Here is a 55,429-nt window from a genome sequence, read left to right as displayed (position 1 = left end):
AAAGCTGCCCGTCAGTCGATGGACCGGTGGATGTTGAACGGCAACCCGTCCACGCCGTCGCGCTGGAACGCCTCGATGGTCTCGTTGACCTCGTGGTAGCCGAGGATGTTCTCCTCGATCATGCGCTCCATCATCTCGGCCCGGAAGTCGAGTTCGTTGTAGATGTCGCGGGTGTTCTCGTACCCGAGCAGGGTCGCAATCTGCTCTTCGAGGACGAAGGAGTTGTTCATCCCCTGGAAGACGATTTCGTCCTCCACGGGGTCCCAGTAGAACGCCTGCCGGGTGACGACGCCGCCCATCTCCTTCGAGTAGCCCTCTATCTCCTGAACGGAGGTCACGCGACGAAGCACGTCGTCGCCCTGCTTCACCCGGTTCTGGAACAGCGCCACGTCGGCGTTGTCCATGAACGTCTCGGGGATGTTGATGGGGTCCCCGGTGAAACGCTGAATCATCGAGACGATGTCGCTCGCGTGGAACGTCAGCATCACGGGGTGGCCGGTCTGGGCCGCCTGGAACGCCATCCGACCCTCCTCGCCACGCACCTCCCCGACGACGATGTAGTCGGGGCGCGAACGCAGCGCGGCCGCGACGAGGTCGAACATGTCCACGTCCGTGGAGTCCTCGCCGCCGCCCTCGCGGGTCAGGAGCTGTTGCCACGTGTCGTGGGGCGGCAGGACCTCCGCGGTGTCCTCCGCGGTGTAGATCTTCGAGTCGCGGGGGATGAACGACATGATGCAGTTCAGGGTCGTGGTCTTCCCGGACGCCGTCTCCCCAACCACGAACACGGTCTGCTCGTTCTCCAGACAGAGCCAGAGGTACGCCGCCAACTTGGGCGACAGCGTGCCCCACTTGGTAATCTGGGCCACCGACAGCGGCGTCCCCTCCCCCTGACGGATGGTGAGGCTCGGTCCCTTCAGGCTCACGTCGTCGGAGTAGATGATGTTGATACGCGACCCGTCGGGCAGGGTGGAGTCCACGATGGGGTCGCTGTCGCTCACGGGGTCGCCGATTCGCTCGCCCATGTTCCGCAGCCAGTTGTCGAACCTGTCGGGCGACCCGAAGTCCACGCTGGTCCCGAGCATGCCGAACGTGCCGTGGTCCACGTACGTCTCGTGGGGACCGATGACGTGGATGTCCTCGTTCGAGGGGTCGCGCATGATGGGTTCCAGCGGGCCGAACCCGACGATGTCGCGGTTCAACCGGTACCGGATGTTCTCGTAGGTCTGCTCGGACACCTCGTAGGTGCCGATGTTGGTGTAGTCCTTGACGACTCGCACGATGTCTTCGGTCGAGAACGTCCGGACGTTGTGCTTGAAGTCGTTGTACGAGACGTTCTTTATCCAGTTCAGTATCTGGTCGGCCGAGAGGTTCCGGAGGTTGGCGCGACCGCCACCGCCGGTATCGCCGTCGTTGACCAGCACCGTGTCGTCGAGCAGTTCCTCGATGCGGTCGTCGTACTCGCCCTCGTCTTGGGGCGCTGGCTTCTTCACGCTCTTTTCGAGAATCTCGCCGCGAACCTTGCCGAACAGTTCCTGTTCGGTCCCCGAGAGTTCGGGTTCGACCGCGTAGTACTCGGTGTCCTGACCCACGTCGCCGTAGATGTGACAGTAGATAGGACCGCCGACCGGGTAGATGACATTGGGCTTGTCCGTCTCCCACTCGTCGTTCGGTTCGTCGATGAGTCGCGGGAACTCCCCGGTAAACTGCTTGAACCGTTTCAGGTAGTCCCGCAGGTGTGGCCGTCGCATGGCCACTTCCCGAAGGTCGTCCTGAATCTGTGCGGTCCCGTGTTCGGTCATGATGTGAGCGGTCGTTAGGCGACGCTCCGACTCTCGATGACGATTCCCGCGTCGGCCCGGACCGAGAACCCGATGGTGTCACCGACCTGTTCACCCATCCCGGCGAACCGCTTGACGGAGATGTTCCGTCGCACGTCGTTGCCGACCTCGACCATCTGGAGTTCCATGAACACGTCGGCGATGGCACGGAACGGGCCGATGGCCTCCTCGTCCACCGTCGAGGGGTCCACGGTGAGGACGATGACCTGCCCCTGCGAGACCAGGTCGCGGAAGAACGAGATGATTTCGAGGGCGGCCTGACGCTCCTCGTTCTGCCGAATCAGCGCCTCGAACTTGGGGTCGTTCCGGAGGATGGCGTCGAACGTGTCGATGACGATGACGTCGGCCTGCCACATCGCCTCGGCGTTCATGAGTCGGTTGAGCAGTTCCTTCCGGTTGCCCTCCTCGTCCTCGGCGGGCGCGGTCAGGCGACCGCCGCCGGTGTCCACGTCGGCGTGGAGGAAGAGGAGTCGCTCGTCGAGCAGGTGGTCCTCGACGCCGTACGACAGCGAGTGCATCTGGTCGATGAACCCGCCGATGGTCAGTTCGGTCGAGAGCAGGGTAACCGAGTGACCCGTCTCGCAGAGTCCGTAACTGAACCGCTGGCTGATAGCCGACTTCCCGGCCCCGTAGTCGCCCTCGATGAGGACGATGGACCCGCGGGGGACGCCACCTCCGAGTTCGTGGTTGAGTCTGTCGTGGTCTTCTAGGCCGAGCGAATAGAGATTGTCTCGTGTCATGTTCGGAACTGAAGCACCTCTTCGTCACCGTTTACGATTATCTTCACGCGGTGGTCGCTGTCCGTTTCGAGTGGCTGGCCGAGACGAATCGTGATCCGGACGACGTTTCCGACGGTCCACGCCGAACCGTCCACGACTGCCACGGAGACGTCGGTCTGATACCGCCCGTTCACCAACACCTCGATTTGGTCACTCGACGCTTCGAGATCGCGTGACCCTGTGTTCTTTGCTAATACCGTCACGTTTCCGTCTCCCGAGGCGTCGTACACCGCACCGCTTCCGGGGTCGCTGATGAGCGTGATGTCGCTACGGATGTCACTGCTCACGTCCACGCTCCTGTCGCCGAGTGCCGACGAGAGCCGCTGGACGCCCTGCGTGAACGTCCCCGCCACGCTGGCGGCGATGAGTAGACTGGCGATGAACAGGATGAGGTGGGACGTGGAGACGCTCGCCATTCAGTTCACCTCCTCGGAGTCCGACACGCCCGGTCCGGTCACGACTTTCACCCGGTCGGGGTTGTTGACCGAGACGTTGGCGTGGAGCGTCTCGCCGGGCAGCCACAGGTCCGTCTCGGTGTCGTCGCCGACTTCCAGCCTCACCATGTTGTCACTCGTGTGGTTCGTGTAGGTTCCATCTATAAGAATGTCGGTGTCGTTCACCGACAGCGTGCTCGAACCGGTGTTGTTGACTGTCAGGTTCAGGTACGACTGCCCGGCCTGAGTAGCGACCGAGGCGTTGCCGATGCCGATGGCGGTGTTCTGACGAGTGAGTTCGTCCTCGGAGTTGTCCTCGAACGCTCCGTTCACCCGCTCGAAGCCGTCGTTGGCGGCCGAATAGGCGACCCCGAAGCTGATGAATATCCCGAGGAACAGGATCACCGTCGCACCGCTAACGCTGAATCCCATCGCGCCCACCTCTGATCTGCGAACAGTGTTCGACGATCTTGCGCTGGACGGCGTCGCCGGTCAGTTGGCTCAGGAAGGTGAGGCTCTGGACGTGGTCGTCGACTTCGAGTGTCGCGGGACCGGTCTCCTCGGTATCGACCGACTCCACGTCGGCGAAGCCGCCCACGAACGCCAGCAGTTCTTCCTCGACCGACTCGCTAATCCATCCGATGTCGCCGTAGTATTCGATGGTCCGAACCGCGTCTTCGGGACCGAACTCGCTCACGAGAAACTCCAGCCACTCCATCACCACCAAGTCAGAGACGTAGCCGTTCGGAAGTTGGGCCAAGTACGGCTTGCCGCCTCGGCCCGAGTTTTGTGCGGTGGACGTGGCGGGGTCGGTAGATTCGGGTGCGGGTTCGGTCTCCGCCGGTTCCTCGAACTCGAAGTCCCCGTCGGCCGGTTCGTCGGCCGTAGACTCCACTTCGACCGCGGGTTCGGGGTCGGGTTGGCCGTCTTCGGGCGCGCCTTCCTCGCCTTCCTCGGCCCAGTCGGCGTCGCCCGACTCGTACTCCTCCTTGAGTTCCGCGAAGGTCGAACCGCCCGCCTGCCCTCCCTCGCCGTCGTCTGCGTCGTCCTCCTCGGGGGGTTCCATCGCCGGTTCCTCGTCGTCCAGCGCCTCCTCGGGCGAGTCGAATCCGAGATCGTCGGCGGCGTCGTCGAAGTCGTCGTCCTCGCCGAACTCGTCTTCCTCCTCGAATTCCTCTTCCTCCTCGTCGAAGTCGTCGTCGAAGAAACTCTCGGCCTCGGCGTCGGCGACGTCGGAGTCGAGGTCCGCTTCTTCCTCTTGTTCCTCCTCCTCGTCGAAGAGACCGAAACTACCGCCGCCGTCTTGGTCGAGAGCGTCGCCGCCACCGGCCATCCCGCCCTGCTGCACGTCGTCCACGAACGGGTTGACTCCCCGAGTCACCATCTCGTAGATTTCGAGGAGTTTACGGACGTTCTCTTCGGTCTCGTCGACTTTCGCGCTGATCTGTTCGTTCTCGCTCCGAACCGTACCGACCGTCGAGGAGATCTCCGCGACCTCGTTTTCGAGTTCGTCGATCCGGTTCTCCAGTTCCTGCGTCGGACCGGACCCGCCGCCCATAGCGAACTCGTCGTCGCCGCCACCGCCGTCGGCCCAGTCGTCCATCTCCCCGTCCATCCCCATCCCGTCGTCCATCTCGCCGAAGTCGTCCATCTCACCGCCAGCGTCGCCGCCCATACCGTCGCCGAAGAGGTCGTCATCGGCGTCGTCGCCGCCACCACCGCCGCCGTCGGCTTCGACGCTCTCACCCTCCTCTTCGTCCATGAAATCCATGATTCCCATGCCGACCAAGCCCGTCCCGAGGAGGTGAACGAACTGGTCGCTGAGACCGATAAGTTTCATTGTCGTCAACAGCGAACTTCCGCCACATTAATCTTCCCCCTGAGTTATCAGCTCTGATACTCCCGGGGTGACGAACCCAGAACCCGGGTAGAGCGCCACTAAACGCGTTTCGGGCGCACCTACGACCTGTCAGGAATGCTGTCTATCTTCTTGTATATACGGAGTCGCCGGGCGATAGGTTCGAAAGCTGGCTTGAGCAGTTCGGGGAGCGTCTCGGTCTTCCCGATGACGAGATAGCCGCCCTCCGACAGCGACTTCGACACCGTCTCCAGAATCGGGAGTTTGTGTTCGGTGTCGATGTAGATGAAGAGGTTCCGACACACGACGAGGTCGAAGTTCGACTTGGGGTCGCCGTTGATGAGGTCGTGGCGCTCGAACGACACCAGTTCCTTGACCTCGTCGGCCACGGCGAACTGGTCGCCGTCGCGTTCGACGTACCGCTCGTACTCGTCGAGGGGCGCGAGTTGCTCGCCGATGTCGGTCGTGCGCGTGTTCTCGTAGACGCCCTGCCGGGCCGCCGCGAGTATCTCCCGGTCGATGTCGGTCGCGGTTATCCGGATGCGCGAGTCTTCTACCTCCGGGTCGTCCAGAGCCAGCATCGACATCGAATACGGTTCGCGGCCGTCGGAACACGCGGCGCTCCAGAGTCGGATTCGATTGCGCTCCGCCGAGAGCGCCCGGATGACCGACCGCATCTCCTCCCAGACCTCCGGGTTCCGGAAGAAGCTCGTGACGTTGACCGAGAAGGCGTCGAGCAGCGCCTCCTGTTCGCGCTCGTCTCCGCTGAGCAGGTCGTGGTACTCCGCGTAATCGTCGGTGTCCGACCGGCGCATCCGCGAGGAGACCCGGCGGTCGAGATACGCGTCGTCGTAGTAACTCGTGGCGAACCCGAGTTCGGACTCCACGTAGTCGAGTAACTCGTCGAACGCCTCGTCGTCCGGCGTCACAGGTCTTCGACCCCCCGGTGGGCGCTGGTGACTCTGAGCGTCCACGTCTCCGGAACGAGTTCCAACGACCGACCGTGACCGCCGCCCACGTCTTCGGCGACCACCGAGACGCCGCGGTCGGCCAGCGCCTCGCGCGTCCGTTCGACGTTCCGCTCGCCGACGCCCTCGCTGACGCCCGAGAAGTCGAACATCTGGCTTCCCCCGGCGATTTTCGCCTCCACGGCGTCGGGGTCGCCGCCCTCGGTTTCGACCGCGTCGAGCAGTCGTTCCACGCCGAGTTCGACCGACTTGGCGGGCTTGGCCCGGTCGTCGTCGGTGGCGTCGGGCAGCATGACGTGGGCCAGTCCCGCGATGCCCGCGGCGGGGTCCGCCACCGCGACGCCGACGCAGGAACCCAGACCGCTGGTCGTGAGTCGAGTGTCACCGCTGGCGACGGCGAGTTCCGCGACGCCGACTCGCACGCGGTCGGGCGCGTCGTCCGTGAGCGAGCGGCGTTCGGTTGGCTTGCTCATAGTGACCCTGCTCTCGTGGTACGCTCGGCCGTCGCGTCCGGGTCCAGTTCCGCCAGCGCGGCGTGAAGTTCGGACTCGTCGGGCAGCGCGTAGATTTCGCAGTCGAACTCCCGGTCGTCCGCCCGGAGCGTCGCGTCGAACAGGAACGCGAACGCCTGTCGTTGGCCGAGGCGCGCGACGACCGACTGGGCGACCGCCCGGCCCATGTCGTGAACGAACTGGGGCGGCGAGATGTCGATGGTGGCGTCGAGTACGTTCGCCCACCCGTCGATGAAACTGCTCGTCATCACGTTGCCGATCTCCTCCATCGCCGACCGCTGTTCGCCGTCGAACGTCGCTCCGACTTCCGTGTCGGAAACGAGTGCCCCGACGACCTCGCTGGCCGACGCCTCGTCGAACAGTATCAGCACGTACCCGCCGAGCGCGCCCTCGAACTGGAGGACCACGCCCACGTACTTCTGGTCGCGCAGTTCCGCGGGCACGTCCTCGACCGGAACGAAACTGAGCTGGGTGATATCGACGCCGGTGTCGATGCCCGTCATCGCCGAGACCGTCTCGGAGGCGGTCCGCGCGCCGGTCTCGGCCATCCGCCGGAGGGTCGCCAGTTTCTCGATGGGAATCTGCTCGTCGCCGCCCGCGAGCATCTCCTGCATCGAGTCGGCGTCGGGGAACATGTGGAACTGGACGTCCAGTTCCTCGCCGACCGCGCTGACTCGACTCCGGAACACGAAGGCCCTGTCGCGGTCGAACTCCGCGTCGTCGAGCAGTTCGGCGCTCGTCCCTTCGACGTACTCCGGCGGCGAGATGTCGATGATGGTCTCGAGGTGGTCGGCCCATCCGCCGATGAAACCGCCGGTGACGACGTTGCCGACCTCCTCTACCGCGCCCTCTTCGGTACCCACGTCGGGCACGAGCGTGTCCAGTATCGTCTCGACGCCGTCGGCCGAGAACGTCAGCAGGGTCGTGCCGTCGATACCGCCCTCGAAGTCGATGGCGACGCCGACGCGCTTCTCGTCGCCGTCGAGGTCGTCGGGGGACGCCAGCGACACCTCCGTCACGTCCACCGCGGTCTCGATACCGGTCAGTCCGGTCAGATTCTCGGCGGCGCGTTCGGCACCCGACCGGGCGGTCCTGCTGAACGACCCCAGCGATTCGACGTCGACGTTCATGGAATCGTCCTCGGTTCCGCGTTCATCTGGCCAACCATTATATCTCTATCTTCTGCATCAGCGAGACGAGTTCCTCCAGTTCGGGGAACGTGTACACCTTCACTTCGACGTCGGCCTCGCGCGCGTGTACGCGCGAGTCGAACACGAGAGCCATCTCGTCGGGGCGACTGCCCACGAGGTTGCCGACCATCTTCGACCCCGCGCCGTAGGTGAATTTCGGCGTCGAGATGTCGATGGTGGTGTTCAGCACGTTGGCCCACCCGTCGATGAACCCGCTGGTCATGATGTTGCCGATCTCCTGCACAGCGGACCGTTCCATGTCCGAGAACCCCGACGAGGAGTCGGCCTCCTGACCGAGCATCCCCGCCGCGAGTTTCTTGGCGCTGCTCGCGCTGAACAGGAACAGGATGTAGCCGTACGGCGGTTCCACGAGTTCGATGTGAGTGCCGACCTGCTTGTTGTGACCGACGTGGGTCTTGATGTCCTCGATGTCGAGGAAGTTGATCTTGGTGATCTCCATCTCGGTCTCCATCCCCGTCATCTGGGTGAGGTGGTCGGCGACCGTGTTCGCCCCCTCCTTGGCCATCTGGTTGAACAGGTTCAGCTTTCGTATATCGACTTGCAAGTTTCTAGTGTCACCTCGGCTCATAGCTGGTCTCCTCTCATAGCGTCTCCACGTCCAGAATCGTCACTACGTCGCCTTCGCCGAGGACCGCGGCACCCGACAGACCGGGGATACCCGAGAGGATTCCCTCGAACGGTTTGACGACGACCTCTTCCTGACGGCTCACGGCGTCGCAGTGGACGGCGACCGTCCGCTCGGACTCCTTGATGCGGACGAGCATCCCGTCCCCGTTCTTGGTCTGGCCGGGAACGTTCAGCGCGTCGCCGAGTCGCACGAGCGGGAAGACCGTGTCGTCGTGGGTGACGACTTCCTCGCCCTCGACGGTCTGAACGTCCTCCATTCGGCGAATCTCGTCCACGTTCTTGATGGGGATGCCGTACTCCTCGTCGCCCGACTGGACGAACAGGACCTTGACGATGGCCACGGTGACCGGCAGCGAGAGGCTGATGGTCGTGCCCTCGCCGGGCGCGCTATCGACCCGAATCTCGCCGTCGAGACGCGAGACGGTGTCCTGAACCACGTCCATCCCGACGCCCCGACCGCTCACGTCGGTCACTTCGTCGTTGGTCGAGAACCCGGCGTGGAAGACGAGTTTCTGGGCCTCCTCGGTGTCGAGCTTCTCGGCCTCCTCGCGGCTCATGACGCCCTTCTCGACCGCCTTGGACCGGATGGCGTCGGGGTCGATACCGTGACCGTCGTCCTCGACTTCGATGGTCACGCGGTCGCGCTCGCGGAAGCCGCGGAGTCGGATGGTCCCCTCCGCGTCCTTGCCCGCGGCCTCGCGCTCCTCCGGCGGTTCGATGCCGTGGTCCACGGCGTTCCGCAGGAGGTGCATCAGCGGGTCGCTTATCTCGTCGAGGATGGTGCGGTCCAACTCGATGTCGGTCCCCTCCATCTCGAAGTCTATCTGCTTGTCCTGTTCGCGCGCGAGGTCCCGAACCAGTCGCGGGAACTTGTTGACGACCTTCTTCAGCGGGACCAACCGCATGTCCATCACGGTGTCCTGCAGACTCGACGTTATCTTGTCGAGTTCGTCGAGGTGGTCCTCCGCGCTGTCGAGTTGGGCCTGTTCGACCGACCGCCGGAGTTTGATGCGACTGGTGACCAACTGCTCGACCTGCCCGTGCAGGTCGTCCAACTGGTCCACGTCCACGCGGACCGACTGTATCTCCTCTATCTCCTCGGCGGACGCGTCGTCGGACCCGCCGTCCGAGTCCGACTGGCCGGAGTCGTCCGACTCGGCGGTCTCGACCACGTCCGCGTCGGTGAAGTCGTCGGCGTCCGTCGGGTCGTCGGCCGCGTCGGCGTCGGTGGCGTCAGTATCGCCGACGGCCGCGTCGCTACCGTCGTCGGCGTCCGTCGCCGCCTCGTCGTCCGTACCGGTGTCGTCGGCGCTCGCATCTGTCGAACTCCCGGCGTCGATGTCGTCCGCGTCGAGCGCGGTCACCGTCCCGCCGTCGATTTTGCCGACCGACCCGACCACGGCCTCCACGTCGCCCGCGCTCGCGCCGACGACGAAGGCGTCGAAGCCGTCGTCGTACTCGCCGTCGTTGATGGCCTCGACTCCGGGAACCGTCCCGAGGAGGTCGAGGTCCCGTTCCAACCCTTCGAGCGCGAACATCGCGTCCACGCCCTTCATCTGGGGGTCGCCCATGTCCACGGCCACGTGAAACACGTCGCCGTCGGCGTCGGCCAGCACCGCGGGGTCCTCGAACTCGTCCACCGGAATCTCGTCGCCGGTCGATTCCGGACCCCCGTCGTCGCCCGAATCCGGAGACGCGGCGTCCTCGTCGGCGTCGTCAGAGGCCGTCCCGCCGCGCTCGATGACGCCCCGAATCTCCTCGATGGTGTCGTCCGGGTCGATGTCGGACTCGCCGTCGTCCTCTATTTGGCCGAGCGCGCGGTCGATTTCGTCCACGCCCGCGAACACGAGGTCCATAATCTCGGGCGTGACCTCCATCCGGCCCTGCCGAATCTCGTCCAGCAGGTCCTCGATGGCGTGTGCGAGGTTGCTCTCGTCTTGGAAGCCCATCGCGCCGAAGTTGCCCTTCAGCGTGTGGGCCGTCCGGAAGATGGAGTCCATCGCGGCCTCGTCGGACGGGTCGTCCTCCAGTTCGAGCAAGGAGTTGTTCAACTCCGTGACGTTCTCTTCGCTCTCGCGTATGAAATCCTGTAAGTAGTCGTCCATGTATTGTCACCCGTTGTCGCGAATCGTGTCCAGAACCGCCTTGCCCACCTCGTCGGCCGGGCGCACGCTATCGACGCAACCGGTCTCGATGGCGCGTGCCGGAATGCCGAACACCGAGCAGGTCTCCTCGTCCTGCGCGACCGTCGCACCGCCCGCTCGCTTTATCGCTTCGATGCCCGCCGCGCCGTCCGACCCCATGCCGGTGAGGACGACGCCGGTCAGCGGCCCGTCGATCTTCTCGGCGGCCGTCTCCATCGTCACGTCGATGGCCGGACGCACGCCGTGGAGCGCCTCGTCCTGCTGGAGGCGCAGTCGGAGGCGACCGTTACCGTAACCCGCGACCTCCATGTGGTAGTCGCCCTTCGCCACGACCGCCTCCCCGCCGCCGATTCGCATCCCGTCCTCGGCCTCGCGCACGTCGTACTCGCTCCGGCGGTCGAGGCGCTCGGCGAACCGGCCGGTGAAGCCGTCGGGCATGTGCTGGACGACGAGCACCCGGAGGTTAGCCTCTAGCGGGAGGCTCGACAGCACGCGCTCGACGACTCGCGGGCCGCCCGTCGAGGCCCCGACGACCAGCGTCGGGTTCTCGACGTAGCCGTGGTCCGTCTCCAGCGTGCTACTGCTCCGGGTGTTCACGTCGTCGACCGACTCGGGGTCCGCCCGCGTCGCGGACGTGACCTTCTCGACCAGCGCGTCGCCGTGGGCCGAAATCTCCGTGGAGACTTCGCCGCCGGGCTTGGCGAGGAAGTCCACCGCGCCCTTCTCCAATGCCTCGAACGTCGCGTCCGCGCCGTCCTCGGTGTGCGCCGAGAGCATCAGAATCGGGACGGGATTCCGGTCCATAATCTCCTCGACGGCCTCGATGCCGTCCATTCGGGGCATCTCCACGTCCATCGTCACCACGTCGGGGTCGTGGGCGGTCACGGCTTCGACGCCCTCCTCGCCGTCCCCGGCCTGCGCGACGACGTCGATGCCGCCCTCTTCGAGGATATCGGAGATGACCGTCCGCATGAAGTGAGAGTCGTCGACGACGACGGCTTTGGTCATGCTGAGATTACGTCCTCGATTGCGTCCATCACGCTCGGTTTCTGGAAGGGTTTGGTGATGTAGCCGTCCGCGCCCGCCTTGATGGCGGCCTTCATCTTCTCTTCCTGACCGATACTCGTACACATGATGATGTTCGAGTCGGGGTTGGCCTCCTTGATTTCGGTAGTGGCCTCGATGCCGTCACGAATCGGCATCACGATGTCCATCATCACGAGGTTGGGGGAGTGTTCCTCGTAGAGTTCGACCGCCTCGACGCCGTTCTCGGCCTCGCCGACGATCTCGAACTCCTCTTCGAGAATCTCCCGCAGTAGATTTCGCATAAATTCCGAATCGTCTACGATGAGTACGTTCTTCGCCATCTGATAGTCACCTGCCGGTTGGTTTGAAACGGGGTGAAATAAATTCTCCCCTCCGATTATCACGACTGATGCTCGTCCGAACTCGCCCGACGACACGCCGGTCTCGGTCGGCCGGGGCGAGGCGGTTCGAGTCGGGACGGAACTGCGGACTCATTTCAACTGTCCGATGATAGCGTCGATGTCTATCCAGACCACGAGGTCGAGTCCGTCGCCGTTCTGCTTCCGGATGATGCCCCGCGAAATCTGTTCCTCGATGCCTCGCGTGTCGAGGTCCGAGAGGTCCTCGTCGGTGTCTATCTTGCTCTCGGGGTGGTCGGTGACCTCCAGCACCTCGTCCACCCGGATGCCTATCTTCTGCTTGTCGTCCGGGCGGTCGAGGACGAGGATGTTCTGCTCGTCGCCCTCGGGCGGTTCGCCCTCGATACCGAGGAAAGTCCGGGGGTTGATGATGGCGGTGGTCTCGCCCCGGAGGTCCATCACGCCGTCGATGGAGTCGGGCGTCCGGGGGATGCGCGTCACCTTCTTTATCTCTACGATGCTGTCCACCTGATCTATGTCTACCGCGCAGTAGTCCTCGCCGAGTCGGAACTCCACGACCTGTTTCGTCGGGACGTCTTCGACTTCCGGCGAATCGGTCTGCTCGGTTCCGTCGTCGGATTCGACGTCGGTCTCCTGAACCTCCATGGCGCTCTCTGATTCGAACATCGAAGCCGAGGTTATAAAACCCGCCCTCGCCTCTCGCAGATGATAATCGGATCGCCGGGGAAACGCCCTTGTCGGCGCGACGTGACGACGAGCGTATGGTTCGCGCTATCCGCGTCGCCCTCTGCTGTCTCCTCGTCGCGTCGCTTGCGTGGTCGGTCGTTCCGTCGAGCGCTGCTCCGCCGCCTCGGCCGCTCTGTGACGCTTGCGGGGAGTCGTTCGAGGCGACCGCCGAGTCCGAGGGCGTCTCCCTCTCGGTCGAACGAAGCACCGCGACGCTCACGGTCCACGAGAACGGGAGCGCCACGTGGGTCGTCCGGAACCGACTCGCCGAGTCCGAGGGCGTCGAGCGACTCCGCGCGAACGCCGGTCTTCGGTCCGACGTAGCCGACCGCGCGATGTGGGACACCGAGTTCCTCGGCGCGAACGTCTCGTCGGCGGGCGTCCTGACCGCGCGCTACCGCGAACCGGGCTTCGCCGAGCGGTCGGTCGGGGGCGTCCTGCGCTCGGGCGCGTTCACCGAGGCGTACGGCTACCGGAACATCGACGGTCTCGGCGCGGACCGCCTCGTCGTCGTCGCTCCCGACGGAATGCGCGCCGGTCGGACGCTGCCCGGCGCGACCGTCTCGGCCGACGGCCGACGGACGACGCTCACGGAGTTCGACGGCGGCGGGTTCGTCACGTTCGTTCCGGCCGACACCGCCCTCGGACCGGTTTCGAGCGCGCTCGCCGTCTGGTCGCTGCTCGGTCCCGTCGTGGGAACGAACCTCCTCCTCTACGCGGTCCTCCCCGCGTCGGTGTTCGGTCTGCTCGTCGCGGCCCTCGGGTCCGGGGTCTCCCGGTTCGGCCCGGACCGCCCGCTCGTCGGCGACACCGTCGGTCTCACCCTCGCCGTCCTCGGAGTTCTGGTGGCGAGTCTCGCGCTCCTCGGCGGCGGTCTCTCGCTGTTCGGCGGGGCGACCCCACCGGCGTTCGGCGCGGGCCTGACCGCCGTCGCGCTCGGCGCGTCGCTCTCTCGGAAGTCCGTCCGAGACCGAGCGACCTACCGCCGACTCGTCGCGGGTGCCGCGTTCGGCGTCCTCCTCGCCGCCGGGGCGACGCTCGCCGGTGCCCTCGCGTTCGGCCACGGCGTAACTCGGTCGCTGTTCACGGGGCTTCCGGCGCTGATTCCCGTGTTCGCGCTGTTCCCCGCGGGGTACGCGTTCGGTCGCGGGAACCGCCGTCTCGCGGTCGCGACTGCGACGGCCGGACTCGTCTTCTCGGTTCTCCCGTTCGTGTCGTTCGTCTCGCCGACCGCGCGGTTCGGCCAGTTCGTCGCGCTCTTCGGGACGACGTACGCGGTCGTCGTCGCCCTCGCCGGGACGCCGCTACTCGTGGCGGGGATGTCGCTCGCGGCGTCTTCTTCGACTGCCGAAACGCCGACGCCCCCGACTCCGAAGTAGTTTTGCCGCCGAAGGTCCGTGAACGGAGTTCCGCAGTTGTGAACGACAGCGAAGAGAGTGAAGCGACGACGGTAGCGACGAAAATCAGGACGGCAGTAGCGACGTGCGCGCTACCTGCCGAACAGTCGGTCCACGATACCGCGTCGGTGGGCGCGCTCGGCCAGCAGAACCGAGCAGTCCACGCCCTCCGCCACGTCGGCGACGAGCGACCCCGTGACCAACCGCGAGAGCAGACCGCGCTCGGTCGCCCCGAGGACGACCATCGAGGAGTCGGCGGCGGCGCGCTCGATGGCCCCTTCAACGTCGCCGGTCTCGACGCGGAGGTCGGCGTCGGCGAGACCGTGGTCGGCGGCCCACGTTTCGAGGAACGCCTCGCCCTCGGCGGTGTCGTCGGCCACGTGGAGGAGCGTGATCTCCGAGTCGTAGGCGTCCCGGAGCAGGCGAGCGACCTCCGCGCTCAGGTCGGAGTCCGGTCCGCCTGCGGTCGGGACGAGGACGCGTTCGGGGGCGAACCCGCGGTCCTTGAGGACGAGGAAGTCACAGGGCAGGTCCCTACCGAGGTCGTCGAACGCGCTCTCCACCCGGCCGGGCGACCCGTGAGACTCCTCGCCCCACCCCATCACCACGAGGTCCGAATCGTGAGTCCGGGCGGCGGAGAATATCTCCTCGAACGACCGATGGGAGACGATGGTGTGGGTCTCCACGTCCACGCCGAACGTCTCGGCGTCTCGCTGGGCCTCGTCCAGAATCCGGTGGTAGTCCTCCTCGCGTTCGTCGAGGTGGTCGGCGGCGTGTTCCAGCGACGTCTGGTCCGGAACCGTGACGACGTGGACCGCGTCGAGGACGCCGTCGCGTTGGTCGGCGACCGCACTGGCGAGCGTGATGAGGTCCGTCTCGTTCTCGGGGTTTGCCAGCGGGACCATCACCCGGTACCGGCCGCCGTCGGGCTTTATCGAGGTCGCGGCCGAGACCGCGGGGTCGGGCATCTCGTCGCTCCGAGAGAGGACGTAGTCCGAGAGGATGCCCTGTTTGTCCGTCTTCGAGCGAGCGTAGGCGAAGTACCAGACGACGCCGCCCGCGACGAAGGCGAGCGCGAGTCCGATTTCGGCGGGGTCCATGAACGCGATGAGACCGAACGAAGTGAGCGCGCCGAGTATCGGGACGACGGGGTACAGCGGCACCTCGAACTCGGGTCGGTACTCGTCGGGGTTCGACTCGCGCATGACGATGAGCGCGAGGTTCAGCAGGCCGTAGACGATGAGGTGGAGGACGCTCCCGGCCTTCGCCAGCACCTTCACGTCGCCGACGACGATGAACAGCAGGATGAGACCGCCCGTGACCGCGATACTCCGGTACGGCGTGGCGAAGTTCGGGTGAATGTCGTTGAGTTTCGGGCTGATGAGTCTGTCCCGTCCCATCGCGAAGTTGATGCGCGAGGAGGCCAGAATCGAGGCGTTCGCGCTCGACGCGGTGGCGAGGAGTCCGGCGAACGTGAGCAGTCCGACTCCGACGGCCGCGAGACCCACGCTCCCGAACGCGATTTCCGCCACGTCGAGGACCGGCGTCTCGGTGAACGCGGGACCGAGTTGCCGCCAGTTGACGACGCCCATCATGACGACCAGAATGATGGCGTACATCGTCGTCACGATGAGGACGCTCCCGACTACGGCCAGCGGGAGGTTGCGACCCGGGTTCTTGAGTTCCTCCGCGACCGTGGTTATCTTGGCGAATCCGAGGAACGAGACGAAGACCAGACCAGTCGCCGGGAGGACCGCCGCCGCACCGCCGGTTTCGGCGGGGAAGAACGGTTGAAGCGTCGAGAGGTCGGCCTGCAGGAAGCCAAGCGCGGAGAACAGCGTGAGGATACCGACGAGCGTGACGACGATGAACACCTGGAGGCGGCCGGTCTCCTTCGCGCCGACGTAGTTGACGGTGATGAAGACGAGACCCGCGAGGAGCGCGCCGATCTGGAACGAACTGAGCGTGACGATGCCGAGCGCGACGGTCGGAATCGGCAGGAACGTGGCGAGGTACTCGCCGAAACCGAGGGTGTAGAACGCGCTGGCGAACGCCAGTCCCATCCAGTTACCCCACCCGGCGATACAACCGAACAGCGGTCCGAGGGCGTGGTTGACGTAGTAGTAGCTTCCGCCTGCCTTCGGCATCGCGGTGCCCAGTTCGGAGGCCGATAGCGCGGTGAAAAGCGAGATGACGCCCCCGACCACGAACGAGAGCGCAACGGCGGGTCCGGCGGCCGCGGCCGCCTGCCCCGGCAGGACGAAGATGCCCGCGCCGATCATCGTCCCCACGCCGATGGTCAACGCCGCGAGGAGTCCGAGGTCCTTCGCCAGTTCCTCGTCGTCGGCGGTCATCCGCCCTCACCGTCCTGCGGGAGGACGACGACCGGCCGGTCGGCCTCGGTGACGATCTTGGTCGTGCGATTCCCCGAGAGGAACCGCGCGAGTCGTCCGGCCCCGCGCGGTCGGAACGCGATGGCGCTGGCGTCCGCGTCGTCGGCCGCGTCGAAGATGGCTTCGACTACCTCCCGGCGGTACGCGGTGCGGTCGGCGGCGTCGGGGAACGTCTGTCGGACGGTCTCGAACGCCGCTTCGGCGAGTTCTTCTGACTGTTCGACCGGCGTCTTGTCGGGGACGCCCTCGCCCTTCTCCACGACGTGGAGGGCGGTCACTCGTTCGGGAGCGTACGGTTCGAGCGCGCGCGACGACGCTTCCGCGTCGTCTTCGTCCGCGACCGGGAGGAGGACGTGCGAGAGTAGTAACTTGTCTGGCGGTGCATTAGTCACGTTAGTGAGTCGTTTTCGTTCGAAGGACAAAACAATTCCTACTCACCGAGTGAAAAGTACGACAGATAGCAGGTGGCGACGGGGTAATACCGGCTTTTCAGACGTTCTCGGGCGGGAACACCATACCGCGGTCGTCCTGTACGGCCTCGAACAGGTCCGCGATGGTGTCGTCCGGGCCGAGGTCGTAGGCTTCGAGGATGGACTGCAGGCACGACGGCGAGTAGCGGACTCGGACGTTCGACTCGGTGAGCAGGATGCCTAGTACGTCCTCGACCGCGGTCTCGGTGGTCAACTGCTGGGCGTACCATCGGAGGAGACTGTCGAAGACGGTGCCGACGTCGTCGGAGAACATCTGCTGGTGGGAGATTGCGTCGTCGGCCTTCGCGCTGACGTGGAAGCCGTACTCGGCGCTGACGCCCTGTAGGTCGTCCTCCAACCACTGCTTCACCGTGCCCGAGTCCACGTTGCTACCGCCCGTCGGGGGTTGGTCGGACCGTTGGTCGTCTGTCGCCGGGGACTCCGCCGCCGGTGAGTCGGCCGACGCCGCCGACTCGTTCGCCGAGTTAGTGCCGGTATCGTTCGCGGGAACGTCGGGCCGGGCGTCGGTCCCGATGACGTATCTGTCCTGGTCCAGCGAGACCACCTGCTCCTCGTCCTCGATGTCGAGTTCGTCGGGCGAGAGCGCCGACCCGTCGTTGGCGCTGTTGGCCTCGTCCGGGCGCAGCGAGGCGCGTTCGTCGGGGTCCCGGCCGTCGTCCGGCGGTGGACTCATTGTGAGTCGGTACCGGTCGATTTCACATAAACCCACCGCCTACACCGACGAACCGTCCGAGGAGTCGCCCTCTCGTGAGGTCGCTGGTCTCCGAAGGACGACGAGACGGCCTGCTCGTCAGTCGCGGCCTGTCGGTCCTCCGTCAGCACGCGAACTGACAATTTTTGCCGCGCGAGCGGGGCTCCCCGATGGTTTCGACGATTGTTGTAATAGGGATTTATTATCGTCGAACTACTCGCATCGAATACTCAGATGAGCGTTCAACGTCCGACGACATCGACGAGAGAACTGCCGACGGAACTGGAGTCGCCGCGCGCGAAACTGGTGTACCTCTACCTCCTCCCCACCGCGGCGTCGATAGACGAACTGCAGAGCGACCTCGGCGTCGAGAAGATTACGCTGTACAGCATCCTTCGAACGCTGAGAAAACGAAATCTCGTGGAAAAGCGGGACGGCAAGTTCGCGGTGGCAGAGTAGTTACTCCTCGTCCTCTTCGGGACAGAGTTGTTCCGGGGTCCGCTCGTAGCGAGGTGTGGCCACGAACTGCTCGATGCGCTCGCGTTCTTCTTCTGACAGGGGCATACCCGTTGAGACTCACGGCAACACCAAAAAGACAGTGGCTACTGTCAGTGAACCCGACTGCTACACTGCGAGTCGGTGCGACCGGCCGCGGTCCGAAACGAGTGTCTCCCCCCAACAGTCCTTTATCGCTGAACGCCAGAGAACACAGGTGGGGAGCATGTTTAATAGCGATACGACCGGGATCAGAGGGGGTCAGTATGGCTGAAGCGGACGACAAGTATCCCGAGGAGTCTGGACGCAGGCGATTCGTGAAGGGCGTCGTGGGGAGCGCCGCGCTCACGGGCGTCGGCACAGCGGCGGCAGCCAGCATCAACTCGGCGACTGCGCCGACCGGAGCGGGCGGGGGTATCACGCAGTACTACGGCGTCGAGAACGTCGCCGGACCCGCACCGCGGGGGATGCCCCAGATTCCGATCGAGATAGACGACGACGGATTCATCAAGGGAGTCTGGCCGGAACCGGAGACGGTCACCGAGCAGGGCCGGGAGATAACGGTCGCCGAGATGGAACTGGGCGGCATCACCTACTCCAGCGAGTGGTTCCAGTACTGCGGAATCCAGACCTACCCCGGCGTCGAACCCGACGCCGACCAGGACAACTTCTTCCGGTACGCGGCGTCGCCTCCGTACGAGTGGCAGCAAGAGGAGGTCGAACCCGGTGAGAAGGTCAACGTCGACGACTTCGGCGACTACGAGACGTGGGGCAACGAGATCGGCGAAGCCGGAATCGGGAAGCCCGCGCTCGTGACGTGGCGCTCGCAGGACGTGCCGCCCGGCGGTACGATGCCGGTCCAGTTGATCCGGAGTACCCGAATCGCGCGGATGGCCGACGAGGGCGACGAGTGGCTCACGGCCGCCACCGAAGCGGGGTTCCTCGCCAACATGAACAAGTGCACCCACTTCTGTTGTGTCCCCGGGTTCAAGTCGCTCGCCGACAGCGCGAAGTTCGGCGCGGCCAACGAAATCTACTGCCAGTGCCACCAGTCGGTGTACGACCCGTTCAGCATCGTCCAGTTGTCGTACGTGGCGCTGCCGCGTCCGGAGGGATGACCGAGCGTCGCGGCGACCGCCGGGCGTCCACTCCGTCGAGTCCCGATGACCCGCCGATACTGGTCAAATTCGTAACTTGTCAACCACGGTAGACGGCAACAAACGTTTAGTACCGCCGGTCAGCATCCACCCGTATTGAAGCGACTCCTCTCCGCAGTCGTCGACCGAGCCAAACGCCTGATGGGGTCGTCGGCTTCCGATACCGCCGGACGCGACGCGAGCGCCGGAGACGATAGCCCCGACCTGTACGAGTGCGAGGGGTGCGGGACCGTCTTCATCACCGAACCGAACGAGTGTTCGACCTGCGAGGACGACGATTTCGCGAACGTCGGGAAGTTCGAGTAGTCCGGCAGGTCGAGTCTCCCCGCCTCCACTTCGAGAGTCACGACGCCGTCGAGCGGACGAGGCTCCGTTCTCGGAACCGCGCTCGCTCGGCGTCGAATGCGGGCGCTTATCTCGCTCGCACACCGAGTGTCGGAGAAGCACCTCGTTCAGGTGGTTTCACTAGCATGCCTACAGCGAAACGCAGGGTGGTTCTGGTCGCGTTCGCGGTCCTCGCCTCGGTCGCTGTCGTCGGCGCGACCGTCTCGCTCGTCGCGCAGGACGACACGGCCGACTCCGGAGCGACCCCGACGCTCACCGCCAACTGGGTCAGCGACACGGGCAGAAACATCACCGGTAATCACCACGTCGCGGTCGGCGGGTTGGTCGGCGACCAACCGTTCGTCTTCGCACCGATCAGCGGCGAGGCGGCCGACGCCGGACAGAGCCACGGCCACCGCCACGACCACGCGAACGGCGCGACGAACGCGTCCGCGGGATGCGGACTGGTGGCGCTGAACGGGACGACGGGCGGGGTCCGGTGGACGTACGAGGTCCCCCCGGCCAACTGCACCATCCACTCCATCGCCGACCCGACGTTGGCCGACGTGGACGGTGACGGCGTGGCGGAGGTCCTCGCCACGTCGACCGAGAAGACGGTGGCCGCCTTCGACCCGCGGACGGGCGACACCGAGTTCCGACGCAACCTCTCGGCCTACGGCTACACCCGGCCGGTCGTGGCGAACTTCACGGGCGACGCGCGACCCGAGGTCGTCGTCGTGGACGTTCACGGGACCGTGTTCGTCGTCCGGCCGGACGCCAACTCGACCGACAGCGACTCACGGGGCGTGGCCGACGCCGAGACCGTCTGGACGCGGAAACTTCCGGCCGACTACGTCTGGGGACAACCGCATGTCGAGGACTTCGACGGCGACGGCGCACCGGAACTCGCGGTCGCGCTCGGCAACGGGCGACTCGTGATGCTCGACAACGACGGGAGCGTCGCGTGGAATCGCTCGGTCGGCGCTGGCGACTCGGTGACGTGGTTCACGACCGGGCAGGCCGACGACGACCAACCCGCAGAGCTCGTGACGGCCACCTCCGGCGGGAACGTCTCGCTGCTCGACGGCGACGACGGGGAACTGGTCTGGCGACAGTCGTTCGGCGCGTACGCCGCTGTCGATGCGGTCGGCGACGGCGACGGCGACGGAACCGCGGAGGTGTACGCGACCGCCCGCGACGGGAACCTCCGGGCCATCGAGGCCACGTCGGGTGACGTCGAGTGGACGACGAGTCTGACAACGGTCAACCCCCAGATGACGCCGCCGCCGGTCCTCGGCGACGTGGACCACGACGGCGACGACGAACTCGTCGCGGCGTCGAACGACGGGCGCGTCTCCATCGTGGACCCGACTTCGGGAGAGATACTGGCGTCGTACGAGCGCGACACGCCGCTCTGGACCAACCCGACGCTGGCAGACGTAGACGACGACCCGGCACCCGAGATTCTGACGATGTACGGTGACGGTCGAGTCGCGGCGCTGTCGTACGAAAACGGGACGAGTACCTGAGCGAAAACGTGGGGCGGGCCGCCGAGCGAGGAGCGTGCGCCCGGCGGAGGTCCGTCGCGTCACAGGTCTCCGGGAGTCGTCCGCGGGGTCGCTTCGCGTTTCGACGCGGACGCCGACGGGCAGTCGGAACCGCGTCGAGGCGGTCGGTCACCGCCTGTCAGAACGGAAGTCGGTGTAACACTTAAAACGGCGTCAGACTCCCGACCGTTTCACGCCGAGTGGTATCGGCCGAGTCGCGGGGACCGCCTCCCGAATCCGAAACTGCTGCAACCGGCAAGAGGTTTCTTAACCCTCCGTGAGAGTGGACTAATCACCGGCACGTACCTCCGGTAGCGTGCCAGCCACTCCACCAATGGACTTCGAAACCGCGTTCGACCTACTGAGTAACGAGTACCGACGCGCCATCGTGGACGTCCTCGACGAAACCGGCCCCGTCTCCCGCCAACAGCTAACGACGCGACTCCTCGCCCGCGGCGTCGGCCCGGCCGACGCTTCGGACCGACCGACCCGGCGACGGCTACGCATCGCGCTCCACCACAACCACTTACCGCGCTTGGCCGACGCTGGCGTCCTGACCTACGACGACGAGCGGGTCGCCCCGACCTCCGAGTTGGACGCCACCGTCGAGTGGTTGGAGGAGTCGGGACCCGACACACCGAGTACCGCCATCGACCTCGGCGACCAACTGACGGAGTTCTACGCGTAGCGCGACCCACTCTTCGTCTCGGCGTTGCGATTTTCCGGAGCGGAACCACAGACCCGGTCGTAGAGGTACAGCCGACAGCGAAATCGCCGGGGACCGATTCTTCGAGCGCGAACGTGTACCCGTGCTTTGTTTCGCTATCTTCGGTGGTACAGCCCTCTCAGACGTTCATTTGATGCAAGCCCTGTAAACGAATACGACCAGCGAGGAGATTACGAACGCGAACCCAATCGCCGGGCCGAGGAATACAATCTTCGATAACTCGTGTGCGAGAAAGACACTCAACCCCAGTTCGTATCTGTAAGGGATGCTTGGCCAACGGAGATACAGACCAAACAGCAGTGCCGAGGGAACGAGAGACAAACAGAGGAGTACAGACTGTCGTCGTACACGCTCGTACGGAGTGTTCCAAGCGGTTACACCCATCAGAAGGGCCGAACTCGTGCTCGTCACGACAAAGCCTCCGATACCGACGACGAGGCCCCCGACAGTAACGACGGTCGGGGGGAGAACAGACTGCAACACGCCCCAGACAGAGACAATCGAGAGAAAGACCGGCCAGAGAACAACACCGATTACGTAGCCGTAGGGTGGTTCGAGAAAACGGTGCCGTAGCAGTGACTCCGGTCCGGGACCGGAGGTGTCCATCCACTCCTCGACGGTTTCTGCCCTCATACCGTTTGTAGTGTCGTTGCCATTTATTATATATTCACCCGTATGAAATTCCGAGAATCACTCGGGAGTAGCATCCGTTTAACGCCGGGCGCCGCGCTACTATCACCTATCGAAAACGAAATGCGGAGCAATTCCGTTCGGGAATCATCGACAGTTCGGACCGACGCCGCTCGCACCGCACCGCGAAGGGTTTTGACGAACGCCCGGAGAGTTGACACCTCTCCAGTGTCGGCGGTCTGCTGGGTGAGGTGAACCCGGCAGTCACGCCGCACTATCCCAAATTGACCGCACGTCCATCAGAAGTGGCTGCATGGTGACGGGTGTCCGATTCCGGGATCGAGAACCCGAATTCCGAAGCCAGGGGTGGGATTTGAACCCACGAACTCCCGATTACAAGTCGGGTGCTTGAACCGCCCAAGCTCCCCTGGCGCGTACAGCGTCGTTCTCGCTACTCCTTTGTGAGCGTATCGCTTTCGACCGATTTTTCCAACTCGACTCGGTGCGGAGCGTAGCCGTGGCGTCGGTAGAACCGACGCGCGGCGTCGTTGTCGGCCATCACCTCCAGCGCGAGGGCGTCTGCGCCGCTCTCGGCGAGTCGTCGTTCGGCCGCGCGAAGCAGTTCCGACCCGATTCCCTCGCCGCGTCGCTCGGGCACGACGAAGATGTTCTGGACGACGCCGCGGGTCACGTCCTGCTCGTAGTTACCCGACTCGATCCCGAAGGTGACGAAACCGACGATATCGTCGGTCTCGGTTCTGACCACCAGCAGTTCGTCGGCGATCGCGCTCTGGGCGATGGCCTCTCGAATCGCCGACCGGTTCGCGTCGGCCGACAGGTGCGAGTCGAACGCGCGCTGCTCGGCGGCCAGTTCGACCCACCGGTCGGCCACCGCGTCGGCGTCCGCCGTGCTCCCGAGTTCGACGGAGACCATTCAGTCGCGGAGCGCTTCGACCGCGGGCAGGTCTTCGCCCGTGAGCATGTTGAGCGCCGCGCCCCCGCCCGTGCTCACGTGGTCGAACCCGTCGATGCCGAACTTCCGGATGGCCGCGGCCGTGTCGCCGCCGCCGACGATGCTGTAGTCGGCCGCCGTCGCCGTCTCGAAGAGTTCGCGGGTGCCGCGAGCGAACGTCTCGTCCTCGAAGACCCCCGCCGGACCGTTCAGAACGACGGTACCCGAGTCCCGGACGACCCCGGCGTAGGTGTCGATGGTCTCCGTGCCGACGTCCATCGCGGCCTCGCCCTCCCTCGGGGCAAGCGAGTCCACCGGGAGTTCGTGGCGTTCGCCGTCGCGCTCGACCGCCACGTCCACCGGGAGACGGATGCGGTCGCCGTACTCCTCGAGGAGGTCGGCCGCGCGGTCGATTTCGTCCCAGTAGCCCTGTTCGTAGACGAAGTCGGCGCTCGCGTCGCCGAGGTCGGTCCCGTCGGCCAGCAGGAACACGTTGCCGACGACGCCGGTCGTCAGCACGTCGTCGGCGAGACCCCGTTCGAGGACGCTCTCGACCACCGCCATCGAGTCGGGGACCTTCGCGCCGCCGACGACGTAGGTCCGCGGTTCCGGCGTGCTCTCGATGTCCCCGAGAACGTCGAGTTCCCGCTCCATCACTCGCCCGGCGTAGCTCGGAATCCGAGTCGGGAAGCCGACGATGGAGGGCTGCGAGCGGTGTGCCGCGGCGAAGGCGTCGTTGACGAAGGCGTCTAAAACGGGGACCAGACCGTCCACGAGTTCGGTCGTCCCGGCGCGTTCGGGCGGGAACTGCATGTACTCCTCGCTGTAGAAACGGGTGTTCTCCAGTACCACGGCCTCACCGTCCCCCAGATTCTCGACGGCGCGGCGCGCGTCGGCCGAGAAGGTGGCGTCGGAGTACTCCACGGGCGCGTCGAGCAGTTCGTCGAGGCGGTCGGCGTGCGGGCGGAGGTTCCTGAACTGGTCGCCGCCGGGACGACCCTGATGGGCGAGGACGGCCACCCGGCCGTCCCGCTCTAAGAGTTCCGAGAGGGTGTCGAGATGGGCACGCAAGCGAGCGTCGTCGGCGAGGTCCCCGTCGTCTGTCAGCGGGCTGTTGATGTCGATGCGCACTCCGAGCGTTGTCCCTTGGACGGCGAGGTCGTCCAGGGTCTCTATCGGCATGTACGTGACTCCGATAGCCCGAGTCATATATGTGTCGGGCTGGCTGACAAATAAAAATTCGACTCCGAGTAAACTTTCACCAAGGTATGTGTTTGGTTCACAGGTTGCAAACATTTTTATACCCGGTATGAGACCTTCTGGTAGACTATGACAGACACGGAAAAGTCGCGGCGCACGTATCTAAAGACGACAGCAGCGCTCGGTGCCGCCGGGGTCACCGGTCTCTCAGGTTGTATCGGCAGCATCTCCGGCGGTGGCGGTGGCGGCGACGGCGGCGCTGGCCCCATCCACATGGGTTCGATTCTCCCGATTACTGGGTCACTGAGCGCCTACGGCGGCGGCATGCAACAAGCGGTGAACCTCGCGAAGAAGCACATCAACGACGCGGGCGGCCCCCTCGGCCGAACGGTGAAGGTCCACAACAAGGACAGCGAGACCAAACCGAGTAAGGCCCAGCAGAAGTACAAATCGCTGGTCAACGAGAACAACATCGTCGGGTTCGTCGGCGCGGCCTCCAGCGGGGTGTCGGTTCCCCTCGCCAAGAACGTCGCCTCCGACCAAGTGATGCAGGTCAGCAACGCCAGCACGACTCCGGCACTCGCCGAAATCGGCTACAACGACGACGAGAGCCTGAAGTACTTCGGTCGGACCGCCCCGAACGACGGTCAGCAGGGCATCGTGATGGGCCGCATCATGAACGAGGACAAGTTCATCGGTGCGGACAAGGCCGCGTTCCTCCACGTCGCGAACGCGTACGGCAAGGGACTGGCACAGAAGGCGAAGAAGGCGTTCGACGGCGAGACGACCGCGGTGGTCCCGTACGACAAGAAGTCCTCCGACTACACCTCGACGCTCGACAAACTGTTCGAGGACGACCCCGACGCCATCGGCTTCGTCGGCTATCCCGGTAACGGGAAGACCATCCTCAAGCAGTGGGACAACGGCGGCTACGGCGGCGAGTGGGTCCTGAGCGAGGGCCTCAACGACGAGGGGTTCTTCAACAGTCTGAAATCCATCACCGACGGGATGTATCTCGCGTCGCCGAGTCCCGATTCCGCGAAGAAGAGTACGAAAGCGTTCAACGAGGGCATGGGCGACAAGTCCGGGACGCTGTTCGCCGCTCACGCCTACGACGGCCTGTTCCTGCAGGCGCTGGCCATGCACAAGGCCGGGAAGGCGTCCGGCAAGGCCATCGCCAAGAACATCCGGGCGATGTCCCGCGAGGGCACGAAGGTGTACGCCGGGCAGTTCCAGAAGGCCAAGGACCTGCTGGACGACGGCGAGGACATCAACTATCAGGGCGCGTCCAGTCCCGTGGACATGAACAAGTCGCTCGAACCGCTCAACAAGTTCGCCATCATGCAGATTCAGCAGGGCAAACGGAAGCAACTGGACACCATCGAACGGTCGTGGTTCGAGGGTAAGCTGTAACGGATTCGGCACCATCGCGGGACCCGCTTGCACTCTCTTTCGGCATCGAATCAGAGGCACACACTTTCATCTTCTTCGTCGTCGACTGCACTCGATTGAACTATCGCGACGTGCCGTGGTAAGCATACACAATTGTTTATTAGCACCACGTCGTGTGATACGTCGGAGATGTCAGAGAACTACCGAACGACACGACGGGTGTATCTAAAAGGCGCGACGGCCGCGGGGGTGGCCGGGTTGACCGGACTGTCAACGTCCGCAGGTGCCGCACAGGGCGGCGCTATCCAGATGGGGTCGATTCTCCCGATTACGGGGAACCTGAGCGCCTACGGGAGCGGGATGCAGAAGGCGGTCAACGTCGCGGTGCAGGACGTGAACGACGCGGGCGGGCCGCTGGACCGACAGATAAACATGACGAACACCGACAGCCAGACCCAGCCTTCGCGGGCCATCCAGCAGTACAACTCGCTGGTCAACGAGCAGAACATCATCGGCTTCGTCGGCGCGGCGTCCAGCGGCGTGTCGGTTCCTCTCGCTCAGAACGTCGCCGCCGACCAAGTGATGCAGATGAGCAACGCCAGTACGTCGCCCGCGCTCTCGGAGATCGGTTACAACGAGGACAGGAGCCTGAAGTACTTCGGTCGGACCGCGCCGAACGACGCCCAACAGGGTATCGTGATGGGTCGCATCATGAACGACGACCAGTACATCGGCGCGGACAGGGCGGCGTTCCTCTTCGTCGACAACCCCTACGGGCAGGGGTTGGCGGAGAAGGCCCGCGCGCAGTTCCAAGGAGAGACGGTCGGGATGGTCGGCTACAGCCAACGAGCTAGCGACTACACCTCGACGCTCGACACGCTGTTCCAGAACGACCCCGACGCCATCGGGTTCATCGGCTACCCCGGCAACGGTCGGACCATCCTGAACCAGTGGAGCAACGGCGGCTACGGCGGCGAGTGGGTCCTGAGCGAGGGGCTGAACTCCTCGGACTTCCTCAGCAGTCTGAGCAACATCACGTCCGGGATGTACCTCGCCTCGCCCAATCCGGAGCAGACGCCGGGCCAGACCGCGTTCGAGGAGAAGATGGGCGAACAGTCCGGGACGCTGTTCGCGCCCCACGCCTACGACGGTCTGTTCCTGCAGGCACTCGCCATCCAGGCGGCCGGAGAGGCGTCGGGAACCGCCATCGCTGGGAACATCCGGTCGGTCTCGCGCCCCGAGGAGGGCGCTAGCCAGCAGACCGCGACGACCGCGGCCGACGGCGGTGGCGGGGGCGGCGGCCAGCAGGCCAACGTCGTGACCGTCGGCGAGTTCCAGAAGGCCAAGGACCTGCTGTCGAACGGCGAGGACATCAACTACCAAGGCGCGTCGAGTCCCGTCAACCTCAACGAGTCGCTCGAACCGCTCAACCAGTTCGCTATCCTGCAAGTGCAAGACGACGGTTCGACGGAGTCGCTGGAGACGATTCCGCGGAGTTTCTTCCGGGGGAGACTCGATGGTGGCGGTGGTAGCACCACCACGACGACGCAGGGGTAGGACCGCGACGACCGACCATTTTTTGCGCACGTCTGAACCGGCAACGACCAGCGACGCGAGAGTTGAAGTGCGATGACGGGACGAATCCCGCCCGGACGCCTCGCGCGGTTCCGGACAAACGAGTGCGGGCCTACTGTAGAACTGTCAGTCCGACTAACCTGAGAGAGGGCTGAGCCAGACGAAAACCGGTCGTGAAGTCGAACAGCGACTGCTGTGGGAAGAGGGAAATGAGTTGCTACCACCGGAACAGTACCGTCAGGAACTGCGACGGTACAGCACAGCCAGCGACTGCCACGAAAACGGTGACGACACCTGCACGCGCCGGACGGAGGAACAGTCGCTCTCGAACTCGAAATCCGAAAAGGCGGTCGAAAAACGGGGGTCGCTAGTCGTCGGTCGCCGTCTCGCCGGTATCGCCCGCGTCGCCGCCACCGGCACCGAGGTAGAGTTCGGTCACCTCCTCGTTGTCGAGCAGGGCGTCGCCCGTGTCCTCGAAGCGGTTCTCGCCCATCTCCAGCACGTAGCCCCGGTCGGAGTTTCGCAGGGCCTTCCGCGCGTTCTGCTCGACCATCAGGATGGCCGTGCCCGACTCGTTTATCTCGATTATCTTCCGGAACACCTCGTCCACCAGGTCCGGCGCGAGACCCGCCGAGGGTTCGTCTACCAGCATCAGGTCCGGATCCACCATCAGACCGCGGCCCATGGCGAGCATCTGCTGCTGGCCGCCCGACATGGTTCCGGCCTTCTGGTTCTGTCGCTCCTCCAGAATCGGGAACCGGTCGAACACCTCTTCGAGGGCGTCGTCGGGCATCTCGTCCAAGATGTACGCGCCCATCTCCAAGTTCTCCCGCACCGTCAGGTTCGGAAACACGTTGTCCACCTGCGGGACGTAGCACATCCCCTCGCGGGTGATCTCGTCCGGACGGAGGTCGGTGATGGCGTCGCCGTCGAACGTGACCGACCCCTCCCAGCAGTCGATGAGACCGAACACGGCCTTCATGAACGTGGACTTCCCGGCACCGTTCGGACCGATGATGCAGACGATTTCGTCCTCGTGGACGTCCATCGAGACGCCGTGGAGAATCTGGGCGTCGCCGTAGCCCGACACGATGTCGTGGGCTTCGAGTAGCGCCATCGGTTATCCCCCCAGATAGGCGTCCACAACTCGCTGGTCGTTCTGTACCTCTTCGGGCGTGCCTTGCATGAGTTTCTTGCCTTGGTCCATGACGATGATGGTGTCCGAGAGGTTCATGATGACCTCCATGTCGTGTTCGACGATGCAGAACGTGTAGCCCTGCTCGCGCAGACTCTCGATTCGCTCCAGCAACTTGTCGGTCAGCGCGGGGTTGACCCCGGCCACCGGTTCGTCGAGCAGGATGAGGTCGGGGTCGGTCATCAGCACCCGCCCGAGTTCCAGCAGTTTGCGCTGGCCGCCCGAGAGGTTCCCCGCGTACTCGTTGGTGAGGTGGTCGATTTCGAGGAACTCCAGCATCTCGACGGCACGCTCGCGCACCTCCGATTCCTCCTCGGCGACCGCACCGCGCCGGAACCACGCGTTGGTGAGGCTCTCGCCGCGCTGGTCCTGCGGCGCGAGCATCAGGTTCTCCAGCACCGTCAGGCCCTGTAGCTCGCGTGTGAGTTGGAACGTCCGGGAGAGTCCCTCTTGGGAGACCCGGAACGGACGCTTGTTCTTCACGTCGAGGTAGTCGTTCTTGACCTTCTCCTCGGCCTGATAGATGCCAGCACCGATACCCGCGCCCACGAGCGCCGCCCCGCCGAGTCCGAGCGTGGAGACACCGGCGGTCGCCGCGGCCGCGATGCCGACGCCGCCGAACGTCATGCCCGAGGCACCCATCCAGATGCCCTGTTCGGTGTCGCTGGGGCGCATGATGTCCTGCAGGTCGGTGTCGCGGTACCGGACGGTCCCGCCGTCGGGTTCGTAGAACCCGCTGATGAGGTTGAACGTCGTCGTCTTCCCGGCACCGTTCGGACCGATGAGGCCCGTGACGGTGCCCTCCTCGACTTCGAAGGTCGCGCCGTCCACGGCGGTGATGCCGCCGAACGTCTTGCGCAGGCCTTCGACTTCGAGTATCGCTTCGCCGGTTCCGTGCGTCTCGTGTTCGGATTCGACTGTCTCGCTCATTCTTCTGCCACCTCCGCGACGGTTCGTTTCTCGCCCCACAGCCCTTCGGGGCGGTAGTAGAGGATGACGATGAGGAGCGCGCCGATGAACGCGAGTCGGAGCGCCTGCACCGACGAGCGCGCCGCGGTCGGGAAGAACGCGGCGATGTCGGCGGTCGCCTTCTGGAACGCCCAGTAGATGGTCGCGCCCAGAATCATCCCCTTGTTGTTGGCGGTGCCACCGATGATGAGCGCGAGGAACGCGATGAACGTCACCCGCGGCGCGAACATCGTGTGGACTAGACTCTGGAAGTAGATGGCGGTCAGTCCGCCGGCGAACCCGGCGAGCGCCGACCCGAGCATCATGCTCTGGACCTTGTAAGCGAAGGTGTTCTTCCCGAGCGAGGTCGCCACGTCCTCGTCCTCGCGGATGGACTTCAGCACCCGGCCGAACGGCGATTCGACCGTGATCTCCGAGAGGTAGTAGAGCATCGCCAGCGACGCCAGCGTGAGCACCAGCAGGAACCGCGAGTAGTCGAACGCGGCGGTCCCGCCTTGGAACTTCAACAGCCAGAGCAGGTTCTGGACGCTGTTCCGGACGACCGCGCTCGCCCCGTTGCGCTGGAACGGGACGATATTGGCCATCACGAAGTACCGGATGACGAACAGCCATATCGCGCCGACGCCGACGATGCGGACGAACTCGACGCCGGAACCGAATCGGTCCCAGTTCGACCCGAGGTAGTAGACGCCGTAGAGGAACGCGGCGAGCAGTCCCATCGTGACGAACAGACCGATGCTGCTCATCGCGTCGCCCGACCCGCCGCCGAGGACGATGAGCGGGACGAAACACGCGACGAACGCGACCGCGAGACCGAGCGCGACGCCGAAGTCGCGTCCCGAGAGGTCGCTGTATCGGCGGACGACCGCGACGGCTCCGAACACCCACGTGAACAGCGACGCCGCGGCGAGGAAGACGAACGCGACCATCGGCGAGTCGCCCACGAGGAACGCGGCCCCGAAGGCCGCGGTCGCGGTGACTGCACCAGCGAGCGGGGCGTACCGCCGGTTCGCGCCGTAGAAGCCCGCGGTGACGGCGGCGAAGACGACGAGACCGAAGACGAAGTCGAGGTTCACGCCGAAGGCCGTCCACCACTCGAACGCTTGCCACGCGACAGCGCCCGCGGCCAGACCGAACAGCGCGCCAGCACCGAGCAGGAGTCGCTGTTCGGAGTCGCTCGTCCGGGTCCGCGAGCGTCGGGCCGCGGCGTAGCCGACGCCGAGCGTCGTCAGCGCGAGCAGGCCGTCCACGACCCACCCGCCGATTCCGGGGGTGCCCGAGATGGTGCGATCGCGGGTCACGCCACCGTCGGAGCGGGCGTCTGACGGGGCCTGCGGACCCTCGGCCTTCCCGCCGTCCGCCGCGACGTCGGTCCCGCGTTCGGTGCCGACCTGCGCGAGGAGGTACGTCGCGACCGTCCAGAGGACGAGGACGACGAACCCGAGAAGCGCGGCGGCCGCGAGCGTGTCGCCGGGAAGCGGGAAGTGCGTGCGGAACGGTTGGCTGAATCCGCGGAGCGAACCCGGACCGTTCGCGAGCCAACCCTCCGACTGGACGATGCGCTTCAGGATGACCGAGATGCCGAGGACCGCGATTGCGAGGTAGTCCTCTCGCAACCGAATCGCCGGAAGCGCGACCAGCATGCCGAGGAGTCCGGCCGCGAGCGTCCCGACCGCGATGGCAGGCAGCCACGGCCAGTTCCACCCGAGGATATACGTGGCGAACTGCTGCGTGCTGGGCGGCGGCAGGACCAACAGCGCGGTGACGTACGCGCCCGTCAGGTAGAACGCCACGTGCCCGATGTCGAGCAGGCCCGTGTAGCCGAACTTGATGTTCAGTCCGAGCGCGAGTATCGCGTAGATACCCACGATGATGCCGAGCGAGACGAGGCTGGATGACAGTGCCATGTTAGGTTCCTCCCGTGATTCCTTCGGGTTTGACCAGCAGGACGACGAACAGGATGGCGAACGCGATGGGGATTCGGTAGGTCGAACCGATACCCGGAATCGCGTAGATGCCGACGTCCATAGACAGGCCGACGATGTAGCTCCCGAGAATCGCGCCGTAGACCGACTGAAGCCCGCCGAGGATGACCCCGGCGAACATCGGGAGCAGGAGGAAGAACCCCATGTTGACCGTCAACTGGCTGAACAGGACCCCGAGCATCACGCCGCCGACCGCCGCGAACGCCCCGGCGATTATCCACGTCGCCATCATCACGCGGTCGGTGTTGATGCCGGTGATCTTGGCGAGGTCGATGTTGTCGCTGGACGCCCGCATCGCCTTGCCGAGCTTGGTCTCCTGTAGCAGGAAGTGCAGCAGCGCCATCATCCCGACCGCGATGAAGATGACCGACGCTCGCATCAGCGAGAGGCGGATTCGGGTCGCGAACGACGACGATTCTGGAACCGACCCGCCGCCAGCCAGCAGGAACAGCAGCGCGACGAACGTCGCGATACTGGCGATGGCCGCGCTGAACCTCGGACCGACCGTGTGGGCGGTGCCGTACCCCTCGGCGCCGCCGCTCCGCCAGCGGTAGACCGCGAACGCGACCCCGAGCGTCAGCGCGACGAGCGCGACCACGGCGAACCACGAGTAGGCCGCGGTGAACATCGGTTGCGCCGGGGACGGGCCGGTGTCGATGACGTGCATCGTGAGACCGTTCCCGGTGACGTACAGGTCGAAGAACTTCGCCGCCGACAGGCCCACGTCGTAGCCGAACACGCTGCCGACCTGCGGGACGACGTAGGTCCGCACTTCACCGCCGTAGAATGCCTGCGTGCCGAACCGGAGCACGAACGAGAGTCCCAGCGTGACGATGAGCATCGTCGCCAGCGAGGCGTCCTTGGCGCGGAACTTCTGGAAGATTACTTTCTCGAGGAAGGGAGCGACCCACGCCAGCACCAGCGCCGACAGCAATAGTCCGGCCCAAATCGACGGGAATCCGAGGCTCACGACGACGCCGAGGGCCGCGGCCGCGACCGCGTGGACGCCGAGCGCGAGCGCCGGACTTGGGTCGCCGGGCCACCACGACCCCTTCAACGCGGGCGTTCCGCCGAGTAAGTACACCGACGCCAGCGCCGACCCGGCCGAGAGGACGAACAGGACGGCGAAGCCCAGTGCGGTGAGTTCGCGGGCGGCGTCCACCTGCGTCAGCAGTTCGAAGACCGGGACCGTCGCCGGTTTGTTGACGAACAGCGCCATGTACGCCCCGAGCATGAGGAGTTCGCCGTGGGCGAAGTTCGGAACCTCCGCGATGTTGTACACCAGCGCCAACCCGATAGCGCCGAGCGCGACGATACTACCCGTGACCAGTCCCGTCACGACCGCGTTAGCCAACCCAGTACTAGGTGGCACGTGCAACCACCTCAATTGCCAGCTTGTCACAACCTACCATGTGTCGTATCTCGCAAGCCCGACCTATTTGGGTCTTGCGCTTTTTCACACTCCGAAGAGACGGGGATACGAGATGGAAAGAGAATACGAGTTGAATTATCGCGGCCGGTGGGCACATCCGACCGGGGATTCCACGGAGAGAGGACCGGAATTATAGCGGTGAATCGCCGGGTGGAGCGAGGGTCGACAGCGCTACAGCGACTCCGAGGCTACACGTTTCGGCAGTTAGCGCAGATGAGTTGACCGTTGACGTTGGTGAGTTCCCTGCTCAGCGTCCCGCACGTCTCGCAGATGCTCCGGTCGGAGTACTCGTATCGGTGGTCGCCGTCGGCCGCGGCGTCGGCGGGTTCGTTACTCGTCGGTTCCCTCCCCATCCTGTCACTACCGGTAGGGGTCCCCACTTCGAGGGTGGACTCCTCGCGGAGCGACGGGACGCCCGACAGCGACGCCGAGGCCGAGATTACGTCTCGTTCCGAGAGGACGCCGACGACTTCGGCGTCGTTGGTGACCAACAGACGACGGATGTCCTCGCGAGACATCGTGCCCGCGGCCTCGGGGAGTTCGAGGTCGGCGTCGACCGAGACTATCGGTTCGGACATCACCGCCGACACGTCCGTCTCGGCCGGGTCGCCTTCCTCGGCGACTAACGCGATGACGTCCGACTCTGTCACGATGCCCACCGGTTCGCTCCCCCGAAGGACGACGACGCACCCGACGCCCTCCTCGTGCATGAGTCTGACCGCACCCAAGACCGTATCAGATTCGCTAACCCCGACGTACTCCCGGGACATCACGTCCCGGACGGTCACTTCGCCTTCCATGTGTGAACGATTGGCACTGGTTCTCTAAAAAGTATCCCCGGCAGTTTTAAGCCTGTAACCGTCCTATGGTAACAATTAGCAGTTGGAAATGCGGGGACTGTGCGCTTCTAAGACGTACCGGACATCGGAGACAACCGCGTACTACGTGTCACAGTGGCCCGGCGAACAGGACGTTTCACCGGCCGCGACGGGGCGAGGGTCCGAGCGTTTCCGTTGACGCAGTGGTTCGGCCAATAGCGAGGCGACCGATTCCGAGACAGCACGGAGCGTCGAACTCCGGTTCTACCCTCGCAGAACACGTTACCGGAGGACGAGTGCTGGCCGAAAGACGACTACTGGGATGAGTCGCCCGGTCAGTCGATGACGACGCGGTCGCCGTCCTCGCGGCAGTCTTCGAGCGCGTGCTTGGCCGCCATTCCCGCGGACTGGGGCGTCGCGGCCTGTCCGACGCCGACTTTCAGTTCGACCTCGACGGCTTCTTGGACGTGCTGGATGGTGTCCTCGTAGGCCGCCGCGTCCAAGTCGGGGGAGACCGCGATGACGTTGTCGCCGCCGACGAAGAACGCGAGACCGCCGTGGGCGCGCCGGAAGTACCGCATCAGTTCGGCGTACCCTTGCTCGATGTGGATGAACGAGTCGAACGCGTTCATCTCGTCGGTGTACTTCCCGGTGGCGTCGTTCACGTCGAAGTGGGCGATCTGGACGTCGTCGTCGGTCCGCTCGTCCGGGTCGAGACACGTCCCGCGGAGAATCTCGGTCCGGTCGGCCTCCTGTGCGCTTCCGGCGTCTTGGATGTGTTCGGTCGCGGTAGAGAGCGCCTCGACGGGCCTCGGGTCCGCGCCGACGCCGAAACTGACGGTGACGGGGTAGCGGTTGCCGACCGACTCCTGAATCATGGCGTGGTCGGTCTCGTCCATTCCGTTCGTCACGGCTATCATGTTGTCGAACCGGGTGAAGAAGACGTACCCCTCGCGGTTGCCGACGAGTTGGGAGAGGTCGGCGTAGAGGCGCGACTGGAGGGTCTGGAGGTCGACTTCCCGACGCGGTTCTGGCGTCACGGTCCACGGTCCGTAGTTGTCGATCTGGATCAGAGTGACCTGCGCGTTCGTCACAGTTGGCCGGAAATTTGTGGCGGTGGCTTATAAGCTATCCTATTTCTGATAGAGGTTCCAGAAGTGAGAACGGCGGCGTCGCCGGGGTCCGAGAGTTCCGAGACGAACCGAATCGCTCACGGAATCGCGGAATCGGACGGGATCACCGTTCGAAGTGACTGTACGGTCGGAGTTATTCGATACTTTCGGGATTGTAGTAGATATTCGTCCAGCCACGGGCAAAATTACTAAACGCACATCACAATACTTATACCCGTAACCGACATCTGTCTATTCGCAATGGCAGAAGGAAACGTTGATTTCTTCAACGACACCGGCGGCTACGGTTTCATCTCGACGGACGACGCTGACGACGACGTGTTCTTCCACATGGAAGACATCGGCGGCCCGGACCTCGAAGAAGGAACTGAGGTAGAGTTCGACATCGATCAGGCCCCCAAAGGCCCGCGCGCCACGAATCTGACGCGCCTTTAAATCACGCTTTCAGGCCGCCTCACGGCGGGTGAATGCGCTTTTTCGTACAACTACTCCCGGCGAGCGACCGCTGAACTGGTTCCCGGTTCCGCGGAGTACCGCCGAGTGTTCGGTATCGCACCAGACGGCGGTCGGCACGCGACTCACGTGAAAGTGGCCGCGCCGAAATATCGTAGCAATCAGACAGCTCTACCGACGAGAGCGGAAACCAATTCCGAGGGATTCAAACGGGAGTCAGTCCTGCATCTCACCAATGACCATCCCGTCGTTCGTCGTCGGCATCGCGGGGGGCACCGGGGCCGGGAAGACGACGGTCGCCCGCGAGATCACCGAGGAAGTCGAGGACGCCGTGACGCGCATCCCGATGGACAACTACTACAAGGACCTCAGTCACATGGCGTTCGAGGAGCGCGAGGAGGTCAACTACGACCACCCCTCGGCGTTCGAGTGGGAGTTGCTCCGCGAACACATGGACGCTCTCCTGTCGGGCCAGACCATCGAGATGCCCCAGTACGACTTCTCGATTCACAACCGGAAGGAGGAGACCCACACCGTCGAACCGACCGACGTCGTCGTCTTGGAGGGCATCTTCGCGCTCTACGACGAGGAGGTCAACGAGATGCTCGACATCAAGGTGTACGTCGAGACGGACGCCGACGTGCGCATCCTCCGGCGAATCGAGCGCGACGTGGTGGACCGCGGGCGCGACTTGGAGGGCGTCATCGACCAGTACCTCTCGACGGTCAAACCGATGCACGAGCAGTTCGTCGCGCCCACCAAGAAGCGCGCCGACATCATCATCCCCGAGGGCGCGAACGCCGTCGCGGTCAACCTCCTCGAAGAGAAGGTCCGCGCCGAGACCTACACCGACTCGGGGTCGGCGTGGACGCTGAGCGACGAGGGCGTCGAACGCGACGACGGCGAACGCCTCGCGGTCACGGGTCCCGGCGCCGCCGAGGCGACCCGAGACGACTCGGAGTTCGGCGATGGGAAGCGCGGTGAGGCGGAACGCGGCGACGCGAAAGCCGACGCTCACGAGCGGAAGTGGCGCGACGCGAACGAGTAGCCGGTGAATCGAGCGGCGACGCAGAAACAGCGAGAGGCGGACTCAGGCGCTCTTCTTCTCGGGGTCTTCGCCCTTCGGGTGGTAGTCCCAGAATCCGCCGCGGCGCATCCCCGCACCCACGGCCTTGTGGAAGTCCACGATGGTCTCGAACTCCTCGCCCTCGACGTGTTCGAAGATGTCGCCGACGCTGACGACGCGCTTGTAGTTGATGCGAACCGGTTCGTCGGCGTGCTCCTCGACGAACTCCCGCTTCGAGAGCGGGAAGTCCTCCTCGTCGTCGAGTTTCTTGGCGAGAATCGCCATGCCGTACTTGCGTCCGCCTTCGCTCCCTTCCTCGCCGTCGGGGTCGTGCGGCCAGTCCATACCCGGAACGTGGGACGGGCCGTAAAAAGAGTTTACCGTTCGTCCGAGCGACTCGCATGGACGGTCTCCGTCCGCGAGGACGCCTCTCTGTTCGACACCTTGACGAGAGATACCTATTGGCGAACGTGAATTTATGGTCCGCCCGAACGCACACCGACGTATGGCAGACGTGACCATCACGACGACGGACAGCCTCGACGGCCGCGAAGTGACCGAGTACCTCGACGTCGTCTCCGGAGAAGCGATAATCGGCGCGAACGTCGTGAGCGACATCGCCGCCGGTATCCGAGACGTGGTCGGCGGTCGGAGCGAGTCCTACGAGAAGAAGGTCGAGAAGGGCCGCACCGAGGCCATCGAGGACCTCCGCGCCGAGGCCGAGGAACGCGGGGCCGACGCCGTGGTCGGCGCGACGTTCGACTACGAGGAGATGGGCGAGGGCATGCTGTGGGTCAACCTCTCGGGGACCGCAGTCGAGACGAGGAGCGAGTAGGGCCGATTCTACCGTTTTCGGGATTTTAGCGGTTCGCGGGAGTCCGTGACGACGAACACGTTCCGGTAGCGACTCAGTCGTCGTCGGCCGGACTCGCTCGTTCGCCCAGCAGTTCCTCGCGGTGTTCGTCGAGCAGGGGCGCGCGCTCGCCCGGTTCCGGCGGCGTCTCGCTCAACTTGATAGGCGACCCCGCGATTGTCACGTCCTCGCCCGCACCCGGTTGTTCCACCTCGACCAGCATGTCGCGGGCGCGGACGTGGTCGTCCTCGAACACGTCGGCCACGTCCTGCACGGGCGCGCAGGGCACCGACCCTTCGAGGCGGTCGCAGATGTCGTCGGCCGGGAGAGTCTCCGTCCAGTCCGCGATTTCGTCCCGGAGCGACTCCCGGTTCGCCAGTCGGTCGGCGGTCGCGGGATACTCCGCCGCGAGGTCCGGGCGGTCCATCGCCTCGCAGAGCGCCCGCCAGTGGTTGTCGCCGAAGGCGGCCACGACGACGTAGCCGTCGTCGGTCTCGAAGGCGTTGTACGGGAACAGCGTGGGATGGGAGTTCCCTCGACGGGTCGGGACCTCGCCGGTGTAGGAGTGCTGGTAGACCGCGCGCTCGCACATCGAAATCATCGCGTCGTACATCGCGGTATCGACGTACTGGCCCTCCCCGGTCCGGTCGCGGTGGCGGAGCGCCGCGAGGATGCCCACCGCGTTCAGCGTCGCGGTGAACAGGTCGCCGATGCCGGGTCCCACCTTGCTCGGCGGGCCGTCTTCCTGTCCGGTAATCTCCATCACCCCGCCGAGCGCCTGCGCGATGAGGTCGAACGAGGGTTGGCCCTGTCGGTCGGTCTCGCCGGTTCGGGGGTCGCCGAACCCCCGGATGGAGGCGTAGACGAGTTCGGGGTTGCGTTCGCGCAGGGTCTCGTACGCGAGGTCGAACCCCTCCATCGTCCCGGCCCGGAAGTTCTCGACCACGACGTCCGCGTCTTCGACCAGTTCGAGGAAGTCCCCGCGGTCGGCCTCGTCGGTCAGGTCCATCTCCAGACTCCGCTTGCCGCGGTTGACGCTCTGGAAGTAGCCGCCGTAGGCGTCGTCGTCGGTCACGAACGGCGGGTTCGGGCGGATGAGGTCGCCGCCGGGGCGCTCTATCTTCACTACGTCGGCCCCGAGGTCCGAGAGGAGCATGGTGCAGTACGGTCCGGCCAGAACCTGCGTCAGGTCGAGTACGCGCACGTCGTCGAGCGCTTGCATCGTTCCGCCCATCGCCCACCCGGACCAAAACCCTTCCCAATAAATAATGTGGTTTGTATGGAAGGGACACGTACACCCTCAAATGACCTTAAAGGGATTTAATCATGAACAATGATTATCTTTAAGTATTGTTCATTGAAGTTCTACTCGATGTCTGCTACAGTCATCCTCGGCGTTATCGGGTCCGACGCGCACGCCGTCGGCATCACGATACTCGAACAGGCGCTCTCTGCGGCTGGCTTCGAGGTCGTCAACCTCGGCGTCCAGTCCAGCCAATCGGAGTTCGTCAGCGCGGCGGAGGCACATGAGGGTGACGCCGTACTCGTCTCCTCGCTGTACGGTCACGCCGAGCAGGACTGCCGCGGCTTCCACGAGACCATCGAAGCCGCGGACCTCGACCCCCTCACCTACATCGGCGGCAACCTCTCGGTCGGGCAGGAGGAGTTCGACCGGACCAGAGACCGGTTCCGAGAGATGGGCTTCGACCGGGTGTTCGACTCCGAGACCAAGCCCGCGGAGGCCATCGCGGCGCTGAAGGCCGACATGAACATCGCGGAGTCCGAGGCCGAACGAGCGAGGCTCACGTCCTGAATCCCCGTCTTCACCATGTTACGCGACACGAGACTCTCCGGAGAGGACCTCTCACGCATCGACGAAAAGATACGAGCCGACTGGTCGGTGGAAGAAATCGACTTCGAGGAGGCGGTCGCCTACCACGACTCGCTCCCGCGGAGCAAACAGTTCGCCCGCGTCCTCGAAGACGCCGACCGTCCGCTGCTCCAACCCCGTGCGGGCGTCCCGCGCCTCGACGACCAGATAACGCTGCTGCGCCACCTCGAAGACGCCGGGCGCGCCGACCTGCTCCCGACGACCATCGACTCGTACACCCGCGACAACGAGTACGAGAAGGCCCAGCGGGGTCTCGAAGAGGCCCGCGAGAGCGGCGACGACACCCTCAACGGGTTCCCCGCCGTCAACCACGGCGTCGAGGGCTGTCGGAAACTCATCGAGTCCGTGGACGCGCCGATAGAGGTGCGCCACGGCACGCCCGACGCCCGCTTGCTCGCGGCGGTCACGTTCGCGGGCGGGTTCCAGAGCTTCGAGGGCGGCCCGATATCGTACAACATCCCCTACACGAAGGAACACGAACTCGCCGAGACCATCGAACACTGGCAGTTCGTAGACCGTCTCGCAGGGGCCTACACCGAGCGCGGCGTCACGATAAACCGCGAACCGTTCGGGCCGCTGACGGGGACGCTCGTCCCGCCGAGCATCGCCATCGCGGTCGGACTGGTCGAGGGGATGCTCGCGGCCACGCAGGGCGTCCGGAGCGTCACCCTCGGATACGGGCAGGTCGGCAACCTCGTGCAGGACATCGCGGCGCTCCGGGCGCTCCGCGAACTCGGCGAGGAGTACCTCCCCGACGACGTGACCGTCACCACCGTCTTCCACGAGTGGATGGGCGGGTTCCCGCCGGACGAGGCCCGCGCCAGCGGCGTCATCGCGCTGGGCGCGGCCACCGCGGCCATCGCGGAACCCGACAAGGTCATCACCAAGTCCCCGCAGGAGTTCGGCGGCGTCCCCACCAAGGAGGCCAACGCCGAGGGCCTGCGAACCACCAGACAGCTCATCGACATGATGCGCGAGCAGGACATCACCCTCGACGGCGTCGAGCGCGAACGCGAGTTCGTCGAGAAGTCCGCGCGGTCGCTGATGGACACGATTCTCGAACTCGGCGACGAGGACGTCGCGCAGGGCGTCGTCGAGGCGTTCGAGACCGGCAAGCTCGACGTCCCATTCGCCCCGAGCGACAGCGCCGAGAGCGCGGTCCTCCCTGCGCGCGACGACGACGGCAGGGTCCGCATCCTCCAGTTCGGGGACCTCGCGCTCGACCCGGACCTGCGGGACGTTCACACCGATCGACTCGACCGGCGGGCGCGCGCGGAGAACCGCGACCGCTCGTTCCAGATGGTGGCCGACGACGTGGACGCCATCAGCGAAGGTCGTCTCATCGGCCGCCCGGGAGGTGAGGGCGCGTGACGACGATTGCGCGGGTCCGGGCGGTGCCCGGCGCGTCGGGGTTCTTCTTCGACGACCAGCGCGCCATCAAGCGCGGGGCCGAACGCGACGGGGCCGCCTACCGGGGTGACCCGGTCACCCCCGGGTTCGACCGCGTCCGACAGGCGGGCGAGGCGATAAGCGTCCTGCTCGAACTCGACGACGGGACGGTGGCGACCGGCGACTGCGCCGCGGTCCAGTACTCCGGGGCGGGCGGGCGCGACCCCCTGTTCCGCGCCGAGGAGTTCGTCCCGGTCGTGGAGAGACCGGTCGCAGACGCGCTGGTCGGCCGACCCGCCGAGGCGTTCGCGGAGAACGCCGACCTGCTGGCGGACCTCGACGGCCCCGACGGAGAGCGCCTCCACACCGCCGTCCGGTACGGCGTCTCGCAGGCGCTCCTCGACGCCGCCGCGACGGCGCGCGGCGCGACGAAGACCGACGCGCTGGCCGACGCGCTGGGGACCGACCCGGCCGACGACCCGGTCCCGGTGTTCGGCCAGTCGGGCGACGCCCGCCGGGACAACGCCGAGAAGATGCTCCTGAAGGGCGTTCCCGTCCTGCCCCACGGCCTGTTCAACAGCGTCGAGAAGGTCGGCGAGGAGGGCGAGCGACTGGTCGGGTACCTCGACTGGCTCTCGGCCCGTGCCGCCGAAATCGGTCCGGCGGGCGTGGACTACTCGCCGCGGTTCCACGTGGACGTGTACGGCGTCCTCGGCGAGGTGTTCGGTCCGCCCTTCGACCGTCCGGAAGTCGCCGACTACTTCGCCGACCTCCGGGCGGCGGCCGCGCCGTACCCCCTGCAAGTCGAGGGACCAATGGACGCGGGCGGCCGGGCCGAGCAGGTTCACGCCATGGCCGAACTCCGCGACGGACTCGCCGACGCGGGCGTCCCGGTGGACCTCGTGGCCGACGAGTGGTGCAACACGCTCCCCGACGTGGAGGCCTTCGTGGACGCGGGCGCGGCCGACGTGGTGCAGGTCAAGACGCCCGACCTCGGCGGCGTCCACCGGAGCGGCGAGGCGGTCCGGTACTGCGAGGGGACCGACACCCGCGCGTACCTCGGCGGGACGTGCAACGAGACCGCCGAGTCGGCCCGGACCTGCGCCCACGTCGCGCTCGCAACCGACGCCGCGCAGGTGCTGGCCAAGCCCGGCATGGGGTTCGACGAGGGGTACATGATAGTCACCAACGAGATGCGGCGGGCGCTCGCTCGCCGCGACCTCCGACAGTCGCGGGTGGTCGCGGATGACTGACTGGACCGACGCCGACGCGTTCGCCGCGGCGCTGGAGCGCGCCGAGACCCGCGAGAAGGGCAACTGCTTCGAGGACTTCGCCGAGGGCGAGACCGTCGAACACGACCCGGGCCTCCGCCTCTCGCGCCACGGGTCGGAACTCTGGGCCGGGCAGACGCTCAACCACGACCCGGCGTACTGGCGGCCCTCGGTCGCCCGGACCCGGGGCTACGACGAGGTGCCGGTCCACCCCGACTACCTGCTGGCCTGCGTGATGGGCGCGAGCGTCGAGGACCTGAGCGAGAAGGGCGGCTACTTCCTCGGGCGCGAGGACCTGCGGTACCACCGACCCGGCGTCCCGCCGGGGACCGAACTCCGCGTGGAGTCGGTGGTCGAGGAGACGGCCGAGTCGAGTTCGCGCCCGGCCTACGGCATCGTGACGTGGGAGACGACAGGCTACGACGCCGCGACGGGCGACCGCCTGCTCTCGTATTCGCGGACCAACATGATTCCGCGCCGGGAGCCAATCGCGGCCGACGGCGAAGGGGCCAGCGCGGGAGACTCTGAGGACGGGCAAGCGGAGCGCGCCGACCCCGACATTGCCGAGGAACTGCTCGCGCCCGACGGCGGGTATTTCGAGGACTTCCGGGACGCGCTCGACCGGGCCGACGGTCGGGACGCCGCGGTCGCCTACCGCCACGAGCGCGGGCGCACCATCGACGACACGACCGTCGCCCAACTCCCGCTGGCGACGCTCAACACCGCGAAGCAACACCACAACGCCGACGCGATGGCCGACTCGCCGTCGGGCGAAATCGTCGCCTACGGCGACGTGACTCGCTCCATCGCGCTCGGGCACGCCCGCTCGGACGAGCGGACCCTGTGCGAGGTGTCCTGCGACGACGAGCGGTTCCACGACTTCGTGACGGTCGGCGACACCGTCTACGGCTTCACCCGCGTCCTCGACGCGACGGAGACCGACCGCGGCGCGGCCCTCGCGGACGGTCCCGAGGGCGGCCCGGACGCGGGCGAAGTCACCTTCGAACACGTCGCGTTCAACCAGCGCGACGAACCTGTCTACTCCGGGACGCGAACCGCGCTCGTCCGGAGACGAGACTGACGACCAGAAACCAGAACTCAACCATGACGACCACACGACTCTGCCGAACGTTCCAGACCGCGCCCGCTGGCGTCGCCCGCGACGACAGCGCGAAGTACCTCCGCTCGGGTCTCGCCGCCGAGGGGTGGCAGGCACCCGACTGGCTGGTGCCCGACCTCGAAGACGGCACCGCGCCCGACCGGAAAGAGGAGGCCCTGCGGAACGTCCGGGACCTCCTGCCGGAGTACGCCCCGGAGTTCGCGGGGGAAATCTGGCCCCGCGTCGAGTGGGGGTACGACGACGAGGCGGCCCGCGAGCGCGGCCGCGACCAGATAGCGACCCTCGCGGAGTCGGTCGGCGAACACCTCGACGGCGTGGTCGTCCCCAAGGTCGGGCGACGCGCCGACGTGGAGGCGGCCGAGGCGGCGGTCGAAGCCGCGGCGCGGGAGACGGGCCACGACGTCGAACTGGCCGTCATCGTGGAGACCGCGCGCGCTCGCTCCGACCTCCGGGAGATAGCCCGCCTCGGCACCGACTCGCGCCTCGCGGCGCTGGTCTTCGGTCCGGTGGACTACGCCGCGGAACTCGGCGGTCGGGCGGTCGGCAGGAGACCGACGTGGCCCGGTCTCTACGAGGCGATGTCGAACGAGGCCAGCGCCAACGACCTGCTGGCAATCGGCGGTCCCTTCGACCGCCTCTTTCGCGAACGCGCAGGCGTAACATTCTATAATGGAGACGAGTACGCCGAGCACGTCGAGCGCGAGGCGCGGGTCGGTCTCGACGGGAGCTGGTCGCTCCACCCCAACCAGACCGAGCAGTCCAACCGCATCCACCTGCCGACCAGCGACGAACTCCGCGAAGCGGTCCGGAAGATAGCGGCCTTCACCGAGGCGAAAGACGACGGGACCGGCGCGGTGTCCATCGACGGCCAGATGGTGGACGAGGCGACGTTCAAGGGGTTCGAGAACACGGTCGAGACGGTCCGCGCGGTCCACGACGCCCGCGAGTCCCAGACCCGCGAGTGCTACGACGCCGACCTGCTGGAGCGCGCGCTCTCGGTCGGGTGACGGAGACGCGACGAGGGTTTCGGACGCTCCGTCTCCGGCCGTCGCCGCGGGTCAGGGTTCGCCCCACGACAGCGGGAGGTACCGACCGCGCACGCTCCCGGGCGTCGGCACCGTTCCGACCGCCCGCCAGCCGTCGGCCCCGCGCCGGAGCAGTCGGCCTCGGTGGGTCGCGGTCAGCACGTCGCCGTCGGCCTCGCACCAACCGAGTGCGACAGCCTCCGGCGTCGGCGACGACACCCGGTCGAGGCGCTCACCGTCGCGGGACTCGAACAGCGCGTGGTCGGCGTCCTCTTCCCAAGACGCCGAGGACGCCGGTGCGCCGCCGGCGTAGACGACGCCGTCGCGGACGAAGGCCCCGCGGAAGTACCGCTGTCGGTGGTCGTCGTCCAGTCGCTCCCACGTGCGGCCGACGTCGGTGGAGCGGTAGAGTCCGCTGCCCGTCGAGGCGACCAAGGTCTCGGCATCGGCCAGCGCGACGTGATGGATGTCGTCGGTGTGAGGCGCGTCGAACCCGTCGATGCACCTTCTCGTCCACGTCTCCCCCCGGTCGTCGCTGACGTGGACGCCGCCGACCTCGACGCCAGCGACGATTCGGTCGGGCGCGGCCGAGTGAGTCCGGAGGCTCCGGACCTGCGAGACGCCGTCGTGACGGGGGATGCCCCAGTCGGCCCGCTCGCGTAACTCGCGGAATCCGGGGCCTTCCTCCCAGTCGCCCTCGTCGGTCGGGACGCCGCCGTCCAACTCGGCGGCGAACACGCGGGCGGGCCGCGTTCCGACGTAGAGCCTATCGCCCGACGGTGCGGCGGTGACCGCGTACACCTTAGCCTCCGGGAGCGCGAGGGGAGTCCACTCGCTTCCGTCCGGCGAGTAGTACAGTCCCGACTCTGCGGTCCCGAACAGTCCGTCCACCGCGTCGGACTGGTAGAGACGATACATCTGTTCCGCGTCGAGGACCTTCTCGGCTGGCGATTCTCCGGGTTCTCGGACGTCGGCGATTCGGTAGACGCCGTCGTCGCTTCCCGCGAAGAGCATGGGCGGAAGACCGGCGCGCCGTTCCTTATTTCTTCGGTCGGTGACAGTTCGCGCGTCGATGCCCGACCGGACTCGGGGAGCAGGACCCATTTGCGCCTACTCCAAACCATAAATACCGGCCCCCACCAAGGTTCCCCTAATGAACGGAAACAGCTTCGGTCGCCTCTTCCAGTTCACGACGTTCGGCGAGAGTCACGGCGAGGCGATGGGGGTCACCGTCTCGGGATGCCCGGCGGGTCTCGAACTCTCAGAAGAGGACGTACAGGCCGACCTCGACCGGCGCAAGCCCGGCCAGTCGATGATAACTACGAGTCGGGGCGAACCCGACCACGTGTCGATTAAGTCGGGCTTACAGGAGGGGTACACCACCGGCACGCCCATCGGAATGGTCATCGAGAACAAAGACGCGCAGTCCGAGAAGTACGAACCGTTCGTTACCGCGCCCCGACCCAGTCACGGCGACTTCACCTACTCGGCGAAGTTCGGGACGCGCAACTGGGGCGGCGGCGGCCGGTCGTCGGCGCGCGAGACGGTCAACTGGGTCGCGGCGGGCGCGATAGCCAAGAAGATTCTGGAGCGGGAAGGAATCGAACTGAAGGCCCACGTCAACCAGATAGGCGACATCGAGGCCCCCGAGGTCTCCTTCGAGCAGATGCTCGACCACAGCGAGGAGAACGAGGTCAGGTGCGCCCACCCCGAGACGGCCGAGCGGATGCGCGAGCGAATCGACGAGTACCAGCAGGAGGGCGACTCCATCGGCGGGTCCATCTACTTCGAGGCCCGCGGCGTCCCGCGCGGACTCGGCGCGCCCCGGTTCGACTCGGTCGAGGCCCGTCTCGGGCAGGCCATGATGAGCGTCCCGGCCACCACCGCCTTCGAGTTCGGACTCGGCCGCGAGGCCCGCGAGTACACCGGCAGCGAGCGCAACGACGAGTGGAAGTTCGAAGACCCGGAGAACCCCGAGGAGAGCGACCCCGTGCCGGTGGAGAACGACCACGGCGGTCTCCAAGGCGGCATCACCACGGGCGAACCCATCTACGGCGAGGTCACGCTCCACGCGCCCACCTCGATTCCGAAGTCCCAGACCACGGTGGACTGGGAGACCGGCGAGGAGCGCGAGGAGCAGGTCATCGGTCGCCACGACCCCGTGCTTCCGCCCCGCGGCGTCCCAGTCGTTGAGGCCATGCTGGCGGTGACGCTGGTGGACTTCATGCTGTTGGGTGGTCGCATCAACCCCGACCGAGTGGACGACCGGCCCGGCGAGTACGACACCGACTACCACCCGAGCAGTCCCCGGAACGAGTGACGTAACCGAGCGCGACTGCGGTCGAACGAGCGTCTCCCGTCGGTGCGGAGAAAAAGCAGTTGGTTCGACTGCCGGTCTCGGAAGCGTCGGTTACGACGAACTGTTGTTGGCGCCACCGCCGCCGCCACCGCTCTGAACGCTGACGTCGCCGACCATCGTGTTCGGGTGGACCAGACAGATGTACTGGGCCATCTCCGGCGAGGCGGTGAATCTGACGCCCTGCACCGCGCCCTCCTCGGAGATGACCTCCGTCTTGGCGACGAGCGATTCGAGCGTCGTCTGTTGACCCTGCGCTTGCCCGGTCATGTTCTGCTGACCGTCGGTCACGTTACTGACGCCGGTGACGTTACCCTGCGAGATGTTGAGCGAGACGGTCTGGTTCTCCTCCGTCTGGTTTATCTGCTGGAACGTGTCGGCTTGGACCGAAATCGGTTCGAGGACTTCGAGGTTGTTCCCCTGGTCGTCCTGTATGGCGATGTTGTGTCCGACGCCGTCGCCGTTCTGCCAGAGCAGCGTGTACGTCGTCCCCTCCTGCAGGTTCAGCGTCGGATTCGACGACCCCTCGGCGGTCGCCTCGCCCGGCAGACGGTAGCCCTGCCACGCCCGCGTGTATCCGCCGAGTAGGATTACTTGGTCCGCCTCTTGGCCCTGTGCGAGGACCGTCGCGTTCAGACCGGCCAGTGCACCTGTCGCTGCCGTCGCTTTCAGGAAGCGGCGGCGGGATGTCTGTCGTGTCATGAAACCCCCACGGATAGCTTATCGGCGAGGGGATTAAAAGGAGGCAACCGTTGGTACGCTTTCGGTGAGTGGGACTCTCGTAATGGGAGGTTACGAATCGTCGTGAACCGTTGTAGCGATATCACCGGTCCGATTCCCCGACAACGGTCACTTACGATGTCCAGAAGTCTGTCGCGGCGTCTCCCGCAAACTGCCGTAAATTTATTACCCATACCACAGTAATAATGGACAAGGTCGAGAACTGTGTCCAAAAGTAACATGGGAAACGATATCAGTGAAAGCTCGGGGCTGACGGAAGCACCGGACCGCTCCGGAGTCTACCGCGCGACGTACGACCCGGAGGGGCAGACGACGGTCAGCGACACCGTCATCGCGGCGATAGCTGAGGTCGCTGGCGTCGATCCGACCCAGACCGTCATCCCGCTCTCGGAGACTATCGACCCGGACGCGTTGGACGCGCTCTTCGCCGACTGCGAAGGTGACGCGCAGGTCACGTTCCGAGTCTCCGGTCTCGAAGTCCTCGTCCGGAGCGACGGTCGGGTCCGAATCGTAGACGAGTCCGTCTCCGACGCCGAGTGAGGAGGTGAGTGGTGTGCAAGATACGAAGTTAGTGCGGACTTGCATCGATGCGGACCCCCACACGCTCGTCATGCGTCGGCAGTGTGACGCGTCGTCGCTCGACCTCCTGTTCGACGCGCTCACGGTGAACGAACCCACCGACGCGCTGGCGGTCACCTACGAGGGGCCGGAGGAACTACTCGAAACGTGGCGCGAGCGAATCGGCCGACGACCGCGGAACGTCGGCGTCGTCAGCGTCGGCGAACAGATGCGGTCGGCGACCGCCACGACTCCCACCGACCGAAACGTCGTCCGGGGCGTCCCCGACCCCGGAGACGCCCAAGCGATACGCAGCGCCGTGACCGGCTACCTCGACGCGTGGCCCGCCGACGGCCGGACCGTCGCGTACTTCGACTCGGTGACCGAGTTCCTCGACCACTGGGACGCCGGGACCGCGGTCGAGTTCCTCCGACGCCTGCTCAGGGCGCTGGACGCCCGCGACACCGTCGGTTACTTCTGCCTGACGCCCGCGGCCCACGACCGGGCGACCGTCCGGGAGGTCGCGTCGCTGTTCGATACGGTCGTCGAGTGCGTCGAGAGCGCGACGGAGGCGGTGTCGGAACCGTCGGTAAGCGACTGCTTCGACGCCGTCTCGGACCCGCGACGACGCTACGTCCTCGCCGAACTGACCGGGCAGGAATCGACCGCCCTCGCCGAAATAGCCGACGGCGTGGCCGCACGCACCTCTCTCGACCGTCAGCAGGTGACGGCGTCGCTGAAACACGTCCACCTGCCGAAACTGGCCGACTTCGGGATGGTGGCGTACGACCGCGAGCGCGAGCGAGTCGGGCCGGGCGAGTACTTCGAGCGCGTCGAACCCTATCTCCGGAAGGCCGTCGGTGGCGACGAGACACCCCAGACCGAGTAGGGGCCGAACGGACGGGCGCACTCGGCCGAACGCACGGGGCGCTCCGACCGGTTTTTACCGCGGCGTCCCCACGATTCCGACGATGGACGCGAACCAGCAGACTCGCTCGAACCCCTTCGGGATGGACGCCGACTGCGAGAACTGCCCGGAACTCTGCGCGACTCGCGAGCAGGTCGTCCACGGGTACGGCGACGTGGGTGCGGACTTCCTGTTCGTCGGCGAGGTGCCCGAGGAGGGGGCCGACCGGACCGGCGTCCCCTTCACGGGCGACGAGCGCGGCGAGGCCCTCCAGCACGTACTTGGTCTGCTCGGACTCAACAACTCCCTGCCGAGCGACGACGAACCGGAACTCGACAACGCCTTCGTGACCTACCTCGCGCGGTGTCACACCCCCGAGCGCGCGCCGACCGACGAGGAGATTCGGACGTGCGAACCCTACCTCAACGCCGAGATTCGGATGATAAACCCGGAGATACTCGTACCGGTCGGTCAGCGCGCCCTCTCGGAAATCGCGACCGAATACACCACCGCGCCCGCCGAGGAGTTCGACGCGGCCGAGGACCACGCCACGACTATCCGGGGCAGAGGCTTCGAAATCGTGCCGATGGCCGACCCGCTCGACCAGACCGACGCCGAGCGAGAGGCGTTCCTCGACCACTTCTCGTCGCTGATGGACCGCGACTACCGCCAGACGAAGGGGCGGCGCGGTCGCTGAGTCCGCGGGTCGTTACTCCCAGTAGGGGTTCGACAGCCAGCGGTTCGGTCCGCTTCCCCACCTGCTCCACGCGAGGACCGCCGCGAGTACGAGACCGACGGCCGCGAGCGCGGCGAGGTTTTCGAGCACTGCGCCGACGAGACCGACCAGTCCGCCGACCGCGAGGAACGCGACCAGTGCGACCGAGAGCGCGGCGAGCGGTTTCCACCAGTCCATGCGGGGACGGTCGGCCGCCAGTGACAAAAAACAGGTCTCTCTGTGGTCGGCGCGCGGGCCGCGCGGCGGTCGGACGGACAAATGGCGACTTTCAAGGCCGCCCGACCGGAAGGTAGGGGTATGACCGTCATCGCCGTCTTCGCGGACCCGCCGCGTCCGGGGTTAGTGCTGCCCAGACTCGCCGAGTCGTCGCCGCTCTCCCCGGCGGAGGCGGCCGACCTCTACGCCGCGACGCTGAAGGACACCGTCCGCGCCGTCGAACGGAGCGGTGGCGAACTGCTGGTCAACTACCGCGACGAGGAGTCGATTCCCGAGGGTCACGACGGCGACCAGCAGGCCGAGGCAGAGGTCCGCGCGCTCGTGACCGACGCCCTCGCGGACCCCGGCGAGGCCCGCTTCGAGGTGCAGGTCGGGTCCACCGTCTCCGCACGCGCGGGCAACACGGTCTCCCACCTGCTCGAAGAGGAGGAGGTGCAGTCGGCCGCGGTCGCGCCCGGCACCGCGCCGATGCTCACGCGCAAGGAGATAGACAGCGCCGCGATGAAACTCCGGCGCAACGAGGTCGTCCTCGGCCCGAGCGAGAGCGGCCGGGTCCACTTCGCTGGGTTCACCGAGACCATCGACTTCGAGGACGCCTACGCCACGCCCGAAGTCGAGACGCTGGCGACTCGCGCCGCCGACGCGGGCCACGAGGTCGGGTTCCTGCCCGCCAACACCACCGTCGAGACCGGCGCGGACCTCGCCTCGCTCGTCGCGGTCCTGAACGCCCGGATATCCGCCGGTCGTGCGGTCCCCGAGCACACCACGACGCTGCTCCGCGAGTGGGGCCTCCGCGTCGCCGACGGCGAGGACGGCCCGGAGTTGGTCCGGGAGTAGACCGACAGTTCTTAGACGACCGAGGGAAAACGTCTCACCGCGCGGTGGGATGGCAGAGCGGCCTATTGCGCCTGCCTTGAAAGCAGGTGGCGTCATGCCTCTTGGGTTCAAATCCCAATCCCACCGTACTTCTGGCGCTCACGACCCGGCGAACGCCTCGTGTGTTCGCCACCCGTGAGCGCCTGATTCGAATCGGATTTGAACGAGACGAGTCGCACGCCCGGACCGGCGCGAAGCGCCGCACGCCCGGACCGTCTCGGCGTAGTTCAAATCCCAATCCCACCGCTTTTCCGACGACCTATCCGCGAGCGGTGTCTGCGCTCACCTCGACGCAAGCGTCGATGCACCGAAAAGGACGCGCCTACTCGACCTGCAACTGAATCGGATAGTCCGTCAGGTTCTCGTAGCCGTCCTCGGTGACGACGACGAGGTCCTCGATGCGGATGCCGCCGACCTCGGGGTCGTAGAGGCCGGGTTCGATGGTGACGACGTGGCCCGGCCGCAGTTCGCCGCCGTCGGGACTGACGCGCGGGAGTTCGTGAACGTCGAGACCGATGCCGTGGCCCGTGCTGTGGATGAACCCCGTCTCGGCCGCGGAGTCGCTCCGGAGGGTGTCGTACCCCTTCTCCTCGTACACGTCGCAGACCGCGTCGTGGACCGCCTTGCCCGTGACGCCGGGTTCCAGCGCATCGAGCGCGGCCTCGAACGCCTCGCGGGTGTCGTCGTAGCGCCGCCGGACCTCGTCGCTCGGTTCGCCCACGACGAAGGTCCGGGTCATGTCGCCGTGGTACTTGGTCGCCTTGTTCCGGGGGAAGATGTCGATGACGACGGTCTCGCCCGCTTCGAGCGGACCGCTCCCGCGGTTGTGCGGCCCGGCGGCGTCCGCGCCGCACGCGACGATGGTCTCGTCCAGCGCGCACCCGTGGCGCAGGAGCGTGACCTCTATCTCCTCCTTGACGCGCTCGCTCGTCAGGACTTCGCCGTCGTAGTAGAGCGTGCCGTCCTCGACGCTGGCCGCGGCCAGCATCTTCTCGGCGGCCCGCATCGCGGCCTCGTTGGCGCGCTGGGCTTCGTGGACGTGTTCGACCTCCTCGTCGGTCTTCGTCGCGCGAATCTGAGTTACCACGTCCTCGTCCAGCACCTCGACCGAGACGCCCTGCTCGCGGAGTCCGTCGGCGGTCCCCAGCGGGAAGCGCTCGGGCGCGGCGACCGACTCGACCCCGAAGTCGGCGAGGAACGCGGCGACCGCGCGGCGTTTCGCCTCGCTCCGGCCGTGTTCGCTCACCAGTTCGGGAAAGTCGTAGTCGGCGAGGCGGGCCACCTCGTCCGCGCGACTCTCGGACTTCGCGCGGCCGTACTCCAGTCCCGAGACGAGGAGGGCGGTCTCCGCCGGGGTGTAGAGCGTGACGAACGCGTCGGGCGCGTCGAAGCCCGAGAGGTACAACTGGTCGGAGTCGCCCGAGTCCGCGTCGAGCAGGTAGCCGTCCACGCCAGCGTCGGCCAGCACGTCGGAGAGCGGTGACAGGTCGGGGTTCATACCAACCGAAAGCCGCGCGAACGGCAAAACGATACGGGTTCCGGAACGAGACGCGGAGAGACGACTCGGTGACCCGAACTCGCGTCCCCACCTCACTCCCGCGTCCCGGACCGCCCGTCGCGTCGAACCGTCGAGTTCGGGCCGACGAAGTAGGTGGCGTACTGCGTGAAGTAGTCGGCGTGGAGTGTGGTCCCGTCCCCGTGGGTGTCGGCCGACGCCGAACACCACGCGACCACTCGGAAGCCGTCGCCGTACGCCGCGACCGAATCCACGCCGCACTCCAGACTGACCGAGGTCGATTCGTCGCGGTAGAGTTCGTTGTAGACGTACCGGCGCTCGAACGTCTCGACGTAGGTCCCGACGGACTCGGCGGTCGGGACCGCCGGGCGCTCCGGCCGGGACTTCGGCCCGTCGGGGAACTCGACCGACCCCTCCGGGAGCGACGTATCGACGCCGACCGGGTGGGTCGTGGGTTCGTCGTCGGTCCCCGTCGCGGCGGAGTCGGTCGTCTCGCGCGGTTCCGCGTTCGTCTCGCGCGATGCCGCAGTGGTCTCGGTCGATTCGACGGGCGTCTCGTCGGACTCCTCGCGGAGCAGTCCGGACGCGCACCCCGCGAGCGACCCCGCGAGGGCGACCCCGCCGAGGCAGAGGACGCGACGTCTCGGCGAGCGACGCGCGCCGGAGTTGGGCGGCCCGTCAGTTCGGCGTCTCGACGGTGGCACGTCCGGCGACTCTCGGCGACGCTGTAAATACTTTCTCCGGCGCATCCCAAGCTATTCGGTCCGGGCGTTCGACGCCGCAGATATGTCGTCAGGCCAACCTTCAGAGCGAGCGCACGAACCCTCGACGGCCATCCGAATCGCGCTGGGGGTCGTCGCGCTCCTCGTCGTCCTGTACAGCCTCCTGATTGCGACGCGCCCGCTCCTCGGCGTGACCTTCGTGGTCTGGCTGTTCGGGGCCTACCTGCTCTGGCGGTTCTTCCACCTCGCGGCCCGCTTCGTCGGCGCGGTCGAGCGCATCGCCGACGCGATGGAGCGCCGGACCCAGTCCGGGGAGCGTCGGACCGCCCCGGAGGACCGGAGTCGCGAACGCTACGAACGATAGCGCGAGTCGTGAGGCGGTCCGCTCTGACCCGACTCGCCCGGCGGGCCACAATCCAAATCATCGCTCGTGTCGAACGATTCACCATGAAGTACCTCGTCGCGGTCGATGGCTCCGAACCGAGCATGGGTGCGCTCCGGTACGCGGTCGAGCAGGCGGCCGCGACCGGCGCGACGGTAATCGCCGTCAGCGTGGTCGTCCCCGAGCAGTTCTTCACCGGCGGCGACGACCCGCCGATGAGCTATCAGGAGACCGCCGACGAACTCGTCTCCGAGGACATCGAGGACGCCGAGGCGGAGGCCCAGCGGACGCTCGACGAGGCCGCCGAAATCGGCGACGAGACCGGCGTCGAGGTCGAGACGGGGATGCTCTACGGCGAACCGGTCGACGCCATCACCGAGTACGCCGACGACGAGGAGTTCGACGCCATCTTCGTCGGCCACCGCGGCCTCTCCGAGGAGTACGAGGGACTGGTCGGCAGCACCGCCAAGGACATCGTCGGGCGGGCGACGGTGCCCGTGACGGTGGTCCGGTAGCGCGGACCCTCGCGGATCCGGGAATCTGCCACCTCCGGTATTCTGATACGCCCCCGACTCGTCGGGCCGGACATGGACGTAGAAATCGAACCGTCGACGCTCTCGGGGAGAGCACGCGCGCCCTCCTCGAAGAGTTACACCCACCGGGCGATTCTGGCCGCGGGCTACTCCGGCGGCGCGCTCGTGTACGACCCCCTCGTGAGCGCCGACACGAAGGCGACGATGCGAGCGGTGGACGCCTTGGGCGGCACCGTTGAGCTTCGCTCAACGAGCAGTCGGACGCAGTCCGACGAGGACGTGACCCGCGAATCCGACCACCTCGACGTGGACGGGTTCGACGGACGACCCGAGGTTCCCGGCGACGTGCTCGACTGCGGGAACAGCGGGACGACCATGCGACTCGTCACGGCGGCCGCGGCGCTGGCCGACGGTCTCACGGTCCTGACTGGCGACGGGTCGCTGCGCTCGCGGCCCCACGGTCCGTTGCTGGAGGCCGTCGAGGAACTGGACGGTCGGGCCGAGAGTACCCGCGACAACGGGCAGGCCCCCTTGGTCGTCGGCGGTCCGGTCTCCGGCGGGTCGGTGTCGATGCCCGGCGACGTCTCCTCGCAGTTCGTCTCGGCCCTGCTGATGGCCGGAGCGGTCACCGACGAGGGAATCGAAATCGAACTCGAAACCGAACTCAAATCCGCGCCCTACGTCGATATTACCCTCGAACTGCTGGACGAGTTCGGCGTCGAAGCCGGGAAGGAGAACCTCAGCGGCGAGGGAGACGGGGAGAACGGGAAGAGCGGAGAGAACGCGGAGGCCGAAGCGGGGTCGGGCGGCGGTACCTACTACGTCGAGGGCGGACAGTTCTACGAACCCGAGGACGGCGAGTACCACGTCCCCGGCGACTTCTCCTCGATTTCCTACCTGCTCGGGGCCGGAGCGGTCGCCGCCGACGAGGACGCTGCGGTCCGCGTGGGCGGCGCGTACCCGAGCGCGCAGGGCGACTCGAAGATAGTCGGCGTCCTCGGGCGGATGGGCGCGGACGTGGACTGGAACCGCGACGACGGCGTGATAACCGTCGAGCGCTCGTCGCTCTCGGGCGTCGAAGTGGACGTGGGCGACACCCCCGACCTCCTGCCGACCATCGCGGCGCTCGGCGCGGTCGCGGACGGTGAGACCCGCATCGTCAACTGCGAACACGTCCGGTACAAGGAGACCGACCGGGTGTCCGCGATGGCCGAGGAACTGGCGAAACTCGGCGCGGAGACCGAGGAGACCGAGGACACGCTGACCGTGGTCGGCGACGAGAGCGACCTGACGGGCGGCGAGGTGGACGGCCGCGGCGACCACCGCATCGTGATGGCGCTGTCGGTGGCCGCGCTCGCGGCCGACGGTCCCACGACGATAGCCGGGGGCGAACACGTGGACGTGTCGTTCCCCGACTTCTTCGAGATGCTGTACGAACTCGGCGCGACCGTGAATCGGTAGTTCGGAAGCGCGCCGCCCGGCGGTCGAACGACCGACATCTATGACAGTGAACGAAGACGTTTAGCGAGTGTACGAATGACTGACGACCAATACGACTTCGAGAGTATCGCCGTCGGCGCAGGGGAGGAGAGACCGCGGGCCGACACGAAGGACGTGGTTACGCCGGTTCACCTCTCGGCGACGTTCGGACTGGACGCCGCGGGGTATCCCGAGGAGGGGTACACCTACACCCGACACGGCAACCCGACACGGGACCGCCTCGAAGACCGACTCGCGGACCTGTCGAACGCGGCCCGCGTGTTCGCCGCGTCGTCGGGGATGGCGACGGTCTCGACGGTGTGTCTGTCGCTA

Annotated in this window: 57 protein-coding genes and 2 tRNA genes (1 of these 59 running past the window's edge); 26 read left to right on the top strand and 33 right to left on the bottom strand. The window is 66.1% G+C overall.

The annotated features are described in order from the left end of the window. Positions 1-11: 11 nt before the first annotated feature. From flaI to NGM06_RS04570, 13 genes are all read right to left on the bottom strand, one after another. Positions 12-1,799 (bottom strand): archaellum flagellar ATPase motor FlaI, encoded by a 1,788-nt coding sequence (gene flaI, locus NGM06_RS04630; protein WP_254269155.1) that lies wholly within the window; start codon positions 1,797-1,799, stop codon positions 12-14. A 14-nt stretch (positions 1,800-1,813) separates the two neighbouring features. After that, positions 1,814-2,578 carry an archaellum protein ArlH gene (gene arlH / locus NGM06_RS04625; RefSeq protein ID WP_163520929.1) on the bottom strand — a complete coding sequence of 255 codons (765 nt, stop codon included), beginning with the start codon at positions 2,576-2,578 and terminating at the stop codon, positions 1,814-1,816. Beyond that, on the bottom strand, positions 2,575-3,033 hold the full coding sequence (gene arlG / locus NGM06_RS04620; protein ID WP_254269154.1) for an archaellum stator protein ArlG: 459 nt from the start codon (positions 3,031-3,033) through the stop codon (positions 2,575-2,577). The genes arlH and arlG overlap by 4 nt, the downstream gene beginning before the upstream one ends. Further along, positions 3,034-3,483: an archaellum stator protein ArlF gene (arlF, locus tag NGM06_RS04615; RefSeq protein ID WP_254269153.1), complete on the bottom strand. Its 450-nt coding sequence runs from the start codon at positions 3,481-3,483 to the stop codon at positions 3,034-3,036. It abuts the gene before it with no gap. Next, the gene (locus tag NGM06_RS04610; RefSeq protein WP_254269152.1) at positions 3,467-4,891 is read right to left on the bottom strand and encodes a FlaD/FlaE family flagellar protein; all 1,425 of its coding nucleotides are present in this window, start codon (positions 4,889-4,891) and stop codon (positions 3,467-3,469) included. The genes arlF and NGM06_RS04610 overlap by 17 nt, the downstream gene beginning before the upstream one ends. A gap of 119 nt (positions 4,892-5,010) precedes the next feature. Then, positions 5,011-5,838 (bottom strand): CheR family methyltransferase, encoded by an 828-nt coding sequence (locus NGM06_RS04605; RefSeq protein ID WP_254269151.1) that lies wholly within the window; start codon positions 5,836-5,838, stop codon positions 5,011-5,013. After that, positions 5,835-6,350 carry a chemotaxis protein CheD gene (locus NGM06_RS04600; protein WP_254269150.1) on the bottom strand — a complete coding sequence of 172 codons (516 nt, stop codon included), beginning with the start codon at positions 6,348-6,350 and terminating at the stop codon, positions 5,835-5,837. Before NGM06_RS04600 ends, NGM06_RS04605 begins: the two co-directional genes overlap by 4 nt. After that, entirely contained in the window at positions 6,347-7,519 is a 1,173-nt protein-coding gene (locus NGM06_RS04595) for a chemotaxis protein CheC (protein WP_254269149.1), read from the bottom strand. The genes NGM06_RS04600 and NGM06_RS04595 overlap by 4 nt, the downstream gene beginning before the upstream one ends. Before the next feature lie 37 nt (positions 7,520-7,556). Then, the gene (locus NGM06_RS04590; RefSeq protein WP_254269148.1) at positions 7,557-8,168 is read right to left on the bottom strand and encodes a chemotaxis protein CheC; all 612 of its coding nucleotides are present in this window, start codon (positions 8,166-8,168) and stop codon (positions 7,557-7,559) included. A 13-nt stretch (positions 8,169-8,181) separates the two neighbouring features. Continuing rightward, on the bottom strand, positions 8,182-10,332 hold the full coding sequence (locus NGM06_RS04585; protein ID WP_254269147.1) for a chemotaxis protein CheA: 2,151 nt from the start codon (positions 10,330-10,332) through the stop codon (positions 8,182-8,184). 6 nt (positions 10,333-10,338) lie between these two features. After that, the gene (cheB, locus tag NGM06_RS04580) at positions 10,339-11,379 is read right to left on the bottom strand and encodes a chemotaxis-specific protein-glutamate methyltransferase CheB (protein WP_254269146.1); all 1,041 of its coding nucleotides are present in this window, start codon (positions 11,377-11,379) and stop codon (positions 10,339-10,341) included. Next, positions 11,376-11,738: a chemotaxis protein CheY gene (gene cheY, locus NGM06_RS04575; protein ID WP_254269145.1), complete on the bottom strand. Its 363-nt coding sequence runs from the start codon at positions 11,736-11,738 to the stop codon at positions 11,376-11,378. The genes cheB and cheY overlap by 4 nt, the downstream gene beginning before the upstream one ends. A 150-nt stretch (positions 11,739-11,888) precedes the next feature. Continuing rightward, positions 11,889-12,443, bottom strand: coding sequence for a chemotaxis protein CheW (locus NGM06_RS04570; protein ID WP_254269144.1), 555 nt, complete (start codon positions 12,441-12,443; stop codon positions 11,889-11,891). A 95-nt stretch (positions 12,444-12,538) separates the two neighbouring features. On the opposite strand from NGM06_RS04570, the gene NGM06_RS04565 reads away from it, so the two are divergent. Further along, a complete protein-coding gene (locus NGM06_RS04565; protein ID WP_254269143.1) occupies positions 12,539-13,882 on the top strand; it encodes a hypothetical protein in 1,344 nt (447 codons plus the stop codon). 110 nt (positions 13,883-13,992) lie between these two features. Here NGM06_RS04565 and NGM06_RS04560 read toward each other — a convergent pair whose 3' ends face one another. The 3 genes from NGM06_RS04560 to NGM06_RS04550 all read right to left on the bottom strand — a co-directional run bounded on the left by NGM06_RS04560 (position 13,993) and on the right by NGM06_RS04550 (position 17,457). Then, a complete protein-coding gene (locus NGM06_RS04560) occupies positions 13,993-16,254 on the bottom strand; it encodes an amino acid permease (protein ID WP_254269142.1) in 2,262 nt (753 codons plus the stop codon). Further along, on the bottom strand, positions 16,251-16,685 hold the full coding sequence (locus tag NGM06_RS04555) for a universal stress protein (RefSeq protein ID WP_254269141.1): 435 nt from the start codon (positions 16,683-16,685) through the stop codon (positions 16,251-16,253). Before NGM06_RS04555 ends, NGM06_RS04560 begins: the two co-directional genes overlap by 4 nt. A 97-nt stretch (positions 16,686-16,782) precedes the next feature. Beyond that, positions 16,783-17,457, bottom strand: coding sequence for a DUF7500 family protein (locus NGM06_RS04550; protein ID WP_254269140.1), 675 nt, complete (start codon positions 17,455-17,457; stop codon positions 16,783-16,785). A 252-nt stretch (positions 17,458-17,709) separates the two neighbouring features. On the opposite strand from NGM06_RS04550, the gene NGM06_RS04545 reads away from it, so the two are divergent. The 5 genes from NGM06_RS04545 to NGM06_RS04525 all read left to right on the top strand — a co-directional run bounded on the left by NGM06_RS04545 (position 17,710) and on the right by NGM06_RS04525 (position 21,686). Beyond that, a complete protein-coding gene (locus NGM06_RS04545) occupies positions 17,710-17,934 on the top strand; it encodes a helix-turn-helix domain-containing protein (protein ID WP_254269139.1) in 225 nt (74 codons plus the stop codon). Positions 17,935-18,236: 302 nt separating this feature from the next. Next, a complete protein-coding gene (locus tag NGM06_RS04540) occupies positions 18,237-19,088 on the top strand; it encodes a ubiquinol-cytochrome c reductase iron-sulfur subunit (protein ID WP_254269138.1) in 852 nt (283 codons plus the stop codon). Positions 19,089-19,223: 135 nt separating this feature from the next. Continuing rightward, on the top strand, positions 19,224-19,433 hold the full coding sequence (locus NGM06_RS04535; RefSeq protein WP_254269137.1) for a hypothetical protein: 210 nt from the start codon (positions 19,224-19,226) through the stop codon (positions 19,431-19,433). Positions 19,434-19,597: 164 nt separating this feature from the next. Further along, complete coding sequence (locus NGM06_RS04530; protein WP_254269136.1) at positions 19,598-20,980, top strand: outer membrane protein assembly factor BamB family protein; 1,383 nt, start codon at positions 19,598-19,600, stop codon at positions 20,978-20,980. Positions 20,981-21,332: 352 nt separating this feature from the next. After that, positions 21,333-21,686 carry a DUF7344 domain-containing protein gene (locus tag NGM06_RS04525; protein WP_254269135.1) on the top strand — a complete coding sequence of 118 codons (354 nt, stop codon included), beginning with the start codon at positions 21,333-21,335 and terminating at the stop codon, positions 21,684-21,686. 165 nt (positions 21,687-21,851) lie between these two features. Here the strand turns inward: NGM06_RS04525 and NGM06_RS04520 are convergent, their stop codons facing one another. From NGM06_RS04520 to NGM06_RS04505, 4 genes are all read right to left on the bottom strand, one after another. Next, positions 21,852-22,358, bottom strand: a complete 507-nt coding sequence (locus NGM06_RS04520) for a hypothetical protein (RefSeq protein ID WP_254269134.1) — start codon at positions 22,356-22,358, stop codon at positions 21,852-21,854. Between the two features lie 355 nt (positions 22,359-22,713). Next, positions 22,714-22,787, bottom strand: a tRNA-Thr gene (locus NGM06_RS04515). A gap of 19 nt (positions 22,788-22,806) precedes the next feature. Further along, positions 22,807-23,289 (bottom strand): GNAT family N-acetyltransferase, encoded by a 483-nt coding sequence (locus tag NGM06_RS04510; RefSeq protein WP_254269133.1) that lies wholly within the window; start codon positions 23,287-23,289, stop codon positions 22,807-22,809. Continuing rightward, positions 23,290-24,489, bottom strand: coding sequence for a phosphoglycerate kinase (locus tag NGM06_RS04505; RefSeq protein ID WP_254269132.1), 1,200 nt, complete (start codon positions 24,487-24,489; stop codon positions 23,290-23,292). It abuts the gene before it with no gap. 147 nt (positions 24,490-24,636) lie between these two features. Here NGM06_RS04505 and NGM06_RS04500 point away from each other — a divergent pair, with 147 nt between their 5' ends. Together NGM06_RS04500 and NGM06_RS04495 are read left to right on the top strand one after the other, a co-directional pair. After that, a complete protein-coding gene (locus NGM06_RS04500) occupies positions 24,637-25,920 on the top strand; it encodes an ABC transporter substrate-binding protein (protein ID WP_254269131.1) in 1,284 nt (427 codons plus the stop codon). Positions 25,921-26,088: 168 nt separating this feature from the next. Further along, positions 26,089-27,456 (top strand): ABC transporter substrate-binding protein, encoded by a 1,368-nt coding sequence (locus NGM06_RS04495; protein WP_254269130.1) that lies wholly within the window; start codon positions 26,089-26,091, stop codon positions 27,454-27,456. A 385-nt stretch (positions 27,457-27,841) separates the two neighbouring features. Here NGM06_RS04495 and NGM06_RS04490 read toward each other — a convergent pair whose 3' ends face one another. The 6 genes from NGM06_RS04490 to NGM06_RS04465 form a co-directional block, all read right to left on the bottom strand. Then, the gene (locus NGM06_RS04490) at positions 27,842-28,591 is read right to left on the bottom strand and encodes an ABC transporter ATP-binding protein (protein WP_254269129.1); all 750 of its coding nucleotides are present in this window, start codon (positions 28,589-28,591) and stop codon (positions 27,842-27,844) included. Positions 28,592-28,594: 3 nt separating this feature from the next. Continuing rightward, positions 28,595-29,599: an ABC transporter ATP-binding protein gene (locus NGM06_RS04485; protein WP_254269128.1), complete on the bottom strand. Its 1,005-nt coding sequence runs from the start codon at positions 29,597-29,599 to the stop codon at positions 28,595-28,597. Further along, positions 29,596-31,545 carry a branched-chain amino acid ABC transporter permease gene (locus NGM06_RS04480; RefSeq protein WP_254269127.1) on the bottom strand — a complete coding sequence of 650 codons (1,950 nt, stop codon included), beginning with the start codon at positions 31,543-31,545 and terminating at the stop codon, positions 29,596-29,598. The genes NGM06_RS04485 and NGM06_RS04480 overlap by 4 nt, the downstream gene beginning before the upstream one ends. A gap of 1 nt (position 31,546) precedes the next feature. After that, positions 31,547-32,995, bottom strand: coding sequence for a branched-chain amino acid ABC transporter permease (locus tag NGM06_RS04475; RefSeq protein ID WP_254269126.1), 1,449 nt, complete (start codon positions 32,993-32,995; stop codon positions 31,547-31,549). Between the two features lie 248 nt (positions 32,996-33,243). Next, a complete protein-coding gene (locus NGM06_RS04470) occupies positions 33,244-33,855 on the bottom strand; it encodes a CBS domain-containing protein (RefSeq protein WP_254269125.1) in 612 nt (203 codons plus the stop codon). 353 nt (positions 33,856-34,208) lie between these two features. Further along, complete coding sequence (locus tag NGM06_RS04465; protein ID WP_254269124.1) at positions 34,209-34,967, bottom strand: GTP cyclohydrolase IIa; 759 nt, start codon at positions 34,965-34,967, stop codon at positions 34,209-34,211. A 279-nt stretch (positions 34,968-35,246) separates the two neighbouring features. Here NGM06_RS04465 and NGM06_RS04460 point away from each other — a divergent pair, with 279 nt between their 5' ends. Further along, positions 35,247-35,441, top strand: coding sequence for a cold-shock protein (locus tag NGM06_RS04460; protein ID WP_163520885.1), 195 nt, complete (start codon positions 35,247-35,249; stop codon positions 35,439-35,441). 253 nt (positions 35,442-35,694) lie between these two features. After that, on the top strand, positions 35,695-36,507 hold the full coding sequence (gene udk / locus NGM06_RS04455) for a uridine kinase (RefSeq protein ID WP_254269123.1): 813 nt from the start codon (positions 35,695-35,697) through the stop codon (positions 36,505-36,507). A 42-nt stretch (positions 36,508-36,549) separates the two neighbouring features. Here the strand turns inward: udk and NGM06_RS04450 are convergent, their stop codons facing one another. Then, complete coding sequence (locus tag NGM06_RS04450) at positions 36,550-36,870, bottom strand: DUF5785 family protein (RefSeq protein WP_254269122.1); 321 nt, start codon at positions 36,868-36,870, stop codon at positions 36,550-36,552. A gap of 160 nt (positions 36,871-37,030) precedes the next feature. Here NGM06_RS04450 and NGM06_RS04445 point away from each other — a divergent pair, with 160 nt between their 5' ends. Then, positions 37,031-37,360, top strand: coding sequence for a YbjQ family protein (locus NGM06_RS04445; RefSeq protein ID WP_254269121.1), 330 nt, complete (start codon positions 37,031-37,033; stop codon positions 37,358-37,360). Between the two features lie 73 nt (positions 37,361-37,433). Here NGM06_RS04445 and mct read toward each other — a convergent pair whose 3' ends face one another. Next, positions 37,434-38,600 (bottom strand): succinyl-CoA:mesaconate CoA-transferase, encoded by a 1,167-nt coding sequence (gene mct, locus NGM06_RS04440; RefSeq protein ID WP_254269120.1) that lies wholly within the window; start codon positions 38,598-38,600, stop codon positions 37,434-37,436. A 150-nt stretch (positions 38,601-38,750) separates the two neighbouring features. Between mct and glmS the strand changes: the two genes are divergently transcribed. Genes glmS through citE form a run of 5 tightly spaced genes read left to right on the top strand, consistent with a single transcriptional unit; the run spans position 38,751 to position 44,056 of the window. Further along, on the top strand, positions 38,751-39,191 hold the full coding sequence (gene glmS, locus NGM06_RS04435) for a methylaspartate mutase subunit S (protein WP_254269119.1): 441 nt from the start codon (positions 38,751-38,753) through the stop codon (positions 39,189-39,191). Positions 39,192-39,206: 15 nt separating this feature from the next. Then, a complete protein-coding gene (locus tag NGM06_RS04430; RefSeq protein WP_254269118.1) occupies positions 39,207-40,640 on the top strand; it encodes a methylaspartate mutase subunit E in 1,434 nt (477 codons plus the stop codon). Then, the gene (locus NGM06_RS04425; protein ID WP_254269117.1) at positions 40,637-41,911 is read left to right on the top strand and encodes a methylaspartate ammonia-lyase; all 1,275 of its coding nucleotides are present in this window, start codon (positions 40,637-40,639) and stop codon (positions 41,909-41,911) included. The genes NGM06_RS04430 and NGM06_RS04425 overlap by 4 nt, the downstream gene beginning before the upstream one ends. Continuing rightward, a complete protein-coding gene (gene mch / locus NGM06_RS04420) occupies positions 41,904-43,010 on the top strand; it encodes a 2-methylfumaryl-CoA hydratase (protein ID WP_254269116.1) in 1,107 nt (368 codons plus the stop codon). Before NGM06_RS04425 ends, mch begins: the two co-directional genes overlap by 8 nt. A 23-nt stretch (positions 43,011-43,033) precedes the next feature. After that, positions 43,034-44,056: an L-malyl-CoA/beta-methylmalyl-CoA lyase gene (gene citE, locus NGM06_RS04415; protein WP_254269115.1), complete on the top strand. Its 1,023-nt coding sequence runs from the start codon at positions 43,034-43,036 to the stop codon at positions 44,054-44,056. Between the two features lie 51 nt (positions 44,057-44,107). Here the strand turns inward: citE and NGM06_RS04410 are convergent, their stop codons facing one another. Next, the gene (locus NGM06_RS04410; protein WP_254269114.1) at positions 44,108-45,088 is read right to left on the bottom strand and encodes a WD40/YVTN/BNR-like repeat-containing protein; all 981 of its coding nucleotides are present in this window, start codon (positions 45,086-45,088) and stop codon (positions 44,108-44,110) included. 139 nt (positions 45,089-45,227) lie between these two features. Between NGM06_RS04410 and aroC the strand changes: the two genes are divergently transcribed. Then, on the top strand, positions 45,228-46,394 hold the full coding sequence (gene aroC / locus NGM06_RS04405) for a chorismate synthase (RefSeq protein ID WP_254269113.1): 1,167 nt from the start codon (positions 45,228-45,230) through the stop codon (positions 46,392-46,394). Between the two features lie 90 nt (positions 46,395-46,484). Here aroC and NGM06_RS04400 read toward each other — a convergent pair whose 3' ends face one another. Next, a complete protein-coding gene (locus tag NGM06_RS04400; RefSeq protein WP_254269112.1) occupies positions 46,485-47,132 on the bottom strand; it encodes a twin-arginine translocation signal domain-containing protein in 648 nt (215 codons plus the stop codon). Between the two features lie 258 nt (positions 47,133-47,390). On the opposite strand from NGM06_RS04400, the gene NGM06_RS04395 reads away from it, so the two are divergent. From NGM06_RS04395 to NGM06_RS04385, 3 genes are all read left to right on the top strand, one after another. Continuing rightward, positions 47,391-47,711 carry a HalOD1 output domain-containing protein gene (locus tag NGM06_RS04395; protein ID WP_254269111.1) on the top strand — a complete coding sequence of 107 codons (321 nt, stop codon included), beginning with the start codon at positions 47,391-47,393 and terminating at the stop codon, positions 47,709-47,711. Positions 47,712-47,724: 13 nt separating this feature from the next. Further along, positions 47,725-48,618 (top strand): DUF7504 family protein, encoded by an 894-nt coding sequence (locus tag NGM06_RS04390; protein WP_254269110.1) that lies wholly within the window; start codon positions 47,725-47,727, stop codon positions 48,616-48,618. An 82-nt stretch (positions 48,619-48,700) separates the two neighbouring features. After that, positions 48,701-49,333, top strand: a complete 633-nt coding sequence (locus tag NGM06_RS04385) for a uracil-DNA glycosylase (RefSeq protein ID WP_254269109.1) — start codon at positions 48,701-48,703, stop codon at positions 49,331-49,333. A 12-nt stretch (positions 49,334-49,345) separates the two neighbouring features. Here NGM06_RS04385 and NGM06_RS04380 read toward each other — a convergent pair whose 3' ends face one another. Further along, the gene (locus NGM06_RS04380) at positions 49,346-49,549 is read right to left on the bottom strand and encodes a hypothetical protein (protein WP_254269108.1); all 204 of its coding nucleotides are present in this window, start codon (positions 49,547-49,549) and stop codon (positions 49,346-49,348) included. A 120-nt stretch (positions 49,550-49,669) separates the two neighbouring features. Between NGM06_RS04380 and NGM06_RS04375 the strand changes: the two genes are divergently transcribed. Further along, complete coding sequence (locus tag NGM06_RS04375; RefSeq protein WP_254269107.1) at positions 49,670-50,425, top strand: TIGR04282 family arsenosugar biosynthesis glycosyltransferase; 756 nt, start codon at positions 49,670-49,672, stop codon at positions 50,423-50,425. 43 nt (positions 50,426-50,468) lie between these two features. Then, a tRNA-Ser gene (locus NGM06_RS04370) sits at positions 50,469-50,551 on the top strand. A 235-nt stretch (positions 50,552-50,786) separates the two neighbouring features. Here NGM06_RS04370 and NGM06_RS04365 read toward each other — a convergent pair. Further along, positions 50,787-51,962 carry a M24 family metallopeptidase gene (locus tag NGM06_RS04365; RefSeq protein WP_254269106.1) on the bottom strand — a complete coding sequence of 392 codons (1,176 nt, stop codon included), beginning with the start codon at positions 51,960-51,962 and terminating at the stop codon, positions 50,787-50,789. A 92-nt stretch (positions 51,963-52,054) separates the two neighbouring features. After that, positions 52,055-52,684: a hypothetical protein gene (locus tag NGM06_RS04360; RefSeq protein ID WP_254269105.1), complete on the bottom strand. Its 630-nt coding sequence runs from the start codon at positions 52,682-52,684 to the stop codon at positions 52,055-52,057. Between the two features lie 82 nt (positions 52,685-52,766). On the opposite strand from NGM06_RS04360, the gene NGM06_RS04355 reads away from it, so the two are divergent. The 4 genes from NGM06_RS04355 to NGM06_RS04340 form a co-directional block, all read left to right on the top strand. After that, on the top strand, positions 52,767-53,066 hold the full coding sequence (locus NGM06_RS04355; protein ID WP_254269104.1) for a DUF8066 domain-containing protein: 300 nt from the start codon (positions 52,767-52,769) through the stop codon (positions 53,064-53,066). Positions 53,067-53,149: 83 nt separating this feature from the next. Beyond that, entirely contained in the window at positions 53,150-53,599 is a 450-nt protein-coding gene (locus tag NGM06_RS04350) for a universal stress protein (RefSeq protein WP_254269103.1), read from the top strand. A gap of 72 nt (positions 53,600-53,671) precedes the next feature. Then, positions 53,672-55,078 (top strand): 3-phosphoshikimate 1-carboxyvinyltransferase, encoded by a 1,407-nt coding sequence (gene aroA / locus NGM06_RS04345; RefSeq protein ID WP_254269102.1) that lies wholly within the window; start codon positions 53,672-53,674, stop codon positions 55,076-55,078. 75 nt (positions 55,079-55,153) lie between these two features. Then, positions 55,154-55,429, top strand: partial view of a trans-sulfuration enzyme family protein gene (locus NGM06_RS04340; RefSeq protein WP_254269101.1) — the start only. 894 nt of this gene lie beyond the right edge of the window; the window shows 276 of its 1,170 coding nt (coding positions 1-276); the start codon lies at positions 55,154-55,156; its stop codon lies off the right edge, out of view.

This window comes from Halorussus aquaticus, assembly GCF_024218795.1.
Taxonomy (GTDB): Archaea; Halobacteriota; Halobacteria; order Halobacteriales; family Haladaptataceae; genus Halorussus; species Halorussus aquaticus.
This window is presented reverse-complemented; position numbering and strand designations above follow the sequence as displayed.

What these genes read in the sequence shown, in the direction of transcription:
- arlH (WP_163520929.1), bottom strand. Translation starts at nt 2,578, where the DNA reads ATGACACGAGACAATCTCTATTCGCTCGGCCTAGAAGACCACGACAGA.
- NGM06_RS04560 (WP_254269142.1), bottom strand. Translation starts at nt 16,254, where the DNA reads ATGACCGCCGACGACGAGGAACTGGCGAAGGACCTCGGACTCCTCGCG.
- NGM06_RS04510 (WP_254269133.1), bottom strand. Translation starts at nt 23,289, where the DNA reads ATGGTCTCCGTCGAACTCGGGAGCACGGCGGACGCCGACGCGGTGGCC.
- arlF (WP_254269153.1), bottom strand. Translation starts at nt 3,483, where the DNA reads ATGGGATTCAGCGTTAGCGGTGCGACGGTGATCCTGTTCCTCGGGATA.
- NGM06_RS04365 (WP_254269106.1), bottom strand. Translation starts at nt 51,962, where the DNA reads ATGAACCCCGACCTGTCACCGCTCTCCGACGTGCTGGCCGACGCTGGC.
- citE (WP_254269115.1), top strand. Translation starts at nt 43,034, where the DNA reads ATGACGACCACACGACTCTGCCGAACGTTCCAGACCGCGCCCGCTGGC.
- NGM06_RS04590 (WP_254269148.1), bottom strand. Translation starts at nt 8,168, where the DNA reads ATGAGCCGAGGTGACACTAGAAACTTGCAAGTCGATATACGAAAGCTG.
- NGM06_RS04490 (WP_254269129.1), bottom strand. Translation starts at nt 28,591, where the DNA reads ATGGCGCTACTCGAAGCCCACGACATCGTGTCGGGCTACGGCGACGCC.
- NGM06_RS04570 (WP_254269144.1), bottom strand. Translation starts at nt 12,443, where the DNA reads ATGTTCGAATCAGAGAGCGCCATGGAGGTTCAGGAGACCGACGTCGAA.
- NGM06_RS04395 (WP_254269111.1), top strand. Translation starts at nt 47,391, where the DNA reads ATGGGAAACGATATCAGTGAAAGCTCGGGGCTGACGGAAGCACCGGAC.
- arlG (WP_254269154.1), bottom strand. Translation starts at nt 3,033, where the DNA reads ATGGCGAGCGTCTCCACGTCCCACCTCATCCTGTTCATCGCCAGTCTA.
- cheY (WP_254269145.1), bottom strand. Translation starts at nt 11,738, where the DNA reads ATGGCGAAGAACGTACTCATCGTAGACGATTCGGAATTTATGCGAAAT.
- aroA (WP_254269102.1), top strand. Translation starts at nt 53,672, where the DNA reads ATGGACGTAGAAATCGAACCGTCGACGCTCTCGGGGAGAGCACGCGCG.
- NGM06_RS04505 (WP_254269132.1), bottom strand. Translation starts at nt 24,489, where the DNA reads ATGCCGATAGAGACCCTGGACGACCTCGCCGTCCAAGGGACAACGCTC.
- NGM06_RS04500 (WP_254269131.1), top strand. Translation starts at nt 24,637, where the DNA reads ATGACAGACACGGAAAAGTCGCGGCGCACGTATCTAAAGACGACAGCA.
- aroC (WP_254269113.1), top strand. Translation starts at nt 45,228, where the DNA reads ATGAACGGAAACAGCTTCGGTCGCCTCTTCCAGTTCACGACGTTCGGC.
- NGM06_RS04545 (WP_254269139.1), top strand. Translation starts at nt 17,710, where the DNA reads ATGAGCGTTCAACGTCCGACGACATCGACGAGAGAACTGCCGACGGAA.
- NGM06_RS04450 (WP_254269122.1), bottom strand. Translation starts at nt 36,870, where the DNA reads ATGGACTGGCCGCACGACCCCGACGGCGAGGAAGGGAGCGAAGGCGGA.
- NGM06_RS04600 (WP_254269150.1), bottom strand. Translation starts at nt 6,350, where the DNA reads ATGAGCAAGCCAACCGAACGCCGCTCGCTCACGGACGACGCGCCCGAC.
- NGM06_RS04595 (WP_254269149.1), bottom strand. Translation starts at nt 7,519, where the DNA reads ATGAACGTCGACGTCGAATCGCTGGGGTCGTTCAGCAGGACCGCCCGG.
- NGM06_RS04460 (WP_163520885.1), top strand. Translation starts at nt 35,247, where the DNA reads ATGGCAGAAGGAAACGTTGATTTCTTCAACGACACCGGCGGCTACGGT.
- NGM06_RS04410 (WP_254269114.1), bottom strand. Translation starts at nt 45,088, where the DNA reads ATGCTCTTCGCGGGAAGCGACGACGGCGTCTACCGAATCGCCGACGTC.
- NGM06_RS04480 (WP_254269127.1), bottom strand. Translation starts at nt 31,545, where the DNA reads ATGGCACTGTCATCCAGCCTCGTCTCGCTCGGCATCATCGTGGGTATC.
- NGM06_RS04355 (WP_254269104.1), top strand. Translation starts at nt 52,767, where the DNA reads ATGTCGTCAGGCCAACCTTCAGAGCGAGCGCACGAACCCTCGACGGCC.
- NGM06_RS04610 (WP_254269152.1), bottom strand. Translation starts at nt 4,891, where the DNA reads ATGAAACTTATCGGTCTCAGCGACCAGTTCGTTCACCTCCTCGGGACG.
- NGM06_RS04525 (WP_254269135.1), top strand. Translation starts at nt 21,333, where the DNA reads ATGGACTTCGAAACCGCGTTCGACCTACTGAGTAACGAGTACCGACGC.
- NGM06_RS04495 (WP_254269130.1), top strand. Translation starts at nt 26,089, where the DNA reads ATGTCAGAGAACTACCGAACGACACGACGGGTGTATCTAAAAGGCGCG.
- NGM06_RS04430 (WP_254269118.1), top strand. Translation starts at nt 39,207, where the DNA reads ATGTTACGCGACACGAGACTCTCCGGAGAGGACCTCTCACGCATCGAC.
- cheB (WP_254269146.1), bottom strand. Translation starts at nt 11,379, where the DNA reads ATGACCAAAGCCGTCGTCGTCGACGACTCTCACTTCATGCGGACGGTC.
- NGM06_RS04470 (WP_254269125.1), bottom strand. Translation starts at nt 33,855, where the DNA reads ATGGAAGGCGAAGTGACCGTCCGGGACGTGATGTCCCGGGAGTACGTC.
- NGM06_RS04445 (WP_254269121.1), top strand. Translation starts at nt 37,031, where the DNA reads ATGGCAGACGTGACCATCACGACGACGGACAGCCTCGACGGCCGCGAA.
- NGM06_RS04385 (WP_254269109.1), top strand. Translation starts at nt 48,701, where the DNA reads ATGGACGCGAACCAGCAGACTCGCTCGAACCCCTTCGGGATGGACGCC.
- NGM06_RS04485 (WP_254269128.1), bottom strand. Translation starts at nt 29,599, where the DNA reads ATGAGCGAGACAGTCGAATCCGAACACGAGACGCACGGAACCGGCGAA.
- udk (WP_254269123.1), top strand. Translation starts at nt 35,695, where the DNA reads ATGACCATCCCGTCGTTCGTCGTCGGCATCGCGGGGGGCACCGGGGCC.
- mct (WP_254269120.1), bottom strand. Translation starts at nt 38,600, where the DNA reads ATGCAAGCGCTCGACGACGTGCGCGTACTCGACCTGACGCAGGTTCTG.
- NGM06_RS04400 (WP_254269112.1), bottom strand. Translation starts at nt 47,132, where the DNA reads ATGACACGACAGACATCCCGCCGCCGCTTCCTGAAAGCGACGGCAGCG.
- flaI (WP_254269155.1), bottom strand. Translation starts at nt 1,799, where the DNA reads ATGACCGAACACGGGACCGCACAGATTCAGGACGACCTTCGGGAAGTG.
- NGM06_RS04565 (WP_254269143.1), top strand. Translation starts at nt 12,539, where the DNA reads ATGGTTCGCGCTATCCGCGTCGCCCTCTGCTGTCTCCTCGTCGCGTCG.
- NGM06_RS04380 (WP_254269108.1), bottom strand. Translation starts at nt 49,549, where the DNA reads ATGGACTGGTGGAAACCGCTCGCCGCGCTCTCGGTCGCACTGGTCGCG.
- NGM06_RS04530 (WP_254269136.1), top strand. Translation starts at nt 19,598, where the DNA reads ATGCCTACAGCGAAACGCAGGGTGGTTCTGGTCGCGTTCGCGGTCCTC.
- glmS (WP_254269119.1), top strand. Translation starts at nt 38,751, where the DNA reads ATGTCTGCTACAGTCATCCTCGGCGTTATCGGGTCCGACGCGCACGCC.
- NGM06_RS04350 (WP_254269103.1), top strand. Translation starts at nt 53,150, where the DNA reads ATGAAGTACCTCGTCGCGGTCGATGGCTCCGAACCGAGCATGGGTGCG.
- NGM06_RS04585 (WP_254269147.1), bottom strand. Translation starts at nt 10,332, where the DNA reads ATGGACGACTACTTACAGGATTTCATACGCGAGAGCGAAGAGAACGTC.
- NGM06_RS04520 (WP_254269134.1), bottom strand. Translation starts at nt 22,358, where the DNA reads ATGAGGGCAGAAACCGTCGAGGAGTGGATGGACACCTCCGGTCCCGGA.
- NGM06_RS04540 (WP_254269138.1), top strand. Translation starts at nt 18,237, where the DNA reads ATGGCTGAAGCGGACGACAAGTATCCCGAGGAGTCTGGACGCAGGCGA.
- NGM06_RS04375 (WP_254269107.1), top strand. Translation starts at nt 49,670, where the DNA reads ATGACCGTCATCGCCGTCTTCGCGGACCCGCCGCGTCCGGGGTTAGTG.
- NGM06_RS04550 (WP_254269140.1), bottom strand. Translation starts at nt 17,457, where the DNA reads ATGAGTCCACCGCCGGACGACGGCCGGGACCCCGACGAACGCGCCTCG.
- mch (WP_254269116.1), top strand. Translation starts at nt 41,904, where the DNA reads ATGACTGACTGGACCGACGCCGACGCGTTCGCCGCGGCGCTGGAGCGC.